General features: G+C 64.8%; 52 protein-coding genes and 1 riboswitch (2 of these 53 running past the window's edge). Of the genes, 43 read left to right on the top strand and 9 right to left on the bottom strand.

What is annotated here, in order from left to right; all coding sequences use genetic code 11:
* From FJV43_RS37045 to glsA, 5 genes are all read left to right on the top strand, one after another.
* Positions 1-683, top strand: the 3' end of a protein-coding gene (locus tag FJV43_RS37045; protein ID WP_239623793.1) for a CTP synthase. The gene continues 949 nt to the left of window position 1, outside the view; the window shows 683 of its 1632 coding nt (coding positions 950-1632); the start codon falls outside the window, past its left edge; it ends in the stop codon at positions 681-683.
* An 81-nt stretch (positions 684-764) separates the two neighbouring features.
* Positions 765-1091: an NIPSNAP family protein gene (locus FJV43_RS37040; RefSeq protein ID WP_239623792.1), complete on the top strand. Its 327-nt coding sequence runs from the start codon at positions 765-767 to the stop codon at positions 1089-1091.
* A gap of 116 nt (positions 1092-1207) precedes the next feature.
* On the top strand, positions 1208-2056 hold the full coding sequence (kdsA, locus tag FJV43_RS37035) for a 3-deoxy-8-phosphooctulonate synthase (protein WP_239623791.1): 849 nt from the start codon (positions 1208-1210) through the stop codon (positions 2054-2056).
* Complete coding sequence (locus FJV43_RS37030; protein ID WP_239623790.1) at positions 2056-3261, top strand: MFS transporter; 1206 nt, start codon at positions 2056-2058, stop codon at positions 3259-3261. The genes kdsA and FJV43_RS37030 overlap by 1 nt, the downstream gene beginning before the upstream one ends.
* A gap of 105 nt (positions 3262-3366) precedes the next feature.
* Positions 3367-5241: a glutaminase A gene (gene glsA / locus FJV43_RS37025; protein WP_239623789.1), complete on the top strand. Its 1875-nt coding sequence runs from the start codon at positions 3367-3369 to the stop codon at positions 5239-5241.
* A gap of 157 nt (positions 5242-5398) precedes the next feature.
* On the opposite strand, the gene queF is transcribed toward glsA, so the two are convergent.
* Both queF and FJV43_RS37015 read right to left on the bottom strand, forming a co-directional pair.
* A complete protein-coding gene (queF, locus tag FJV43_RS37020) occupies positions 5399-5851 on the bottom strand; it encodes a preQ(1) synthase (protein WP_100230722.1) in 453 nt (150 codons plus the stop codon).
* Positions 5852-5902: 51 nt separating this feature from the next.
* Entirely contained in the window at positions 5903-6880 is a 978-nt protein-coding gene (locus FJV43_RS37015; protein ID WP_239623788.1) for a lyase, read from the bottom strand.
* A 174-nt stretch (positions 6881-7054) separates the two neighbouring features.
* Here FJV43_RS37015 and eno point away from each other — a divergent pair, with 174 nt between their 5' ends.
* Both eno and FJV43_RS37005 read left to right on the top strand, forming a co-directional pair.
* Positions 7055-8338 (top strand): phosphopyruvate hydratase, encoded by a 1284-nt coding sequence (gene eno / locus FJV43_RS37010; protein WP_239623787.1) that lies wholly within the window; start codon positions 7055-7057, stop codon positions 8336-8338.
* A 34-nt stretch (positions 8339-8372) separates the two neighbouring features.
* Positions 8373-9509 (top strand): zinc-binding dehydrogenase, encoded by a 1137-nt coding sequence (locus tag FJV43_RS37005; RefSeq protein ID WP_239623786.1) that lies wholly within the window; start codon positions 8373-8375, stop codon positions 9507-9509.
* A gap of 69 nt (positions 9510-9578) precedes the next feature.
* Here FJV43_RS37005 and FJV43_RS37000 read toward each other — a convergent pair whose 3' ends face one another.
* Complete coding sequence (locus tag FJV43_RS37000; RefSeq protein WP_239623785.1) at positions 9579-10316, bottom strand: SDR family oxidoreductase; 738 nt, start codon at positions 10314-10316, stop codon at positions 9579-9581.
* 146 nt (positions 10317-10462) lie between these two features.
* Between FJV43_RS37000 and FJV43_RS36995 the strand changes: the two genes are divergently transcribed.
* From FJV43_RS36995 to FJV43_RS36925, 15 genes are all read left to right on the top strand, one after another.
* Positions 10463-11416 (top strand): AraC family transcriptional regulator, encoded by a 954-nt coding sequence (locus FJV43_RS36995; protein WP_239629784.1) that lies wholly within the window; start codon positions 10463-10465, stop codon positions 11414-11416.
* 120 nt (positions 11417-11536) lie between these two features.
* Complete coding sequence (locus FJV43_RS36990) at positions 11537-12535, top strand: MBL fold metallo-hydrolase (protein WP_239623784.1); 999 nt, start codon at positions 11537-11539, stop codon at positions 12533-12535.
* 176 nt (positions 12536-12711) lie between these two features.
* On the top strand, positions 12712-13263 hold the full coding sequence (locus FJV43_RS36985) for an NAD(P)H-dependent oxidoreductase (RefSeq protein ID WP_239623783.1): 552 nt from the start codon (positions 12712-12714) through the stop codon (positions 13261-13263).
* Positions 13264-13440: 177 nt separating this feature from the next.
* Positions 13441-13758 carry a septum formation initiator family protein gene (locus FJV43_RS36980; protein ID WP_239623782.1) on the top strand — a complete coding sequence of 106 codons (318 nt, stop codon included), beginning with the start codon at positions 13441-13443 and terminating at the stop codon, positions 13756-13758.
* Between the two features lie 207 nt (positions 13759-13965).
* Positions 13966-14925: a GAF domain-containing protein gene (locus FJV43_RS36975; protein WP_239623781.1), complete on the top strand. Its 960-nt coding sequence runs from the start codon at positions 13966-13968 to the stop codon at positions 14923-14925.
* Positions 14926-15179: 254 nt separating this feature from the next.
* Complete coding sequence (adh, locus tag FJV43_RS36970) at positions 15180-16697, top strand: aldehyde dehydrogenase (protein WP_239623780.1); 1518 nt, start codon at positions 15180-15182, stop codon at positions 16695-16697.
* Between the two features lie 372 nt (positions 16698-17069).
* Positions 17070-18092: a pyruvate dehydrogenase (acetyl-transferring) E1 component subunit alpha gene (pdhA, locus tag FJV43_RS36965; RefSeq protein WP_239623779.1), complete on the top strand. Its 1023-nt coding sequence runs from the start codon at positions 17070-17072 to the stop codon at positions 18090-18092.
* Positions 18093-18121: 29 nt separating this feature from the next.
* Positions 18122-19504 (top strand): pyruvate dehydrogenase complex E1 component subunit beta, encoded by a 1383-nt coding sequence (locus FJV43_RS36960; protein WP_239623778.1) that lies wholly within the window; start codon positions 18122-18124, stop codon positions 19502-19504.
* A gap of 3 nt (positions 19505-19507) precedes the next feature.
* The gene (locus tag FJV43_RS36955; protein ID WP_239623777.1) at positions 19508-19810 is read left to right on the top strand and encodes a DUF5076 domain-containing protein; all 303 of its coding nucleotides are present in this window, start codon (positions 19508-19510) and stop codon (positions 19808-19810) included.
* A gap of 2 nt (positions 19811-19812) precedes the next feature.
* Entirely contained in the window at positions 19813-20265 is a 453-nt protein-coding gene (locus tag FJV43_RS36950) for a nucleoside deaminase (RefSeq protein WP_239623776.1), read from the top strand.
* Between the two features lie 62 nt (positions 20266-20327).
* Entirely contained in the window at positions 20328-21692 is a 1365-nt protein-coding gene (locus tag FJV43_RS36945) for a pyruvate dehydrogenase complex dihydrolipoamide acetyltransferase (RefSeq protein ID WP_239623775.1), read from the top strand.
* A 22-nt stretch (positions 21693-21714) separates the two neighbouring features.
* Complete coding sequence (locus tag FJV43_RS36940) at positions 21715-21948, top strand: hypothetical protein (protein WP_239623774.1); 234 nt, start codon at positions 21715-21717, stop codon at positions 21946-21948.
* Positions 21949-21965: 17 nt separating this feature from the next.
* Positions 21966-23387 carry a dihydrolipoyl dehydrogenase gene (gene lpdA, locus FJV43_RS36935; RefSeq protein WP_239623773.1) on the top strand — a complete coding sequence of 474 codons (1422 nt, stop codon included), beginning with the start codon at positions 21966-21968 and terminating at the stop codon, positions 23385-23387.
* 142 nt (positions 23388-23529) lie between these two features.
* Positions 23530-24771 (top strand): threonine synthase, encoded by a 1242-nt coding sequence (locus FJV43_RS36930; RefSeq protein WP_239623772.1) that lies wholly within the window; start codon positions 23530-23532, stop codon positions 24769-24771.
* A 188-nt stretch (positions 24772-24959) separates the two neighbouring features.
* Entirely contained in the window at positions 24960-25931 is a 972-nt protein-coding gene (locus tag FJV43_RS36925) for a tripartite tricarboxylate transporter substrate binding protein BugD (protein ID WP_239623771.1), read from the top strand.
* 9 nt (positions 25932-25940) lie between these two features.
* On the opposite strand, the gene FJV43_RS36920 is transcribed toward FJV43_RS36925, so the two are convergent.
* From FJV43_RS36920 to FJV43_RS36910, 3 genes are all read right to left on the bottom strand, one after another.
* Positions 25941-26327, bottom strand: a complete 387-nt coding sequence (locus tag FJV43_RS36920; RefSeq protein WP_239623770.1) for a response regulator — start codon at positions 26325-26327, stop codon at positions 25941-25943.
* Positions 26328-26422: 95 nt separating this feature from the next.
* Positions 26423-27097: a response regulator transcription factor gene (locus tag FJV43_RS36915; protein ID WP_239623769.1), complete on the bottom strand. Its 675-nt coding sequence runs from the start codon at positions 27095-27097 to the stop codon at positions 26423-26425.
* Positions 27094-29079 carry a PAS domain S-box protein gene (locus FJV43_RS36910; protein WP_239623768.1) on the bottom strand — a complete coding sequence of 662 codons (1986 nt, stop codon included), beginning with the start codon at positions 29077-29079 and terminating at the stop codon, positions 27094-27096. Before FJV43_RS36910 ends, FJV43_RS36915 begins: the two co-directional genes overlap by 4 nt.
* A 1067-nt stretch (positions 29080-30146) precedes the next feature.
* Here FJV43_RS36910 and FJV43_RS36905 point away from each other — a divergent pair.
* On the top strand, positions 30147-30335 hold the full coding sequence (locus tag FJV43_RS36905) for a hypothetical protein (protein WP_239623767.1): 189 nt from the start codon (positions 30147-30149) through the stop codon (positions 30333-30335).
* Complete coding sequence (locus FJV43_RS36900) at positions 30332-30694, top strand: hypothetical protein (protein ID WP_239623766.1); 363 nt, start codon at positions 30332-30334, stop codon at positions 30692-30694. Before FJV43_RS36905 ends, FJV43_RS36900 begins: the two co-directional genes overlap by 4 nt.
* Positions 30695-30769: 75 nt before the next feature.
* Here the strand turns inward: FJV43_RS36900 and FJV43_RS36895 are convergent, their stop codons facing one another.
* Positions 30770-32959 carry a transglycosylase SLT domain-containing protein gene (locus FJV43_RS36895; RefSeq protein WP_239623765.1) on the bottom strand — a complete coding sequence of 730 codons (2190 nt, stop codon included), beginning with the start codon at positions 32957-32959 and terminating at the stop codon, positions 30770-30772.
* A gap of 322 nt (positions 32960-33281) precedes the next feature.
* Here FJV43_RS36895 and FJV43_RS36890 point away from each other — a divergent pair, with 322 nt between their 5' ends.
* The 8 genes from FJV43_RS36890 (at position 33282) to FJV43_RS36855 (ending at position 43157) form a co-directional block, all read left to right on the top strand.
* The gene (locus FJV43_RS36890; RefSeq protein ID WP_239623764.1) at positions 33282-35018 is read left to right on the top strand and encodes an adenylate/guanylate cyclase domain-containing protein; all 1737 of its coding nucleotides are present in this window, start codon (positions 33282-33284) and stop codon (positions 35016-35018) included.
* Between the two features lie 102 nt (positions 35019-35120).
* A complete protein-coding gene (locus FJV43_RS36885) occupies positions 35121-35297 on the top strand; it encodes a hypothetical protein (RefSeq protein WP_162832022.1) in 177 nt (58 codons plus the stop codon).
* Positions 35298-35451: 154 nt separating this feature from the next.
* Positions 35452-35667 carry a hypothetical protein gene (locus FJV43_RS36880; RefSeq protein ID WP_239623763.1) on the top strand — a complete coding sequence of 72 codons (216 nt, stop codon included), beginning with the start codon at positions 35452-35454 and terminating at the stop codon, positions 35665-35667.
* A gap of 252 nt (positions 35668-35919) precedes the next feature.
* Positions 35920-36177 (top strand): hypothetical protein, encoded by a 258-nt coding sequence (locus FJV43_RS36875; RefSeq protein ID WP_061881804.1) that lies wholly within the window; start codon positions 35920-35922, stop codon positions 36175-36177.
* Positions 36178-36270: 93 nt separating this feature from the next.
* Positions 36271-36485, top strand: a riboswitch (cobalamin riboswitch).
* Between the two features lie 113 nt (positions 36486-36598).
* Positions 36599-38827, top strand: a complete 2229-nt coding sequence (locus FJV43_RS36870; RefSeq protein ID WP_239623762.1) for a TonB-dependent receptor — start codon at positions 36599-36601, stop codon at positions 38825-38827.
* A gap of 61 nt (positions 38828-38888) precedes the next feature.
* Positions 38889-39470 (top strand): hypothetical protein, encoded by a 582-nt coding sequence (locus FJV43_RS36865; protein ID WP_239623761.1) that lies wholly within the window; start codon positions 38889-38891, stop codon positions 39468-39470.
* 1151 nt (positions 39471-40621) lie between these two features.
* Positions 40622-42343 carry a dihydroxy-acid dehydratase gene (gene ilvD, locus FJV43_RS36860; RefSeq protein ID WP_239623760.1) on the top strand — a complete coding sequence of 574 codons (1722 nt, stop codon included), beginning with the start codon at positions 40622-40624 and terminating at the stop codon, positions 42341-42343.
* Positions 42330-43157, top strand: a complete 828-nt coding sequence (locus FJV43_RS36855; protein ID WP_239623759.1) for a tetratricopeptide repeat protein — start codon at positions 42330-42332, stop codon at positions 43155-43157. The genes ilvD and FJV43_RS36855 overlap by 14 nt, the downstream gene beginning before the upstream one ends.
* Before the next feature lie 60 nt (positions 43158-43217).
* Here FJV43_RS36855 and xth read toward each other — a convergent pair whose 3' ends face one another.
* Positions 43218-44015 carry an exodeoxyribonuclease III gene (gene xth, locus FJV43_RS36850; RefSeq protein ID WP_239623758.1) on the bottom strand — a complete coding sequence of 266 codons (798 nt, stop codon included), beginning with the start codon at positions 44013-44015 and terminating at the stop codon, positions 43218-43220.
* A gap of 133 nt (positions 44016-44148) precedes the next feature.
* Between xth and FJV43_RS36845 the strand changes: the two genes are divergently transcribed.
* Positions 44149-46479 carry an ATP-binding protein gene (locus FJV43_RS36845; protein WP_239623757.1) on the top strand — a complete coding sequence of 777 codons (2331 nt, stop codon included), beginning with the start codon at positions 44149-44151 and terminating at the stop codon, positions 46477-46479.
* Positions 46480-46483: 4 nt separating this feature from the next.
* On the opposite strand, the gene erpA is transcribed toward FJV43_RS36845, so the two are convergent.
* Complete coding sequence (gene erpA, locus FJV43_RS36840) at positions 46484-46813, bottom strand: iron-sulfur cluster insertion protein ErpA (RefSeq protein WP_038949166.1); 330 nt, start codon at positions 46811-46813, stop codon at positions 46484-46486.
* Between the two features lie 110 nt (positions 46814-46923).
* Between erpA and FJV43_RS36835 the strand changes: the two genes are divergently transcribed.
* The 10 genes from FJV43_RS36835 to serS all read left to right on the top strand — a co-directional run.
* Positions 46924-48132 (top strand): deoxyguanosinetriphosphate triphosphohydrolase, encoded by a 1209-nt coding sequence (locus FJV43_RS36835; protein WP_239623756.1) that lies wholly within the window; start codon positions 46924-46926, stop codon positions 48130-48132.
* Positions 48133-48141: 9 nt separating this feature from the next.
* Complete coding sequence (gene argS / locus FJV43_RS36830; RefSeq protein ID WP_239623755.1) at positions 48142-49932, top strand: arginine--tRNA ligase; 1791 nt, start codon at positions 48142-48144, stop codon at positions 49930-49932.
* A gap of 140 nt (positions 49933-50072) precedes the next feature.
* Positions 50073-51638 (top strand): SPOR domain-containing protein, encoded by a 1566-nt coding sequence (locus FJV43_RS36825; protein WP_239623754.1) that lies wholly within the window; start codon positions 50073-50075, stop codon positions 51636-51638.
* A 46-nt stretch (positions 51639-51684) separates the two neighbouring features.
* Entirely contained in the window at positions 51685-52713 is a 1029-nt protein-coding gene (gene nagZ, locus FJV43_RS36820) for a beta-N-acetylhexosaminidase (RefSeq protein ID WP_239623753.1), read from the top strand.
* Complete coding sequence (locus FJV43_RS36815; RefSeq protein WP_028179491.1) at positions 52710-53549, top strand: ScpA family protein; 840 nt, start codon at positions 52710-52712, stop codon at positions 53547-53549. The genes nagZ and FJV43_RS36815 overlap by 4 nt, the downstream gene beginning before the upstream one ends.
* A gap of 21 nt (positions 53550-53570) precedes the next feature.
* Positions 53571-54323: an SMC-Scp complex subunit ScpB gene (gene scpB, locus FJV43_RS36810; protein ID WP_239623752.1), complete on the top strand. Its 753-nt coding sequence runs from the start codon at positions 53571-53573 to the stop codon at positions 54321-54323.
* A gap of 164 nt (positions 54324-54487) precedes the next feature.
* Positions 54488-54721, top strand: a complete 234-nt coding sequence (locus tag FJV43_RS36805; RefSeq protein WP_018317874.1) for a twin-arginine translocase TatA/TatE family subunit — start codon at positions 54488-54490, stop codon at positions 54719-54721.
* Between the two features lie 87 nt (positions 54722-54808).
* A complete protein-coding gene (gene tatB, locus FJV43_RS36800; protein WP_239623751.1) occupies positions 54809-55312 on the top strand; it encodes a Sec-independent protein translocase protein TatB in 504 nt (167 codons plus the stop codon).
* The gene (gene tatC / locus FJV43_RS36795) at positions 55309-56121 is read left to right on the top strand and encodes a twin-arginine translocase subunit TatC (RefSeq protein WP_239623750.1); all 813 of its coding nucleotides are present in this window, start codon (positions 55309-55311) and stop codon (positions 56119-56121) included. Before tatB ends, tatC begins: the two co-directional genes overlap by 4 nt.
* Positions 56122-56317: 196 nt before the next feature.
* Positions 56318-57208, top strand: the 5' portion of a protein-coding gene (gene serS / locus FJV43_RS36790; RefSeq protein ID WP_239623749.1) for a serine--tRNA ligase. It continues 441 nt past the right edge of the window; only the first 891 of its 1332 coding nucleotides appear in the window; the start codon lies at positions 56318-56320; its stop codon lies beyond the right edge, outside the window.

Here is a 57208-nt window from a genome sequence, read left to right as displayed (position 1 = left end):
TCGCCAACAAGGTGAAGGTCAATCTCGACTGGATCGAGAGCGAGATCTTCGAGAAGGAGGATCCTGCGCCGTTCCTCGAGCACGTCAACGGCATCCTGGTGCCCGGAGGTTTCGGCCAGCGTGGCGCGGAAGGAAAGATCAAGGCGGCGCAGTTCGCGCGTGAGCGCGACGTGCCGTATTTCGGCATCTGCTTCGGCATGCAGATGGCGGTGATCGAGGCGGCGCGAAACCTCGTCGGAATCGAGGACGCCAATTCCACCGAGTTCGGCCCCACCAGGGAGCCTTTGGTCGGCCTGATGACGGAATGGCTGCGCGGCAACGAGCTCGAGAAGCGCTCGCAGGTCGGCGACCTCGGCGGCACGATGCGGTTGGGCGCCTATCCCGCCGCGCTCAATCGCGGCAGCCGCGTCTCACAGGTCTATGGCGGCGCGACCGAGATCTCCGAGCGTCACCGCCATCGCTACGAGGTCAACACCGCCTACAAGGATCGGCTCGAGCAGCACGGCTTGAAGTTCTCAGGGCTCTCGCCCGACGGCGTGCTGCCTGAGATCGTCGAGTACGAGGATCACCCCTGGTTCATCGGCGTCCAGTTTCACCCCGAGTTGAAGTCGCGGCCGTTCGAGCCGCATCCGCTGTTCGCCTCGTTCATCGAGGCGGCGGCGAAGCAGAGCCGGCTCGTGTAGCGCGCTCCGGGCCTTTGACGATCGCGCCGTTTGTTGCGACAACTCCGACCGCAAGAACAACAATCCAGGGAGTGAGCTCCGATGATCTATGAAATGCGTCAGTATCGCTGCGTGCCCGGCCGTCTGCCGGCGCTCTTGAAGCGCTTTGACACGGTCACGCTGAAGATCTGGGAGAGGCACGGCATCAAGCAGGCCGGCTTCTTCACGACGCTGATCGGTGAATCCAACCAGGAGCTCACCTATTTCCTGGCCTGGGAGTCGCTCGCCGAGCGCGAGAAGAAGTGGGGCGCGTTCATGACCGATCCGGAATGGATCGAGGCCCGCGCCAAGTCGGAAGCGGACGGCCAGATCGTCGCCAACATCGTCAGCCAGATCCTGGCGCCGACCGCCTTCTCCTCGGTGAAGTAGCGCTGCTGCCGCAGCGGGGAACCCTGGCGCAACCCTGATATTCGAACGGCCCGGGCGGAAGAGGGTTGATCCGACCCTCATCACGGCTATGGTCGCGCCGAAACGAGGGATTTGCCTTGAGCTCTTCGAAGTCAGCGGCGCCGGTCGTCACCATTGGCACGGTCAAGTTCGGCAACGATCTGCCGATCTCGATCATTGCCGGGCCCTGCCAGCTCGAGAGCCGTCAGCATGCGCTGGAGGTCGCCTCCGCGCTGAAGGAGATCGCCGCGCGGCTGAACATTGGCCTCGTCTACAAGACCTCCTTCGACAAGGCCAACCGCACCAGCGCGTCGGCGGCGCGCGGGCTTGGCCTCGCCCAGTCGCTGCCGATCTTCGCCGAGATCCGATCCTCCCTCGGCCTGCCTGTGCTGACCGACGTGCACGAGGCCACGCAATGTGCCGAGGTGGCGCAGGCCGTGGATATCTTGCAGATCCCCGCCTTCCTGTGCCGCCAGACCGATCTCCTGTTGGCCGCGGCCGCAACCGGCAAGGTCGTCAACGTCAAGAAGGGCCAGTTCCTGGCGCCCTGGGACATGGCCAATGTGGTGAGCAAGATCACCGGCGCCGACAATCCCAACGTGCTCGTCACCGAACGCGGTGTGTCCTTCGGCTACAACACGCTGGTCTCCGACATGCGCGCGCTGCCGATCCTGGCGCGTACCACCGGTGCGCCCGTGATCTTCGACGCCACCCATTCGGTGCAGCAGCCCGGCGGGAAGGGGACCTCCTCGGGCGGCGAGCGCGAATTCGTGCCGGTGCTCGCACGTGCGGCCGTTGCGGTCGGCGTTGCCGGCGTCTTCATCGAGACCCATCCTGATCCTGATCGCGCGCCCTCGGACGGGCCCAACATGGTGCCCCTGCGCGAGTTCGAGGCGCTGATCGCCAGGCTGATGGCATTCGACGCGCTCGCAAAGAATCCGCGCTGATGCAGGAAGGCGAGGCGCGGCCGCACGACCACGGCTTGCCGACAGCGCTCTACGTCATCTCGGGCGCGAGCTTCGCCGCTGCACTCTCGGCACGCGCGCTCGATCCGGTGCTACCGCACGTCGCCGAGGATTTTGGCGTCAGCATCGCCACTGCCGCGGGCTTTGCCGCGGTGTTCGCTTTCACCTTCTCGATCATCCAGCCGATCATCGGCGCCGCCGCCGATCTGTTCGGCAAGACGCGGCTGATGATCGGCTGCCTCGCGCTGCTCGGCCTTGCCAACATCCTCGGCGCGCTCTCGTCCTCGTTCTCGGTTTTGTTCGCGACCCGCATTCTCGCCGGCATCGGCTCCGGCGGCGTGTTTCCGGTGGCGCTGAGCCTCACCAGCGATCTTGTCGGGCCCGACAAGCGCCAGGTCGCGATCAGCCGCACGCTCGCCGGCGCCATGACCGGCAATCTGCTCGGCGCCTCGGCCTCCGGCCTGATCGGCGATTTCCTCGGCTGGCGTGGCGTGCTGGCGGTGCTCGGCGCGCTCGTGATCGTCGCCTCGATCGCCGTTGCGGCCGGCTTCCGCGGCGCCAAGGTCAAGCATCCGCCGAAGACGAGCCTGTCGGCGCTGAAGGCCGGCTATCGCACCATCTTCACCAATCCGAACGCCTATGTCTGCTACTCGGCGGTGTTCATCGAAGGCTGCTGCGTGCTCGGGCTGTTTCCCTACATCGCTTCGTTCCTGTTCGAGCTCGGCCAGACCTCGCTGTCGATCGCCGGCATCGTCATCGCCGGCTTTGCGGTCGGCGGCCTGTTCTACACGCTGACGGTGTCGCGCCTGCTGCCTTGGCTGGGCGTCAAGGGCATGATGATCGCGGGCATGACGCTGGTGGCCTCGCAGCTCGTCGCCGTGGCCTTCGGCCCGCGCTGGGAGGTTCAGGCGCTGAACCTCATCGTCATGGGCTGGGGGTTCTACATTGCCCATGGCTGTCTCCAGGTCTTCGCCAGCGAGCTCTCGGTCGAGGCGCGCGCCACCGCGTTGTCGCTGCATTCGTTCTTCTTCTTCATGGGGCAGACCGTGGGGCCGCTCGCCTATGGCTTCGGCCTCCAGCACGCCGGCAAGATGCCGACGCTGCTTGTGAGCGCTGCGATCATGGTGGTGCTGGGCCTCGTCTGCGCCCGACTGCTCAAGCAGCGCGCGCCGGCGGATGCGCGCTGACGTCCAGGGGGCCCTCGAGTGGGCCGTCGCCCCACCATGACACCGGCGGTCGCGTATGCATGGCACACGAATTGCTTTTAATCTGGGCAAATCGAGGTGTGGACCGTGGATGCGCAGCCCGACCGTTTGCCCAGCCCAGCAGGCACGCCTGGATCGACCGGGTATTCGACCAGGCCTCCGCTCCGCCGCTTCCTGACCGATTGCCACGAGGAGTTCAGGCTCGATCATTCCGGCGAACTTGCCGATTACATCCCCGAGCTGAAGCGCGCCAACCCTGATCATTTCGGTATCGCGCTCGTCACCATCGACGGCCATGTCTACGAGGTTGGCGACAGCGCGGTGCCGTTCACGATCCAGTCGGTGTCGAAGGCGTTCGTCTTTGCGCTGGCGTTGGAGATGGTCGGCGAAGAGCGTGTCGCGGCCACCATCGGGGTCGAACCGAGCGGCGAAGCGTTCAATTCGATCAGGCTCACCAACGACAACCGTCCCTTCAACCCAATGGTCAATGCCGGCGCGATCGCCTGCTCGGGCCTGATTTACGAGGTGGACGGGAAGGGCGCCTTCGAGCGCGTCCGGGCCAAGCTCAGCGAGTTCGCGGGCCGCCAGCTCGGCGTCGATGATGCCGTTCATGCCTCAGAGACGGCGACCGGCAATCGCAACCGCGCCATTGCCTGGCTGCTTCGGAATTACGCGGTGCTGCCGGATGACGTCGACGCCGTGCTCGACGTCTATTTCCGCCAGTGCGCCATCCTCGTCACCGCGCGCGATCTGGCGGTGATGGCGGCAACGCTTGCGAACCGCGGCATCAATCCAGTGACGGGCGTGCAGGTGATCACGCCGCACATCGTCGCGCGCACGCTCTCGGTGATGACGAGCTCGGGCATGTACGACTATGCCGGCGAGTGGACATATCGCGTCGGTATTCCCGCCAAGAGTGGCGTCGGCGGCGGCATCGTCGCGGCGCTGCCCTCGCAGATGGGGCTCGGCACTTTCTCGCCGTTGCTCGATGACCATTTCAACAGCGTGCGCGGCCTGAAAGTATGCGAGGCGCTGTCGGCGCGCTACGATCTGCACATGCTCAACCGCAATGCCGACGTCCGCACCAGCATCATGGCGGATTACGACATCTACGGGATCTCCTCGCGCCGCAGCCGCCAGCCGCACGAGCAGCAGATCCTCGATGATCGCCACAGCGACGTCCGTGTGCTCGAACTGGTCGGCGCGATGAATTTCGCCACCATCGACTATGTGACGCGAAAGCTCAGCAGCGATCCGCCGGACGCGCCGCTTCTGATCATCGATTTCCGCCGCGTGCCCGACATCACCGCGGCCGGCGCCGAACTGCTCGGCGAGACGCTGACCGCGCTCGGTCGCGGCGGCGTCATTGCGATCCTGTCGGGCCTCGAGGAGACCTCCGCGGTCTGGCGCGCGATCTCCGCCCGCGCCGCGGATTCGCGCCGGCTGCGGCGCTTCACGCTGCTCGACGACGCCATCGAATGGGCCGAGGACCAGGTGATCTACCGCTTTGGTGGCTTCACCGACGTGACGGAGAGCACGCATCTCCACGAACAGGCGCTGCTCGCCGAGCTCGACGCCGACGAGATCGCCGCCATCGTCAAGCTCTCGACCGCGCGGCGTTACGCGGCCGGCCAGCGCATCATCGCGGCCGGCGAGCCCGCAAATTCGCTGTTCTTCCTCCAGAGCGGCATGGTCAGCGTCAAGCTGCCGAGCGGTGTGAGGCTGGCTTCCCTCGGCCCCGGCATGGAGTTCGGCGAGATGGCGATTCTGGAGGGACGCCGCAGCGCCGATGTCTTTGCCGATACCCCCGTCGCCTGCCTCGAACTGCCGCTGGACAGCTTTGCCGATTACCGCCGCCTGCACCCGGAAACGGCATTGAAGATCATGCGCAATCTCGCCGCGATCCTGGCGCGGCGGCTGGTGCTCGCGAATGCGAAGGTGGATTTGCTCAGCGCCTATTGATCGGCCATTGGTGCTTATGCCTGTTCCACGGATGCAGCGGGCGCGCCGCACTTCGCCGTGTGGTGCGCTGCCGGTCCGGGCGCCATCGCGGTGCTGGGGTTCTGGCTCAGCGGAGCACCGTTCGAAGCTTCGCCCCCGTCCGGGACTTGCGAGAGGCTCAGCCCCGCCCGCGATACGGCGCGACGCCTTGCTCGGGCACCCACAGGCCCTTCGGCACGCGACCGGTCTGCCAGAACACGTCGATCGGGATGCCGCCGCGCGGATACCAGTAGCCTCCGATGCGCAGCCATTTCGGCTTGATCTCGCTGGCGATACGCTTGCCGATCATCACGGTGCAGTCCTCGTGGAAGGCGCCGTGGTTGCGGAAGCTGGCGATGTAGAGCTTGAGGGACTTCGACTCCAGCAGCCAGGCACCCGGCGCGTAGTCGATCATCAGATGCGCGAAGTCAGGCTGGCCCGTGACCGGGCAGAGCGAGGTGAATTCCGGCACCGTGAAGCGTACCAGATAGTCGGTGCCCTTTTGCGGATTGGGCACGCGGTCGAGCTGAGCTTCTTCCGGCGTGTGCGGCCACTCGACCGCCCGGCCGAGCTGGAGGGATTTCTTCGCCATCGTCGTCGCATCCTGTTTCGGGTGCCGGGATGGACGCAAATGCCGCTGTCGTCAACCGCTCGCGGTCGTCTGGATCATGACGATCCGGTCGTTGCCGGATTCGCAGCCCCAGAGTTCGCCCGGCCTGCCATCGAGCTGGCGCACATTGGCGTTGGCCTTGTCGCTGGCGAACACGTTGAACCGCTCGGTGATGGGATCGAAGCGCACGATGGCGTTGGCGGAGAAATCCGTGAGCCAGACTTTATCCTTGTCATCGACGTAGACGGCGTAGGCGCGGGGGCGTTCGCCCGGCAGCTTCCACGTCTTCCAGGAGCCATCGGCGGGATCGTGCACCGAGACGTGGCCGCTGTTCCACTCGCTGACCCAGATCCGGCCCTTCGAGTCCGACCACACCCGCCGCGAGCCCTGGTTCGGCGTCGGCGGCTCGACCACGGTCGCATTGCCGCTCGCGAGGTCGATCTTGGCGATATAACTGCCGGCAAGCGAGGCGTACCAGACATCGCCCTTGGGCGTAACCGTGATACCGTACGGACCGATGCCCTTCGGTGCCTTGAACACATTCATTTCGCCAGTCTTCGGCGTGAGCCGGCCGTAATAGCCGGACAGGCCGGTGAACCAGTAGGTCCCTTGCTTGTCGAACACGCCAGTGTTGAGATTGGCGTAGGCGAACTTTTCCGGCAGGCGGAACAGCGTGACCTTGAGATCGCCGGGGTCGACCCGCGCGATCGCGTTCTGGCCGCCCTCGGTGATCCAGGGCGCGCCGTCGGGGCCGATGGTCACGCCATGCGGCGCTGCGCCCTGGCCGAGGCTGACCGTCTTGAAACTGCCATCCCGCGGATCGAGCCTGCCGAGCAGGCCCTTGCCCTGCGCCGTGAACCAGACCGCGCCGTCAGGCGCGGGGGTGAGATCATGCAGGCCGATGCCCGGGCTGACGGGGTAGTATTTCGTCCGGAACGGGGCTTCCTGCGCAAACCCTGGGCGGGCGGTGAGCAGAACGGCGCTCGAAGCAAGAAACTGGCGGCGATTCATGGCGTTACCCCGACTGTTTCAGATTGAGGTTGGGCACGCGGACCAGATGCGGTCGAGAATAGTCCGAGGCGCTCCACGCGTCAGTCGAAGCGGCTCTTCCAAGCGTTCACATTTGCTTGCGGCCCGTGTAAGACCCGCGGCACCGATCAGCCCTAACGAACGGAAGTGGACATCATGACCGCCATCATCGACATCATCGGCCGCGAAATCCTCGATAGCCGGGGCAATCCCACCGTCGAGGTCGATGTCGTGCTGGAGGACGGCGCGCTCGGCCGCGCTGCGGTGCCGTCGGGCGCCTCCACCGGCGCCCACGAGGCCGTGGAACTGCGCGACGGCGACAAGGCCCGCTATCTCGGTAAGGGCGTCTCCAAGGCTGTCGGCGCCGTCAACGGCGAGATCTTCGAGGCCCTGAGCGGCCTCGACGTCGAGCAGCAGGCCCAGATCGACCAGATCATGATCGACCTCGACGGCACGCCGAACAAGAGCCGGCTGGGCGCCAACGCCATCCTCGGCGTCTCGCTCGCCTGCGCCAAGGCCGCCGCGAACTCGCTGGACATGCCGCTCTACCGTTACGTCGGCGGCACCTCCGCGCGCCTGTTGCCGGTGCCGATGATGAACATCATCAATGGCGGCGTGCATGCCGACAACCCGATCGACTTCCAGGAGTTCATGATCCTGCCCGTCGGCGCGTCGAGCTTTGCCGAGGGCCTGCGCTACGGCGCGGAAGTCTTCCACACGCTGAAGTCGGAGCTGAAGAAGGCCGGCCACAACACCAATGTCGGCGACGAGGGCGGCTTTGCGCCGAACCTGCCGTCGGCGGATGCCGCGCTCGACTTCGTCATGAACGCGATCGGCAAGGCCGGCTTCAAGGCGGGCACCGACATCGTGCTCGGCCTCGACTGCGCCTCGACCGAGTTCTTCAAGGACGGCAAATACGTCTACGAAGGCGAGGGCAAGACCCGCTCGATCTCCGAGCAGGCGAAGTATCTTGCAGATCTGGTCTCGCGCTATCCGATCGTGACCATCGAGGACGGCATGTCGGAAGACGACATGGAGGGCTGGAAGGAGCTCACTGATCTCATCGGCAAGAAGTGCCAGCTGGTCGGCGACGATCTCTTCGTCACCAACGTCAAGCGCCTCGCCGAAGGCATCAAGGCGGGCCGCGCCAACTCGATCCTGATCAAGGTCAACCAGATCGGCACGCTGACCGAGACGCTCGCCGCCGTCGAAATGGCGCACAAGGCCGGCTACACCTCGGTGATGTCGCATCGCTCCGGCGAGACCGAGGATTCCACCATCGCCGACCTCGCGGTCGCCACCAATTGCGGTCAGATCAAGACCGGCTCTCTTGCGCGGTCGGATCGCACCGCCAAATACAACCAGCTCCTGCGCATCGAGCAGCAGCTCGGCAAGCAGGCGCTCTACGGCGGCAAGGCGGCACTGAAGGCGCTGGCATAAGCCGGCGCTTTACCAAACACAGGGGAGGACCGACATGAGCGACGGCAAGTCCGGACTGCAGCTGCGTTCGCTGCTCAAGAAAAGCGGCGAGCTGGAGTTGTCCCTCGTGAACGTCCCGACGCCGGAGCCGGCCGACGACGAGGTCGTGGTTCGCGTCGAGGCGACGCCGATCAACCCCTCCGACCTCGGGCTCCTGATCGGGCCCGCCGACATGTCGGCCGCCAAGGCCTCCGGCACGAAGGAGATGCCCGTCATCACCGCGACGATGCCGGAGGCGGCGATGCGGATGATGGGAGCCCGGCTCGATCAGTCGCTGCCGGTCGGCAACGAGGGCGCCGGCACCGTGATCGGGGCCGGGTCGTCGGACGCTGCGAAGGCCCTGATGGGCAAGACGGTGTCGATGATCGGCGGCGCGATGTACACGCAGTACCGCGTGCTGAAGGTCCGCGACGTCATGGAGCTGCCGGCGGGCACCACGGCCGCCGACGGCGCGTCCTGGTTCGTCAATCCGCTGACCGCGCTCGGCATGACCGAGACGATGCGGCGCGAGAACCACAAGGCGCTCGTGCACACCGCGGCGGCCTCCAATCTCGGCCAGATGCTCAACAAGATCTGCATCAAGGACGGCATCGGCCTCGTCAACATCGTCCGGAGCAAGGAGCAGGCCGATATCCTGCGCAAGATCGGCGCCAAGTACATCGTGGATTCCAGCGCGCCTGATTTTACGGACGCTCTCACCAATGCGCTGGTCGAGACCGGCGCCACGATCGCGTTCGACGCCATCGGTGGCGGCAAGCTGGCCAGCCAGATTCTGACCGCGATGGAAGTTGCGGCCAACAAGACCGCGAAGGAATACAGCCGCTACGGCTCCAACGTGTACAAGCAGGTCTATATCTACGGCAGCCTCGACAATCGGCCGACCGAATTGAGCCGGTCGTTCGGCCTGACCTGGGGCGTCGGCGGCTGGCTGCTGACGCCGTTCCTCCAGAAGATCGGCCCGGCCGAGATCGGCCGCCTGCGCCAGCGCGTGGCGTCCGAGCTCAAGACCACCTTCGCCAGTCACTACACCAAGGTGGTCTCGCTGGCCGAGGCGCTCGATCCCGCCAACATCGCCGTGTACGGCAAACGCGCCACCGGCGAAAAATTCCTCATCAACCCGAATAAATCGTGACCTGCGACGGCGCGTGACCCCGGGGGCAGGGGCCGGCCGCGCCGGCCTATCCTGGCTTGATCGACATGTTCATGCCTGAGCAGTCGGGCGAACGACGATCTCGCCGACATCCACGCTATCTGGTTGCGCTATCGCGAAAGCGATGGCTTCTGCGATCGCGCTCGCCGGAATGGCCAGCGCCTTCATGCTCGCCAGCCCCTCATCCCGTAGCACGGAATCCGTCATGGAGGATGGAAGCTCGGTGTCGACATAACCGGGGGAGATGGTCGTCACCCGAAGCGACGGGCCGGCCTCCTGACGAAGCCCTTCGGAAATCGCCCTGACGGCGTTCTTGGATCCCGCGTAGACGGCCATTGTCGGAACGACCTTGATGCCGGCGGTCGACAGGGTGTTGACGAAGTGGCCAAAGCCCTGACGACGGAAGACGGGAAGGGCCGCAGCGATCCCGTAGAGCACGCCTTTCACGTTCACGTCGATCATATCGTCCCAATCGTCGACCCTCAGATCGTCCAGACGGGAAATCGGTGCAATCCCGGCATTGTTGATCATGACGTCCAGCTTTCCGCATCGGTCCGTTGCGAGACCGACGAGCCTGGCGACATCCTCGCGCTGCCTGACGTCGGTGACGAGATACGACGCCTTTCCGCCCTTCGAGGTGATGCTCGCGGTCAGCATCTCCAGCCTCTCGGAACGCCGTGCGGCGAGGACCACGATGGCGCCACGTTCTGCGAGATGCCGGGCAGTGGCTTCGCCAATTCCGCTGCTGGCGCCCGTGATGGCGATGACCTTGCCTGCGATGCCTGTCATAGATGTTCCATCCAATTCGTTACGCGATGAAATTCGCATCGGTAGCGAGGATGATCTATGTTTGAAATGCTCGAAAATCGTCGAGATCGGATCAAGCCTTGGACAAACTTCCGGACGAGCACTTCGACAAGCGCTTCGACAGGCACTTGGGCAAACAGTTGGACAAGACCTTGGACCCTCTGTCCCAGGCCTTCTCACTCCTGGACGTTCGCGCTGCGCGTTGCACGAGGTTCGAGGCGGGCGGCCATTGGTCGTATCGGTTCCCGGCAAAACCCGCCCTGAAGTTCGGCGCGGTCATCCGAGGCGATTGCTGGATCGACTTTGGTGACGAAGCCCATCATCGGCTTGCCACCGGCGACTGTTTTCTTCTCGCCAATGCACCAGCCTACGTTCTGGCCAACGACGAACGCCTCGCGCCCGAAGACGGATTGGCGGCGTTCGATTGGGCGCAGTCGGATGTTGCGCGTGGCGCAGGGAGCGATACCGTTCTGCTTGCCGGCAGTTTCGGTTTCGAGGCATCGGACGCCGAATTGCTGCTCGATGCGCTGCCCCGCTTTCTGCTCATACCATCGCGCAGTCGCTCGGCAGCCGTCATTCATTCCACGCTCCACATTCTCGACCTTGAAATCAGGGGGACGGGAATCGGAACGGCCGTACTCACCGACAGGCTCGCCGACGTCCTGCTCGTCCAGGTGCTCCGCGCGGCGCTGGATCAGGGTGCCGGCGAGGGACTTGGATGGATCAACGCGCTGGTCGATGCCAGGATCGGCAAGGCAATCAGGCTGATGCACGAAGACGCTGCTCACCCCTGGACCCTGGAAGCATTGGCCGACGCGATCGCAATGTCGCGATCCGCATTTTCGAAGCGGTTCAAGTCCCTGGTGGGGCTGGCGCCGCTCGACTACCTCCTTCGGTGGCGAATGCGGCTTGCGCGCGATCAGCTGCGACGCGGTGCGACCGTCTCGGCAACCGCCGCGCAACTGGGATATTCGTCGGAAAGCGCCTTCGGGCATGCCTTCAAACGAATCTACGGCCATGCACCGAAGCGATACTGGCGTGGACAGGCCACCGGCGAAAAAATTCCCCATCGCCCCAAATAAATAATCGTGACGTGCGACGGCACGTCACCGAAAGAAGGTCTTGCCTTCTGAGCGACGCGGGGGATTATTCCGCCGCCATTTCAAGCGGACGAACCGCAAGGCGCTCAGAAGGGACATTCCATGACCGATCTCAATCGCCGTCACCTGCTCGCAGGCGCCGCCGCCATGGGCGCGGCGGCCGTCACCGGGCTCGGGCCCATCGCCGCGAATGCCTCAGTGCCGCAAGCCGGGACGCAGGCGCCGGGCTTCTATCGTTACAAAGTCGGCAGCTTCGAGTGCACCTCGATCAACGACGGCGCGCGCACCTTCCCGATGCCTGACAAGTTCGTCGTCAACATTCCGAAGGAGGAGGCGCTGGCGGCCGGCGAGGCGGCCTACATGCCGAAGGGCATGGTCACCGTGCCGTTCAATCCGCAGCTCATCAACACCGGTTCCAAGCTGGTCCTGATCGACACCGGCAATGGCATTGCGAATTTCGAGGCGAGCAAGGGCGCGGTCGGCCGCACGCTGCAAAACCTTCAGGCCGCCGGCGTCGACCCCAAGAACGTCGACGTCGTGCTGTTGTCGCATCTGCACCCCGACCATACCAACGGCATCCGTTTGGCCGACGGCGCGCTGGCCTTCCCGAATGCGGAGATCATGGTGCCGGGCAAGGACTGGGAGTTCTGGACCAGCGAGGACAACGCTGCCAAGGCCGAAGCCAATCCGATGATGAAGAACTACTTCGCCAACGTGAAGAAGACCTTCGCCGGCCTCGAATCCAAGGTGACGAAGTACGAATGGGGCAAGGAGGTCGCGCCCGGCATCACCTCCATCGCGACACCCGGCCACACGCCCGGGCACACCTCCTTCGCAGTCGCCTCGGGCGACGCCAAGGTGCTGATCCAGTCCGACGTCACCAACATTCCGGAGTTCTTCCTGCGCAATCCGGACTGGCACGTGGTGTTCGACAACGACGCCGCGATGGCGCAGGCGACGCGCCACAAGTTCTACGACATGGCGGCAGCGGAAAAGGCGACCGTGATCGGCTTCCACTTCGCCTTCCCCTCGGTCGGCCATGTCGAGAAGGACGGCGCCAAATATCGCCTGATCCCGTCGGCGTGGAATCCGACGATCTGATCTGCACGCGGCGTTTGCGCGAACGACCGGGCCGCCACCTGGCGGCCCGATTTGTTTGGGCTGCATTCGCGAAACGCAGCGTTTCCAAATCGGACCAATTCATGCACTTGCATCCATTGGTCCGGTTGGCTTAAGTGCCGTCCCGGCACTCCCGCTCAAGCCCTCGAGGACATTCCATGGCCTACAACATCGTCACGATCGCCGGCAGCCTGCGCAAGGACAGCTTCTCGCTCAAGATCGCCAATGCGCTCGCCAAGCTGGCGCCTGGCTCGCTCAGGCTCGAGGTCGTCACGCCGGCAGGCATTTCGTTCTTCAACCAGGACCTCGAGGGCGCGCCGCCCGCGGACTGGCTCGCCTTCCGCGAAAAGCTCCAGAAGTCGAACGGCGTCCTGTTCGTCACGCCCGAATACAACCGTTCGATCCCGGGCGTTCTGAAGAATGCCATCGACGTCGCCTCGCGGCCCTACGGCAAGAGCTCGTTCCTCGGCAAGCCGGTCGGCATCATCTCCAACTCGCCGGGGCTGCTCGGCGGCGTCAGCGCGGCCAAGCATCTGCAAAACATTCTGCCGGGCATTTCCGGTCCGGTTCTCCAGCAGCCGGAGATCTACCTCAGCGGCGTCGGCGACGCCTTCGACGCGGACGGCAATCTGACCAAGGACTCCCTCAAGACGGTGCTGCAGCAATTCATCGACGCCTTCGCCGCGCATGTGGCGAAACATCAGGGCTGACGTCTAAGCCAAGGCTGCTCGACTCTCCGTCATGCCCGGGCTTGTCCCGGGCATCCACGTTCTTCGTTATCGCAGGCAAAGTACGTGGATGGCCGGGACAAGCCCGGCCATGACGGGATAGTGTGCCTCGTTTCGGCAATTAGCACTCCCTTAACCAACCTGTCCCATCTTCCCAAGATGGTCTCGCGCGCGCGCCTGAAATCGATCCTGACCGGTCTTGCCCTCTATGCGATGGCGGCGGCCATCGTCGGCTATTTCGGCGTCAACGCCTATACCGGCAAATACGGCCTCAACGCCCGCCAGGAGCTCGACCAGGAGATCATCGCGCTGACCAGCGAGCTGGCCCAGCTCAAGCGTGAGCGCGCCAGGAGCGAACAGCGGGTGTCGCTGCTGCGGTCCGAGAAGATCGACCCCGACATGCTGGACGAGCGAGCGCGCTTCCAGCTCGACTACGTCAATTCGCGCGATCTCGTTCGGATGATCCCGGCGAAGTAGCGCATCCGCAGCTTTCGAAAGCGGCACCGAAAGCCGCTGCCGAAACCGACTTGCGTGTCCCAATTCCAGCGAAAGTCGTAGGCCTGGAACCCGACGGCCGCCTTGACGGCCGCGCCGCAACGAGCGCATGGCTTCCGGCGCCTTTGTTGACGCAGATCAACCGGGCAGCACCGGCAGTTTCTAGACTGTCATCCGGAGGAAACAGTGATGAATGGGTCAATGCCCCGGCATCACGCGGCCCGTGTCGAGGCCGCCATCACGTCAGGCCAGGCGGCTCGGTCCGCGCTCGTGGCCTCGTGGCGTCGTTCCTCCCGGTTGCATCATCTCGATCCCGGCGGCCGTACCGCGCCGATACGGCTGACCGAAGCCGAGCTGCACCGCGCGCGCGAACGTGTCGCGCCGCTTCTGGCTGCGGCGCAAGGCGCGATGGACCGGCTGTATCAGGCTGTCGGCGCCGCGGGCTGCTGCGTGCTGCTCGCCGACGGCGATGGCGTGCCGGTCGATCGCCGCGGCACGGTGGCGGACGACGCGACGTTTCAGTCCTGGGGCCTGTGGACGGGTGCGCTCTGGAGCGAGGAGCACGAGGGCACCAACGGCATCGGTACCTGCCTCGTCGAGCAGCGCCCGCTGACGATCGATCGCGACCAGCATTTCTTTGCCCGCAATACGCTTCTGAGCTGCACCGCGGTTCCGATCCACGACCATGAGGCCGCGCTTGTCGGTGTGCTCGACGTCTCCTCCTGCCGCGCCGACCGCACCGACTGCTTCGCCAGCCTGATCGCGCTCGCGACGGGCGAGGCGGCCAGGCGTATCGAGGCCGACCTGTTTCGAAAGGCTTTTGCCGATGCCCGCATCGTGCTGACGCAAGCTGCGGACGGAAGTTGCAGCGGCCTCGTTGCGGTCGATGCGGACGATCTCGTGATCGGCGCGACCCGCTCCGCCCGGGTGGCGCTCGGAATCGCGCCCGGCCGGGCATTGCAGCCGGTGCCTGCCGCCGACCTTCTCGGCGGTGATACCGCGCGCGATCACCTTGCCGGCGGCCAGCGCGCGGTGTTGCAGCGGGCGCTGCTTCGCGCCGGCGGCAACGTCTCGGCAGCCGCCAAGGCCCTCGGCGTCAGCCGCGCCACGCTGCACAGGAAGCTGAAGCGGTTCGAGCTGAACCACTGAGCTGCGTTGTTTCCTAAGAATCGTCATTGCGAGAAGCGAAGCGACGAAGCAATCCAGAGTCTTTCCGCGGAGGGACTCTGGATTGCTTCGCTGCGCTCGCAATGACGGGCAGCCGCCCCACCTGTCGCAGAAGTGCGACAGGTCCGCCCCACCATCGCTCCCGCCCGGGCTGACAGAAAACGCCTCCCGCATCATCGTCGGCGCAAGTCGTGAACACACGACGACAAGCAAGCAGCAAACATCGGGAGTGATCAATGAACAAGGTGGAATTCCTCAGCGTCACCAAAGTTCCCTTTGCCGAACGCTACGACAATTTCATCGGCGGCAAGTTCGTGGCGCCGATCTCCGGCAAGTATTTCGACAATGCCTCGCCGGTGACCGGCCAGATCGTCTGCAAGATCGCGCGGTCCGATGCGCAAGACATCGAGGCGGCGCTCGACGCGGCGCATGCCGCCAAAACCGCCTGGGGCCGCACCAGCGTCGCCGAGCGTGCCGCGATCCTGAACCGGATTGCCGACCGCATGGAGGAGAATCTCGAGCGCCTTGCGATTGCCGAGACCTGGGACAACGGCAAGCCGATCCGAGAGACCCGCGCCGCCGACCTGCCGCTCGCGATCGATCACTTCCGCTATTTCGCCGGCGTCGTCCGCGCCCAGGAAGGCTCGATCGGCGAGATCGACCATGACACCGTCGCCTATCATTTCCACGAACCGCTCGGCGTGGTCGGCCAGATCATCCCCTGGAACTTCCCGCTGCTGATGGCCTGCTGGAAGCTTGCGCCTGCGCTTGCCGCCGGCAATTGCGTCGTGCTCAAGCCCGCCGAGCAGACGCCGGCCTCGATCATGGTCTGGGCCGAGATCATCGCGGATATCCTGCCGCCCGGTGTCCTCAACATCGTCAACGGCTTTGGCCTCGAGGCCGGCAAGCCGCTGGCGTCCAGCCCGCGCATCGCCAAGATCGCCTTCACCGGTGAGACCACGACGGGGCGGCTGATCATGCAGTACGCCAGCCAGAACCTCATTCCCGTCACGCTTGAGCTCGGCGGCAAGTCGCCGAACATCTTCTTCAAGGACGTCATCGCCGAAGACGACGACTTCTTCGACAAGGCGATCGAAGGTTTCGTCATGTTCGCGCTGAACCAGGGCGAGGTCTGCACCTGTCCGAGCCGGGCGCTGGTCCACGCGGATATCTATGACCGCTTCATGGAGCGGGCGCTGAAGCGCGTCGCCGCGATCAAGCAGGGCGATCCGCGCGATCCCACTACCATGATCGGCGCTCAGGCATCCAGCGAGCAGCTGTCCAAGATCCTCTCCTACATCGACATCGGCAAGGAGGAGGGCGCCAAGGTGCTGGCCGGCGGCGGCCGTGCCGAGCTCGCGGGCGATCTCGCCGGCGGCTTCTACGTCCAGCCGACCGTGTTCGAGGGCCACAACAAGATGCGAATCTTCCAGGAGGAGATTTTCGGCCCCGTCGTCTCGGTCACGACCTTCAGGACCGACGAGGAGGCGCTCGCGATCGCCAACGACACACTCTACGGATTGGGTGCCGGCGTCTGGAGTCGCGACGCCAACCGCTGCTACCGCTTCGGCCGGGAGATCCAGGCCGGCCGGGTCTGGACCAACTGCTACCATGCCTATCCCGCGCATGCGGCCTTCGGCGGCTACAAGCAGTCGGGCGTCGGGCGCGAGACCCACAAGATGATGCTCGATCATTACCAGCAGACCAAGAACCTCCTGGTCAGCTATAGCCCCAAGAAGCTCGGTTTCTTCTGATGAGGGATGTCCCGCTCAGGAGGCCGTCATGCCCGGGCTTGTCCCGGGCATCCACGTCCTCCGTGCCGCGGGGCAAGGCGTGGATGGCCGGGACGAGCCCGGCCATGACGTCGCGGAAGCTGCAGCGCCCCATTCGTGGGACGAGTTTTCGACCGGCAGGATTCTGTTGGTTCGCAGTTCTTGATCTGCTCACGAATCCGCGCGCGCCCATGTGCGCATAGATTTGTTACCCGATCAGCGCCAAAGATTTTGCAATATTTCGATCACGTTGCAGTGCGGCATAATGAAAGGCGTGTCATGCCGCCGCGGTGCTTTCGCACGCGATTGACTTGGGTTAGAGAGGGCGAAAGTTTTCTCTGACCCGGAATTCCCATGGCCGCCCCCAAGAAAGCCGCCGCAAGCCCTCCACAGGATAAGACCGACGGCGGTTCGCCTCCGGAATTCACCAGGGAGCAGGAGCTCAAGGCGCTCCGCGACATGCTCCTGATCCGTCGGTTCGAGGAAAAGGCAGGCCAGCTCTACGGCATGGGCGCGATCGGCGGCTTCTGTCACCTCTATATCGGCCAGGAGGCCGTAGTGGTCGGCATGCAGATGGCGCTGAAGCAGGGCGATCAGGTCATTACCGGCTATCGCGATCACGGCCACATGCTTGCCACCGGCATGGATGCCAACGGCGTCATGGCCGAGCTCACGGGCCGCAGCGGCGGCTACTCCAAGGGCAAGGGCGGCTCCATGCACATGTTCAGCAAGGAGAAGCACTTTTATGGCGGCCACGGCATCGTCGGCGCCCAGGTCTCGCTCGGCACCGGGCTTGCCTTTGCCAATCACTATCGCGGCAACGACAATGTCAGCGTCACCTATTTCGGCGACGGCGCGGCCAATCAGGGCCAGGTCTATGAGAGCTTCAACATGGCGGAGCTCTGGAAGCTGCCGGTGATCTACGTCATCGAGAACAACCGCTACGCCATGGGCACATCGGTCTCGCGCGCCTCGGCGCAGCAGGATTTCTCCAAGCGCGGCGTCTCCTTCAACATCCCCGGCAAGCAGGTCGACGGCATGGACGTCCGTGCCGTGAAGGCGGCGGGCGAGGAGGCGGCGGCCTGGTGCCGCGCCGGCAAGGGGCCCTTCATCCTGGAGATGCAGACCTATCGCTATCGCGGGCACTCGATGTCCGACCCTGCAAAATATCGCACGCGCGAGGAGGTCGAGAAGGTCCGCCACGACCAGGATCCGATCGAGCAGGTGCGCAACCGCCTCCTGGCGGCGAAGGTCAGCGAGCAGGATCTGAAGGCGATCGATGCTGACGTGCGCGACATCGTCAACGCCGCCGCCGATTTCGCCCAGCACGATCCCGAGCCGGATGCCGCCGAGCTCTGGACCGACGTTTACCGCTGAACGCGCGCAAGCTTTCTTTTGGAGCCGATATGCCAATTCAAGTGCTGATGCCCGCGCTGTCGCCCACGATGGAGAAGGGCAACCTCGCCAAATGGCTGAAGAAAGAGGGCGAGACGATCAAGTCCGGTGACGTCATCGCCGAGATCGAGACCGACAAGGCGACCATGGAGGTCGAGGCGACCGACGAAGGCACGCTCGGCAAGATCCTGATCCCCGAGGGCACCGCCGACGTTGCGGTGAATACGCCGATCGCCACCATTCTCGCCGACGGCGAGAGCGCCGCTGATCTCGGCAAGGCGTCCGCGCCGGCCAAGCAGGAGAAGGCTGCCGAGTCGGCGCCCCCGGCCGCCGCCAAGGCCGAGGCGCCGCAGCCGAAGGCCGCCCCGCAGGCCGTTGCCGAGCCGGATCCGGAAGTGCCCGCGGGTACCGAGATGGTGACGCAGACCATCCGCGAAGCGCTGCGCGACGCCATGGCCGAGGAGATGCGCCGCGACGCGGACGTCTTCGTGATGGGTGAGGAGGTCGCCGAATATCAGGGCGCCTACAAGGTGACCCAGGGCCTGCTCCAGGAGTTCGGCGCCAAGCGCGTCATCGACACCCCGATCACCGAGCACGGCTTTGCCGGCGTCGGCGTCGGTGCCGCGATGACCGGCCTGAAGCCGATCGTCGAGTTCATGACCTTCAACTTCGCCATGCAGGCGATCGATCAGATCATCAACTCCGCGGCCAAGACGCTGTACATGTCCGGCGGCCAGATGGGCTGCTCGATCGTGTTCCGCGGACCTAACGGCGCGGCCGCGCGCGTTGCCGCCCAGCACAGCCAGGATTACTCGTCCTGGTACTCGCACATCCCGGGCCTGAAGGTGGTCGCGCCGTATTCGGCAGCCGACGCCAAGGGCCTGCTCAAGGCCGCGATCCGCGATCCCAATCCGGTGATCTTCCTTGAGAACGAGGTGCTCTACGGTCACACCGGCGAAGTGCCCAAGCTGGATGATTTCATCATCCCGATCGGCAAAGCGCGCATCGTGCGTTCCGGCAGCCACGTCACCATCATCTCCTGGTCGAACGGCATGACCTATGCGCTCAAGGCCGCCGACGAACTCGCCAAGGACGGCATCGAGGCCGAGGTGATCGACCTGCGCACGCTGCGCCCGATGGACACCGAGACCATCGTCAACTCCGTCAAGAAGACCGGTCGCGCGGTCACGGTGGAAGAGGGCTGGGCACAGAGCGGCGTCGGCGCCGAGATCGCCGCGCGTATCATGGAAAACGCCTTCGACTATCTGGATGCGCCGGTCGCGCGCGTTTCCGGCAAGGACGTCCCGATGCCCTATGCCGCGAACCTGGAGAAGCTCGCGCTGCCTTCGGCGGCGGAAGTCGTCGAGGCCGCCAAAGCCGTCTGCTACAGGTAGATCATGGCGGGCCCCAAGGAGCAGCCACTGCCGCCCGACGTCATGAGCCGCGACGACGCGGTCGAGATCCTGCGCGTATTCGTGTTGGACGGCGGGCTGTCGATGGCGTTCCAGCGCGCCTTCGAGGAACCCGACATGTGGGGCCTCTTGCTCGTCGATCTCGCCCGTCATGCTGCGCGCGCCTATGCGCGCGAGAGCGAATACACCGAGGAGGACGCGTTGAGCCGGATCCTCGAGATGTTCCAGGCCGAGATCGAGCGTCCTACCGACACCGGCACCACGACGCCACGCGGCAAGGGACACTGACCATGGCGATCGAATCCTACCACTTCGATTTCATGCTCGAGGCGATCCGCGAGGCGGAAGCCTCGATCGCTCAGGGCGGTCTGCCGATCGGTGCCGTGCTGACGCGCGACAACAAGATCATCGCCCGCGGCCACAACAACCGCGTGCAGGAGAACAACGTGATCCTGCACGGCGAGATGAGCTGCCTGCGCGAAGCCGGCGCGATCAAGTTCCACGATACCGTGATGTACACCACGCTGTCGCCATGCTCGATGTGCGCCGGGGCGCTCGCGCTGTTCAAGGTCAAGCTCGTGGTGATCGGGGAATCCGTCACCTTCCCCGGCTCCAAGGACATCCTCGACAAGTTCGGGATCCCCTGGATCGACCTTGCCGACGACCGCTCCATCACAATGATGAAGAATTGGCGTTCCATCCCAGCCAATGAGCGCCTGTGGCAGGGCGACATCGGCAACTAAACCTGGTCTGTTCGTCTTCGCATCGAGGACGACGTTTTTGAGAAGTTCTTCGTGAGGTCAGCATGCCCATCAACATCCTGATGCCCGCTCTCTCGCCGACGATGGAGAAGGGCAACCTCGCCAAGTGGCTGAAGAAGGAAGGCGACAAGGTCAAATCCGGCGACGTCATTGCCGAGATCGAGACCGACAAGGCGACCATGGAGGTCGAGGCGATCGACGAGGGCACGATCGCCAAGATCCTGGTGCCCGAGGGCACGCAGGATGTCCCGGTCAACGACGTGATCGCCGTGCTCGCCGGCGAAGGCGAGGACGTGAAGGCTGCGGGCAGCGCCAAGCCCAGCGCCTCGGCCGCGCCGCCCAAATCTGCTGAGAAGACGGCAGACAAGCCCGCCGAGGCTCCTGCTGCTGCACCGGATTCCGCGCCCAAGGCCGCTCCGGCGCCCGCGGCTGCACCTGCGCCGCAGGCGGCAGCGGCGGCTGCGCAAAGCAACGGCCATGGTGGCCGCGTGTTCTCGTCTCCGCTGGCACGGCGCCTGGCCAAGGACGCCGGCATCGATGTCTCGATGATTGCAGGTACCGGTCCACATGGCCGCGTGGTCGCCCGCGACGTCGAGCAGGCCAAATCGGGCAAGGGCCTCAAGGCACCTGCTGCTGCTCCGTCATCCGCGCCTTCGATCGCGCCGACGATGTCGGACAAGCAGATCCTGTCGCTGTTCGAGCCCGGCTCTTACGACATTGTCCCGCATGACGGCATGCGCCGCACCATTGCGCAGCGCCTGACCGCATCGATCCAGAACGTCCCGCACTTCTATCTCACCATCGACTGCGATATCGGCAAGCTGCTCGCCGCGCGCGAGGAAATCAATGCGGCGGCTCCCAAGGACAAGGAGAAGAAGCCGCTCTACAAGATCTCGGTCAACGACTTCGTCATCAAGGCGATGGCGGTGGCGCTGCAGAGGATCCCGAACTGCAATGTCAGCTGGACCGAAAGCGGCATGGTCAAGCATCATCATTCCGACGTCGGCGTTGCCGTCGCGATGCCCGGCGGCCTGATCACGCCGATCATCCGCAAGGCGGAGACCAAGACGCTCTCGACCATCTCGAACGAGATGAAGGATTTTGCCGCGCGCGCCCGTTCGCGCAAGCTCAAGCCCGAGGAGTACCAGGGCGGCACCACGGCCGTCTCCAACCTCGGCATGTACGGCATCAGCCACTTCACCGCCGTGATCAACCCGCCGCATGCGACGATCCTTGCGGTCGGCACCAGCGAGGAGCGTCCCGTGGTGCGCGGCGGCAAGATCGAGGTCGCGCACATGATGAGCGTGACCTTGTCCTGCGATCACCGCGCCATCGACGGCGCGCTCGGCGCCGAGCTGATCGGCGCCTTCAAGCAGCTGATCGAAAACCCCGTGATGATGATGGTCTGACGCGGCGGCAGAGGGGGCAACCTTGCATGTCCGGACCCGCTGGCCATGGATATCGCTGCTGCTCGGAGCCGTCGTCGCGCTCAATCCGATCGGGCTCGATTTTCTTCGTTCTGCGTTCTTTGCCGGCGAGCAACTGGCGCGGAACATCGCCCAGCCGATCGTGCTCACCGCACTGGCCGTGATGGTCCTGGTGGTGGTGCTCGAATGGCTGGTGAGGTCTCTTTTGGTCAAGCGCCGCGCCCGCGGCGCCTCTTGAGTTGAACGGGAGCCGCTATGGCCGACACATCCTTCGACATCATCATCATCGGCTCCGGTCCCGGCGGCTACGTCACCGCGATCCGTGCCGCGCAACTCGGCCTCAAGACGGCAATCGTCGAAAAATCCTATCTCGGCGGCATCTGTCTGAACTGGGGCTGCATTCCGACCAAGGCGCTGCTGCGCTCGGCCGAGATTTATCACTACATGCAGCACGCCAAGGATTACGGCCTGTCGGCGGAGAAGGTCTCGTTCGATCCGAAGGCCGTGGTGCAGCGCTCGCGCGGCGTCTCCAAGCGCCTCAACGACGGCGTCGGCTTCCTCATGAAGAAGAACAAGGTCAGCGTGATCTGGGGCGCGGCCTCGATCGACGCGCCCGGCAAGGTCACCGTGAAGAAGTCCGATGTCGAGGCCCCCAAGGGGGCGTTGGGCGAGGGCACCTACCAGGCCAAGCACATCATCGTCGCGACCGGTGCGCGGCCGCGCGTGCTGCCCGGCCTCGAGCCCGACAAGAAGCTGGTCTGGACCTATTTCGAGGCGATGGTGCCGGAGCGGATGCCGAAGTCGTTGCTGGTGGTCGGCTCCGGCGCGATCGGCATCGAGTTTGCCTCCTTCTTCCACACCATGGGCTCCGACGTCACCGTGGTCGAGGTGCTGCCGCAGATCCTGCCAGTCGAGGATGCCGAGATCGCCGGTCTGGCGCGCAAGCGTCTGGAGAAGCAGGGCATCAAGATCATGACCTCGACCAAGGTGACCAAGCTGGAGAAGAAGGCCGACAGCGTCGTCGCCACCATCGACGACGGCAAGGGCAAGCCCGTCGCCACCGAGTTCGAGCGCGTGATCTCGGCGGTCGGCGTCGTCGGCAACATCGAGAACATCGGCCTCGAAAAGCTCGGCGTGAAGACCGACCGCGGCATCGTCGTCGTCGACGGCTACGGCAAGACCAACATCCCCGGCATCTATGCCATCGGCGACGTTGCCGGCCCTCCGATGCTCGCACACAAGGCCGAGCATGAAGGCGTGATCTGCGTCGAGGCGATCAAGGGCCTCAACCCGCACCCCATGGACAAGAACATGATCCCGGGCTGCACCTATTGTCATCCGCAGGTGGCGTCCGTGGGCCTCACCGAAGCCAAGGCGAAAGAGAACGGCCGCGAGATCCGCGTCGGCCGTTTCCCCTTCGTCGGCAACGGCAAGGCCATCGCGCTCGGCGAGGACCAGGGCTTGGTCAAGGTGATCTTCGACAAGAAGACCGGTCAGCTCCTCGGCGCCCACATGGTCGGCGCGGAGGTCACCGAGCTGATCCAGGGCTACGTCGTCGCCATGAACCTGGAGACCACGGAAGAAGAGCTCATGCACACGGTCTTCCCGCATCCGACGCTGTCGGAGATGATGAAGGAAGCCGTGCTGGATGCGTATGGAAGGGTGCTGAATATTTGACGGGCTCATCGTCGCCCACCGCCGTCATTGCGAGCGCAGCGAAGCAATCCAGACAGCCCTGCGGAAAGATTCTGGATTGCTTCGCTGCGCTCGCAATGACGAGCAGAGAGAACCGATTGCAGAATAAGAAGGAAATCAACCCATGCACGACAACGACAACCTCACCATCGAACGCCCCACTTTCGTCACCCATCTCGAATGCGCGATGGAGGGCGATCATTACGCCGCCGACCAGGTCCACAACCTCTCCAAGGCCGGCAAGCCGCTTCTTGTCCGCTACGACCTCGCCGGCGTGAAGAAGGCGCTGACGAAGGATGCGCTGGCCCAGCGCCCCGGCGATATGTGGCGCTACCGCGAGCTGCTGCCGGTGCGCAAATGCGAGGACATCGTTTCGCTCGGCGAGGTCACGACGCCGCTGATCCGGCTGCCGAAGCTCGGGAAAAAGCTCGGGGGCGGCGAGATCATCGTGAAGGACGAGGGACGGCTGCCGACCGGCTCGTTCAAGGCACGCGGGCTCGTGATGGCGGTTTCGATGGGCAAGGCGCTCGGCATCAAGCACATGGCGATGCCGACCAACGGCAATGCCGGCGCGGCGCTCGCCGCTTATGCGACGTCCTGCGGCATCAAGACCACGATCTTCTGCCCGGCCGACACGCCCGAGGTGAATGTCAGCGAGATCGAGCTGCAGGGCGCGACCGTCTACCGCGTCAACGGCTATATCGACGATTGCGGCAAGATCGTCGGCGAGGGTAAGGCGAAGGTCGGCTGGTTCGACACCTCGACGCTGAAGGAGCCGTACCGCATCGAAGGCAAGAAGACGATGGGCCTCGAGCTCGCCGAGCAGCTCGGCTGGGACGTGCCCGATGTGATCTTCTATCCCACCGGCGGCGGCACCGGCCTGATCGGCATGTGGAAGGCTTTCGACGAGCTCGAGAAGATCGGCTTCATCGGAAGCAAGCGTCCGCGCATGGTTGCGGTGCAGGCCTCGGGCTGCGCGCCGATGGTGCGCGCATACGAAGCCGGGACCGAGCACGCTACGCGCTGGGAGGACGCTCACACCATTGCCTCGGGCATCCGCGTGCCGCAGGCGATCGGCGATTTCCTGATCCTGCGCGCGGTGCGGAAGAGCAAGGGTTTTGCGATCGCCGTCGACGACGACAAGATCTCGTCGGCGCTGAACGAGGTTGCGCGCGAGGAGGGGCTGCTGCTCTGTCCCGAGGGCGCCGCCACCTACGCCGCCTACAAGCAGAGCCTCGCCGACGGCCGCGTCAGCAAGACCGATCGCGTGATGCTGTTCAACTGCGCGACCGGCCTGAAGTACCCGCTGCCGCCGGTCACCCGCACGCTCGACCGCCACAAGCCGATCGATTACGCGCAGTTCTAAAGCATGATCCGGAAAAGTGCGCAGCGGTTTTCCGAAAAGATCATGCTTCAACAACGATCTAAAGCGCGATGACGATTCATCCTAATCGCATCGCGCTCTAGCGCGGTGCCAGACTACGAATGATCCCTCTTCCCGTACGCGGGCGGAGGGCCAAAAAGAACAACAACGACATCGCTGGGGAGAAGACAATGAAGAAGGCCGCTTGGGCTGCGCTGATTGCTATTCTCGCTGTGACCGGCGCCGCGCGCGCCGACGACTATCCCTCACGTCCCATCACCGTCATCGTGCCCTTCGCGGCCGGCGGACCGTCGGATGCGATGGCGCGAGTCCTCGCTGACCGGATGCGGGTGACGTTGGGGCAGCCCGTGGTGATCGAGAATGTCACCGGCGCGGGCGGTTCGATCGGCGTCGGCCGCGCCGTGCAATCGCCGCCGGACGGCTACACCATCTCCTTCGGCCACCTCGGCACCCACGTCGCCAACGGTGCCGTCTACAAGCTCAAATACGATCTCGTCGCCGACCTCGAGCCGGTGGTGCTGTTGCCGAGCAATCCGATGATCGTCGTCAGCAAGAACGCGGTACCTGCGACCTCGCTGAAGGAGCTGTTGGACTGGCTGAAGTCGCGGCCGTCGCCGCCGACCGCAGGCACCGCCGGCGCGGGCTCCGGCAGCCATATCGCGGGCGTCTATCTCGAGAACGTCTCCGGCATCAAGCTGCAATACGTGCCGTATCGCGGCACCGCGCCCGCGCTGAACGACCTCATCGCCGGCCAGATCGACCTCATCGTCGACCAGACCTCCAACTCCATCAACCAGGTCCGCGCCGGCACCATCCGCGCCTATGCCGTCACCGACGACAAGCGCCTGCGCTCGGCGCCCGACATTCCGACCGCGGAGGAGGCGGGCCTGAAAGGCTTCAACATGACGCTGTGGTCGGGCATGTGGGTTCCGAAGGGCACGCCGAAGGAGATCGTGACCAAGCTCAATGCAGCCGCCGTCGAAGCGCTGAACGATCCCGGAGTGAGGAAGCAGCTCGAAAGCCAGGGACTGGAGATGACGCCCAAGGATCAGCTCACGCCCGAAGCGCTCGGCACCCGCCAGAAGGCCGAGATCGCAAAATGGTGGCCGATGATCAAGGCGGCGAACATCAAGGTGGATTGAAGCTGGCGCTCACTGCAAGGTTTCGTGACCTGCCGCCAGCGCACGGTCCAGGCACTGCATCAGATCCGAGGCGGCGAACGGCTTGCCGAGAAAACAGATTGCCCCGGCTTTGAGGGCACGCACCCGCACGCTCTCGTCCGGGAAGGCTGTGATGAAGATGAACGGCGTCGCCGAACCATGCGCGCGCATCTGCGTCAACAGATCGATTCCCGTCATCAGCGGCATCTGCACGTCGGCGATCACACACGAGGTGCCATTCGAATCGGACGACCTCAAAAACTCCTCGGCTGAGGCGAATGTGTGGACGACGTACCCGCGCGATTCCAGGAGATTGTTGATAGCGGCCCGCACGTAAGGGTCGTCGTCAAGCACCGAAATGACCGAAGCCGCTGACAAGACGTCCGCTCCCCACCCGGCATCACGCTCGCCGTCGCCACGGCTATACATAAACCGATAAGGTGGACCTGCCGGTTGCGATTGGAAACTCATACTTAGGTTTGTGCGTCGGGCTTGTTGGACCCTATCCCGATCGCCTCGCTCATTCTCACCAGATCGGCCAGCGACTTCGCGCCCATTTTCCGCATGATCTGGCCGCGATAGATCTTGACGGTGATTTCTGCCAATCCGAGCTGGGCGGCCACTTGCTTGTTCATCAGGCCGGCCGTCACCAGTGACAATACGTCTCGCTCCCGCGGAGAGAGTGACTCGAAGCGGGATCTCACGGTCGAGACCGTCCTGTTGAGGTCGCGGCGCTTGCGGTCTCTCTCGATCGCGGCCTGGACTGCGTCCAGGATGTCCTGGTCGCGGACCGGCTTGGTCAGGAAGTCGATCGCGCCGCTCTTCATGGCCCGAACCGTCATGGGAATATCACCGTAACCGGTAATGAAGATGATAGGCGTGTGGATATTCGCCTTGGCAAGATCGGATTGAAGGTCAAGGCCGCTGGCTCCGGGAAGGCGGATGTCGAGCACGAGGCAACTGGGGACTTCCGGCGGCTTGGCGTGGAGGAGTTGTGGTGCCGAGCCGAATGCTTCGACCTTGAGGCCGACCGACTCGAATAAATTGGTGAGCGCACGGCGCATGGACGCGTCGTCATCGACGATGAAGACAATTGGCTGATCGCCGTCCTCCTTCTGCGGTGGCGGAGGTTCCCCGCGCTCGGTCACGAAGTTTCCTCTCGATGGAGGGGCAAGGTGATCTGAAAAGTCGCGCCGTGCTCCTGGTTGGGTGCGGCGAAAAGCCGTCCACCATGCGCCTCGATGATGGATCGACAGATCGACAGCCCCATGCCCATGCCGGTGGACTTCGTGGTGAAGAACGGCGTGAACAGGCGGTCTATCGCCTGTTCACTGATGCCGCCCCCGCAGTCGGAAACGCTCACCAGCACCGCGTCATCGCCGCTCGCCGCTGAACGGATCGCCAGCTCGCGCGGGCGATCATGGACGTCTTCCATGGCCTCGATCCCGTTCATGATCAGGTTGATCAGGACCTGTTGCAATTGGATTCGATCGCCGAATATTTTCGGCAGTGCCGACGACAGCTCCATTCGCACCGACACGGCGTGGCTGGCCATCTCACGCTGAACCAGCGCCACCGACTCCCGTACGACGACATTGGCGTCGAGCGGAGCCATGTCGATGTCGGAGCGCTTGGCGAGCGCTCGAACGCGACGGATCACATCGCTGGCACGCGTGCCATCCTCGATGATCCACTCGACGGAGCGGCCGGCCGCTTGGAGGTCGGGCGGACTGCGCTGCAGCCAGGCGAGGCAGGCGTCGGCGTTTGCGATCACAGCGGCGAGCGGCTGATTGATTTCGTGGGCAATGGAAGCGGTCAGCTCACCCAGAGTCGTGACACGCGTCACATGGGCGAGCTCGGCCTGGGCCTTGCGCAGTGCGTCTTCGGCCTGATTGGCCCGGATGGCCGCGGTTACGTCAGTGCAGACGCCGCGATAGCCCAGAAAAGCGCCGTCGGCGTCGAAGAACGGCTTGCCGCTGGTCCGGACGTAGATCGGCTGCCCGTTGCGATCCTTGCTGCGATACACCAGGTCGCGGAAGGGGACGTGGGCGTCGAGCGCCGCTCGGTGTTGCTGCCATTTCTCGGGTTCGAGATCGGCGTCAGGAGCGATATCCCAGCGCGTGAGTCCGATCAGGCCGGCGGGAGCGGTGATGGTATCAGAGTGCTCCGATACTTGGGTGACGCGATGGTCTGGCCCTGTTTCCCAGAACCAGTCAGAGGCGGTTTCAGCATAGTCGCGGAAGCGCTGCTCGCTCGCGCGCAGTCTGCGCTCTGCCTCTTTGGTCGCCGTGATGTCGGTCACTGATCCCACGAACTCCACGCACCCGTTCGAATCCCGCATCGCGCGGGCCACCGCCCGGACGTACTTGATGGAGCCGTCGGGCATCACGAGCCGGTATTCGTGATCGTAATCCTTTCCCTCTCGTGCGGCCCGAGCCGTGGTCTGTTGCACCGCGAGCCGGTCGTCCGGGTGGATCCGCTGGAGCATGAACGGGATATTCGGCTTGGTTCCCTCGTCGCACTGGAAGATGCGATAGGTCTCCTTGGACCAGGTGATCTCGCGGGTTGCGGCCTTCCATCCGAAACTGCCGGTGTGGCTCAGTTCCTGCGCCTGGGCGAGATAAGCCTCGCTCTGTCGCAGCGCATTCTCGGCTTCCTTGCGCTCGGTGATGTTCTCGCAGGCGACCAGGACGATTGGTCCACCATCGCCCCGCAGCATGGTCTTGGCATTCTCGCGCACCCATAGCACCGAGCCGTCCTTGCGTATCTTCCGGATCTCCCAGGTGTGAGACTGGTCGACGGTCTCAAGGCACAGCGTGACACACGCGCGGACGAAGTCGCGATCCTCCTCGAAGAAGACATCCAGCACCGATCGGCCGATCAGCTCCGCGGCGGCATAGCCCAGTTGCGCGGCGCCGAACGTGTTCACGTTGATCACGGTTCCGGCCGGATCGACCATGAAGTACATGACCGGGGTGTGCTCGAACACTTGCTGCCACTGCTTGACCGCCTCGAGCAAGTCGTCACCATCGGGCTCGCTGCGCGGCTTGGCGGTGACGGTTTGCCTTACGCAGCCGGCGAGGAATTGCGCGGCTGACTTCCCGAATGTCGCTGCTCGGCCAGGCTTCATCGCAGACGCTCCCGGCGCTCTCTGCGTGAATACGAGTAGAGCACGTTGCAGCGAGACGAGCAATTCCCGCCAAGGTCGGATGGGCAGTCATCACGTACGCCTGTGACTTGACCGCTGCCGTCCTGTCCAGGGCGGCGCATTGCGTATGCCATGCCGGCAAGTTTTTCACGGTGACCGTGCGGCCGGAGCATCGTGCGCCGTCTCGTTGCACATGAGCCGGCGGGGAGCTCCCCGGGCGAGTACGGACAAACCTAGGTATAGCTCCTCCATTCCTAGTCATATCGGTCATTTACCTCCGTACAATTGAGCGTCTCGTGCCCTGAGGAATAGCCTCATGACCATCGGGCGTATCGCAGCGAGCGCACGAGAACCGAAGGAAACGAACTGGCAAAGCGCGAGCAAGGGAGGAAGACGACAATGTGCGTGACATCGGTGCTTCCTGAGCGTGGCCGATCCGAGTCCGAATGTTGCTCTTCAGACAATGGCTGTGCGGTGTGTGGCGGCAAGTTTGGTCTGATCCGCTACTATTCCTGGCGCACCGCGCTCTGCTCCAAGAAGTGTGTCGATCGCTTCCGCACACGCCGCGAGCGCGATCACCGGTGGTTGTTCCGGGTTCAGGCCGCGTGAGGCCGAATTAGAGAGCTGACATCGTCCGAGGATCTGATCCGGGAGCGAACGTTGAACCGTTCATGCAGGCTGTTGTGCTCGATGGTTCTTCTCGGCTCCACCGCGACGGTCCGGGCACAGGAGGCGGGACACGATGCCGTACATCGCCGGCACCCACCCCAGGACCAGGCGCTGCACGAGAAATTCTATTCGACCTGGCACATGCCGGATAATCCGAGCGTCAGTTGTTGCAACAGTGCTGACTGCTATCCGACCGATATCAAATACATCGACGACCAGATCTATGCCCGGCGCCGGGAGGACGGGAGATACATTCTGATTCCACCGCAAAAGGTGGAGCGAAACAGGGACAATCCGGACGGCCGAAACCATCTTTGCGCTCCGCCACCCACACTGTCGCCGCTGGATAGCGTTTACTGCTTCGCTTTGGGAGGTGCCACATGAGATTCGCGTTCGTGCTGGTGAACGGCCGGACCCCGTTCCGGCAGGCCTGGTGCATGCAGTGCTGCGAGCCGATCAGCGATAGCTATCTCCGCGAGATCACGACCCGTCTGCCTTACTGCGATCATCAGTGCTACGCGCTGTTCTGCGAGACGCTTGCGAAAGATCGCATGAGGGCGGCTTCATGAAATTCATGGTGGTCAATCACGAGCCCCCGTTGTGCGCGGCCACGTGCAGCACCTGCTCGCGGTCGATCCGGTCCGGCTATGTCCGGCATGTGCGGACGCAGCGCCTCTATTGTGACTACGATTGCTACCGGCGCGGTGAACTCGTGACGCTGCTCACGCAATGGTCGGTGCCAGGGCGCAACTTGCCGGCCTCCGGGAACGTCGAGGTCGCCGCTCGCAACGCGATCGAGATGTTTGCGGTCCTGGGTGCCGTCTTCTGCTGGAGCTACACGATCCACGCCTGGACCTTCGCAAGAACCTTGACCGGCGCCTACTTGTACGGTCGCGATCCGATCACGATGGAAGGAGGTGACACCTAGCTACGCGACGGCGCTCGCGTGGAAGCCGCAGCGACGCAACCTGGCAGGCGCCGTGTCCAGCCCCGGCGACGTCGCCTAGGGAGCGGGCGCTGCGGCCGCCACGGGTGCCGTTGCGCCGGCCTCCTGCGTGACGACGCGCTGGTCGCTCTTGCCGGCGACCATGCCGCTACCCTCGAACCTTGTGCGGTAGACCAGCACATTCTCCATCACGCGCTGGACGTAGTTGCGGGTTTCCGACAGCGGGATGCGCTCGACCCAGTCGACCGGATCGACATTGGGGTCCCTGGGATCGCCGCGCGACTGCACCCATTCGCGCACGCGGCCACGGCCGGCATTGTAGCCGGCGAAGGTCATGATCTGGTTGCCGCGGTATTCCGAAAAGAGCGCACTGAGCTCGGCCGCGCCCATCTGCGTGTTGTAGACGGGGTCGGAGACCATCTTGCCCCAGTCATAGGTCAGGCCGAAGCGCTTGGCGGTGTCGCGGCCCGCTTCCGGCGTCACCTGCATCAGCCCGACCGCGTTGGCATGGGACTTGTCGCGCTGGTCGAACGAGCTTTCGGTGCGCGCCACCGAATAGATCACGCTGGTCTCGATCGCGGGCGCGACCTGCTTGTGCTCGGGGATGCCGATGGTGGGGAAAGCGTAGTGGTCGAGCGCGAGCCCGCGCGCCAGCGCCGTCTTGCCGACCTCCAGCATCACGCGCGCATCGTTGCGCCGGCGGGCAACCTCGCCGAGGGCTTCGAGTGCTGCGACATCGCTGCTCTCCTTGGCGAAGTCCTCGGCATAATAGAACACCATGCTGCGCTCGCCGATGGCGTAGAGCATGTCGGCCGCGCGCACGCGCTCGTCCTCGGGGGGCGTGTCGGCCGAGGCAAGCACAGGCGAGGGCGGACGCAGCTCGATCCGGTCGAGGCCCAGCTTTGCGCGGGCGAGCTGGCCGTAATAGGCGGTATGATAGCGTGCCGCCGCCCGATAGCTCATGCGCGCATCGGCCATGGCGCCCATGGCTTCGGCGGCGCGGCCGCGCCAGTAATGGGCGCGCGACAGCGCGATCGGATTGGACGAGCCCTCGTCGATGGCGGCGAAGTGCACCATGGCCGCTTCGGGATCATCGAGGAAGCGTAGCGCGATCCAGCCGCACATGAAGTGATAGTCGACGCGATAGACTTCCTTTTCCGGCACCGCGGCCGTGCGCACCACGTCGTAGGCGGTCTTGAACTTGCCCTGGTCGAGCAGCTTGCGTGCGAGCATGCGGCGCTCGCGCCACCACGCATCGGTGTCCTGGGCGGGCATCATGCCGGGCGCAGCGGCCAGGATCACCTCGGCCGCGTCGTCGATGCGGTCGTTCTGAAGATGCCACTGGGCGCGGCACAGCACATAGCCGAGATCGCGGCGCGCTTCGGCCGGCACGTCCTCGAGATAGTCCTTGGCCTTGCTCTCCTTGCCGGTGACCGCGGCACAGGCTTTGACGATCGCGAGCTCATCCTCGCCGAGCCGTTTGGCGGCGCGCCTCGCGCCTGCGTAATCCTTGGCGCCGAGCCGCTTGTCCATGCGCGCGCGGTGATCGTCCGTGGACAGAAGGTCGCGAAACGCCTCGTAGGACTCCTCCTCGCTACGCTCGGACAATTCGTCGGCGCGCCAGGCTTCGCGCACGAACCGGGCTGCCCTGTCGGTGTCGCCTTCAGCCCGCAATACGCGGGCGAGCGCAAACTTGCCCTTGGCGCTGGTCGGCCGGTCCATCGTGAACTTGTGCACGGTGGCGGCGTCGGCCTTCTCCTGCCACAGCCGCGCCTCGGCACGGCGGCGGAGCAGGGCGCTGCTCGGCCAGTCCGGATTGGCGGCGAGGAAAGCGGCATAGCGCTTGAAATTCGCCGTGCTCTCGGAATGGCGCAGCATGAACCAGTCGGCCAGTTTCTGTCCGGCGGGATCGGCGATGCGGTCGCGCGCCGCGCTCGCGTCATCCGTCTTGCCCTTGCGCGCAAGATCGATGGCGTCCTTCAGCGCGGCGAGGTCGCCGGTCAGCGGCGGCGGTGCCGGCCTGTCCGCGGGCTCGTCGACCGTCTTCTTCGACTTGCGCCTCGCCTCGGCATGCTTGCCGTGCCGCGCCTTGCCGGCGGAGGCATGGCGATGCTTGCCGGCTTTCGCCTCATGCGTCTTCTTCGGCGCGGCCGATTTGTGGCTGCTTTTCGCGGCCAGTTCCGTGGGAAGGAGGGCCATCGCGGCCACGGCAACGAAACACGCGAGCGAGCGTAGGCACTGGTTCATTCGATGGTCCCCCCCTGCGAAACCACACTACAAACCAAGGTCCGCGACGACATGCGGCTTGAGAATCAAGATACCGAACGATGCCCAGGCATCGTCCCGCGTTCCTCAAGCTGTCGCAACAATGCGGCGAAAAGCGGATGCGCGGCGGGAACTTCCGCAAAGGAGAAAAGAGCAGGACTGTTAACCTTCGTTAACGACCGGGCTCGCGCGACGGTTGCATGGTACAGGACGCCAGGAGGGCCAAGATTGCGCGTGTTCCCGCAACCAGTCCGGTGTATGCAGTTCCCTCGTTCCGTCCTTTTGGCCTTTGCATTCCGCACCTATGCCGATTTTCAACCAGTCGATCCGGCGCAAGATCGTCGGCATCGCCCTCGGATTGATCGTCCTGATGCTGGTCACCTCGATCCTGTCGATGGTGATGTCCAGCCAGGTCGGCATCCTGCTCGACGAACTGACCAACCGTTACATCCCGGCCTACAGCCATCTGGCGCGCGCCAACATTCGCTCGCTGGAGCGGGCGCTGGCGCTGCGGCGGATGGTCATGACCCGGATGGAGGCGCCGTCGGATGAGGAGGCCTATGCGGCGCGCCTTCGCGAATTCGAGGAATCGGACCGCAGGATCGAGGAGGAGGCCGAGGCCGCGCGCAAGCTGATCAACGCGATCATCGACGACCCCAGGACGTATTCCGACAATGCCGCGCTGGCGCGAATCGATATCCGCATCGACACCGCCGTTACCGAGCTGCGCCGCGACTTGAGCGAGAGCCATGCGAAGCTCCTCAAGCAGGTCGACGCCAGACAGATGACCGAGGCGCGCGGCACGCTGGAACACATCGACGTGCTGCGCGACCAGTTCAACCGGAAGATCGATACGATCCGCGGCGATATGCTGGCGCAGGTCTTCTTCTCGACGTCGCAGGTGATCAGCCGCCAGCATCAGACGATCATCGTTTCGGGTGTCGTGACATTGCTCGCGGCAATCGTCGGATTTGCCTTTGCGCTGCTGGTGTCCAGCGGCATCACGCGTCCGGTACGGCTGCTGCTGGCCGGCGCCCGCGAGGTCGAGGCGGGCCGGTTCGACAAGCCCATCGCCGTCTCGACGCAGGACGAGATCGGCGAACTCGCCGCGGCCTTCAATCGCATGATCGAGCAGTTGCGGCACAACGAGCGCATCCGGGAGACCTTTGGCCGCTACATCGACCCCAAGGTGGTGCAGGGACTGATCGAGCGGCCGGAGGTCGCCATCGACGGCGAGCGCCGGGTCATGACCATCATGTTCTGCGACATGAGCGGCTTCACCTCCATGAGCGAGGGCATGACCCCGCGTGGCCTCGTCAAGGTGATGAACCACTATTTCACCTTGATGTCCGGCCCCATCAGGAGCAATCGCGGCGTCATCGACAAATACATCGGCGACGCCATCATGTCCTATTGGGGACCGCCCTTCGTCGAAGAGGACGCGCAGGCCCTGCTCGCCGGCCTTGCCGCCATCGAGATGGCCGACCAGGTGCCCGCGCTGCAGAAGCAGCTGCCCGATCTGCTCGGTATCCGCGCCATGCCCGCGCCGTGCGATCTGCGGATCGGCATCGCCACCGGCGAGGTCCTGACCGGCAGCATCGGCTCCGAGCTGATGATGAGCTTTACCGTGATGGGCGACGCCGTGAATCTCGCCTCGCGGCTGGAGGCCGTCAACAAGGTCTACGGCACCCGCATCCTGGTCTCGCAGGCGACTGCGGACGCGATTGGATCTCGCCTCGAATTGCGCGAGATCGACCGTCTTGCGGTCGCGGGCCAAAGCGCGCCGCAGGCGATCTTCGAGGTGATGGCGCGACCGGGCGCACTCACCGATGCGCAAGTCAGCCTGCGCACGCACTACGTCGATGGTCTCGCCGCGTATCGTGCCCGGCGCTTCGACGACGCACGTGCTGCCTTCAACGCGGCGCTCGAGGCGGTCCCCGGCGACGGTCCCTCGCGCACGATGCTCGGCCGCATCGCGCAGTTCGCGGCCAATCCGCCGGATGCCGCTTGGGACGGCGCCTGGCGACTCGAGCAGAAATAGGCTGCCGCGGAATAATTGATGCTACCCCATAACGATGTTCGCCGTGACCTATTTCCCGGATTTAGGTTAGCTGTCCTTGTGGCGTTTGACGGGGACACGCCGATGACAGAACTTCAGGACAGGTTGGAACGGTTCGAGACGCTCACCGCCGAATGCGAACTGATCGCCAAGCTCGCCACCGACAGCACCAAGCGCGAGTTCTATCTGAGGCTCGGGGAACAGTATCGCCAGCTGGCGGTGGATATTCGGCAGGCGATCGCGACCACGGCTGCGGCCTGAGGCCGGCTGAAATCCGTTCTTAACATTTAGCGCGCATTCTCGCAGCACGCGGGCATCGCCGATCGGCGGTGGCTCGTGGTGGGAAGGCCGGGGTTCGTTGCAATGCAGCGCACCTCGCGAGTGTCATCGTGCTGTGCCTGACAGGGCAAGTCCCATGCGCCTCGTTGCCGTGATCATATTCGCGCTCATGACGGCGGCCTGCGACCAGGAGCGGGACATCACCGGCTCGACGACGCCGAGCTGTCCGATACGAAACTACAGCAGCTACAATCCACGCGACATGAACCAGTGCGTCAACGCCTGCAGATCGTGCGATCGCGGCACCACGGTCACCTGCACGACATCCTGCACCCTCAAGGGGGCTCGCTGAACGGATTACCTTCTGCCTTGCGAGGCGCGGCTCCCCATCGTCCTCGCCGTCTCGACCTGATAGGGTTGGTCGGAGCAGGGGGACATCGGATGAAATTCGCAAGCCTTGAAATCGACAACGCCGGAGGTCTCGTGGGAACGGCGAGCAGCGCGCAGGCGTCCAGCGAACGTGGCGTTGACGGTGCCGAGGCACCGGAACGATTCACATAGGATAGTCATTGGAAGCAGTGGGCAGGACGCGGAGTCCAATGGAATGGGTATGCTCGATCCTGGCCGGTTCCTGGTATCGTGCTCGCATTGCGATGCCTGGCCGATGGCCGCCAACGTGAAACGTTCAAGCTGGTCGGCATCCCCGCATGAGGTCCGTTTCGTCTGCACGCGCTGCCGGCGCGAAGAGACCGCGATCGTCTCGGCGTCCGGCGAACTGACGCCGATCAAGCGCCTCGACGCTCCGCCGCGGGATGTCGCTGTCGCCTGGGCTCAGGCCCAGCGCCCGCGGGGGCGAACGTAGGCGGCGCAGGGCATTGCTCGATTCGTTGTGGAGCCGGCCGATCGCGTCTGCGCCAAGATGCCAGCGGTCGATTGACTCCCGGCCTGGACGCCCCGTAGATTGGCCGCTGACGGTTCTCCTCATGGAGATCAAAAGGGAACGTGGTGCGAGATGTCCCATGGTCGGGATCTTCTCAATGCCATGGCTGCCCCCGCAACTGTAAGCGGTGAATCTCTCGTCCTATGCCACTGGGAATCTCGGTCCTGGGAAGGCGACGCAGAGGTAACGACCCGCGAGCCAGGAGACCTGCCGTCAGCCGTGGTCACACGCGAAGATGTCGGTCGGGGAGTACAGACATTAGCTTTGCCGGAGCCATCGATCGCTCCGCCGTAAGGCCTCGTTCGCTGTGACGTGCCACTGACGTCATGCCGAGGTTATAATTGTGTCCCGTATTGTCACTGCCGCCAGGCGCTGCCGCGCCGGCATCGTTGCGGCTGTTTCGCTGTATTCGCTCGATCTCTCCATCGCCCACGCCCAGCAGTCCGTCGCCGAGCAGCTGCCGCCGGTCGAAGTGACCAGATCCGACGATCAGAACCGTACGCGTGCCAGGGCGATCGGCGATGGCGAGGCGGGGCGGCGCCGAGCGGCGCCGGACGGGGCGCGGAGTGGGACCGGCTCGTCCGGCTCGGGCAACGAGGCCGCCGCCGGCAATGGCGGTATCGTCGGCGCGGCTACGACCGTCATTACGGCTGCGGACATCGCTCATGCGCCGTCGCAGACGCTGGCCGAGATCATCGCGACGCAAGTGCCGGGCGCCCAGATCACGACGTTCTATGGCGGCCAGATCGGTGCCAAGACCAGTGTCGACCTCCGCGGCTTCGGTGCCTTCGCCACGGCCAACACGCTGGTGCTGGTCAACGGACGGCGGCTGAACGACATCGATATGGCGCAGGTGGACCTCTCCACCATCCCGCTCAATGCCATCGAGCGCATCGAGATCACGCGCGGCAATTCCGGTGCGGTGCTGTATGGCGACAATGCGGTCGGCGGCGTCATCAACATCGTCACCAAGAACGGCGTCGGCGGCCCGCCCGTGACCGCGCGCATCGAGGCCGGTTTCGGCTCGTTCAATACCAGGCTCGGCAACGTCTCGGCCGCGATCAATTCCGGTCCGTGGTCGACCTCGTTCTACGGCAATGCCGTCAGGACCGACGGCTATCGCGACAACAATCGCTACTCCCAGGAGAATGGCGTCGGCAATCTGAACTACACGACGCCGGGCCTGACCGCCTTCCTGACCGTCACCGCTGACAATCAGGAGCTGCGACTGCCGGGCGGCCGTACCGTCGATCCCTCCATCGGCGTCGACGAGCTCGCGACCAGCCGGCGAGGGACCAGCACGCCCTTCAACTACGCCAATCAGCAGGGTTTTGGCGCGACCGCGGGCTTCACGAAAACCCTTGTCAACGGCGTCGATCTCATCGTCGACGGCGGCGTGCGCGACAAGAAGCAGCAGAGTGCGTTCTTCTCGAGCCCGGCGCCGGTCCCGGCTTTCTTCACGTCGACCTATGTCGATGCTGACCTTGCGACATGGTCGATCACGCCGCGGCTCAGCGTGAAGAGCCTTCTGCTCGGAATGCCGTCGCAGCTGCTGACCGGCGTCGACTACTACGATGCGAGCTTTCAGCAGAACCGCGGCGCCGGCCAGGGTCTCGCTCCCTGGCACAATTACGATCTCAGGCAGCGGACGGTTGCGGGCTATGTCCAGCACACGCTCGGCGTCGCGCCAGCGACCGATATCTCCTACGGCGCCCGGGTGCAGAACACCAATCTCTCGGCGCGTGACAATTTCGACCCGGCGGCTCCGTTCAACGCCGACATCGGCGCGCTCCCGCTCGGGAGCGACGAGACGCAATATGCGCTGCACCTCGGTGCGGAGCATCGCCTCAATGACACCGTCGCGCTGTTCGGCCGGGTTGCGCGCGCCTTCCGCACGCCTGATGTCGACGAGCGGGTGTCGTCGGGCCCTTCATTCGACCCGTTCTTCAATCCGCTCCCGCAGACGTTCCAGCTCAAGACCCAGACCTCGCAGGACATCGAGGGTGGGCTGCGCATCAGAGGAGGCGGACTGCAGATGCAGAGCAGCCTCTATCTGATGGACCTCGCCAACGAGATCCATTTCAATCCGATCCTGTTCTACAACACCAATCTGGATCCGACCCGCCGCTACGGCTCGGAGACCAGCGTCTCCTATCGCATCAACGACGCCCTGCTGGTGCGCTCCGGCATGGCCTATACACGGGCCGTCTTCCGCGAAGGCGTCTGGGCGGGCAACGACGTGCCGCTGGTGTCGCGCTACGCCGCGAGTGCGGGCCTCACCTGGAACATCTGGCAGAACTATCTGGTGCTGGACGCCACCGCGCGCTTCTGGAGCGAGCGTCGCATGGACAACGACCAGGCCGGAACCCAGAAGCCGATTCCCGCCAACGGCACGATCGACCTGAAGCTCAGCGGCCAATATGAGCGCTACTTCTGGTCGCTCAGCATCAACAATGTGCTGAATGCGCTCTACTACGACTACGCCGTCGCAAGCACCTTCACGGACGGTCGCTTCAGCGCCTATCCGCTGCCCGGTCGCACCTATCTGCTGAAGGCCGGCGCCACGTTTTGATTTCAATGGGGCTGTCACGGGCCCCCAAATGGACTAGAACTCGAAGAGAAGGAGATCACTTATGGCTCTCAATATCCTGCCGTCCGGCGGCGACGGTTTCCGCCTCCATCCGGTGGCGCCGCGTGTCGCGCCGATGTTCGGCTTCGCGCTGCTGACGGTGTCGTGCGCGCTCGCAAGTTTTGCGTTCGCCTGTGCGACGCCGTTTGCGGCCTTCGCCGTGGTCGCGGCCGCGATGCTGCCGCTGCGTCCGGCGCTGCTCGTCGTCACCGGTGCCTGGCTCGTGAACCAGAGCATCGGTTTCGGCGCGCTGCACTATCCCATCGATGGCAGCACCATCGCCTGGGGATTCGTCATCGGCGCGGCTGCGCTGCTGGCGACCGCAGTGGCGTCGGCCGTGCTCCGCATGCTGCCGCAGCGCCGCACGATGCTGATGCTGGCGCTCACGCTCGTCGCCGCCTATGCGGCCTACGAGCTCGCGCTGCTCGCCGCGACGCCGTTCCTGGGCGGAGAGGCCGCCTTCACCGCAGCCATCGTCACGCGCATCGGGCTGACCAATTTCGCCTGGCTCGCCGGCCTCGTCGCCGTCTGCGAGGTCGTGCGCCTGCTCGATCCGTTCGGGCGCAAGGGAGTGATGTCGGCCTGAGCAGTCCTCTCGTCGCCCCGATGGAGCGCAGCGAAATCCGGGACAAATCGTTCCATAGCGCGACACCTCCCCGGACTACGCTTCCGCGCCATCCGGGTTGCGTCGCCGCGCCTGTGTCGCCCCCTGTCAATCCGCTCGCGCGAAAATATTCCAATTTACCGAAATTCGGATTTGTCGTATGTGTCGCCCATCCCGGCTCATCCTTGAGGGGCGATCATGAGGTCGTCATTGTCGCGAGCCGGGCTTGCGGTGGACGCGGCAGCGTCGTGCACGAGAGGTGAAGGGCCGGGCGGATTGCTCTCCGTGAGCCCGAAACTGCGTGTGGACGAGCGGCGCTGTCAGGTTCGTCGTGCCAGCATTTCGGCGGCAAAGTGCACAACGCCGTCGAACCCTGTGGCGCCAACGAACCGCGCGTACGGCAAAACCGTGTGGTCCTGGCCGTCGTTGCTACGGTCAAGCTCTTGCGGAGGCGGCAGTCGCGTCAACCGGCGCGGCGCCGGTGGATTTCGCGAGAGTGAGGGAGGCCAGAACGAACTCGGCTCCCGGGAGAGCACGGCATAAGCCGTCCGACCATCGCGCAGGGAAGGCCGTGTGTTGGGCTTCACCTGTATGCTGCTGTGCGGTTTTCTGCGTGTGCTCTATGCGCAGCAGACCGCGGGTGCGAGCCGGCACCCGGCCTTCCCTGCGGCCCTCTTGGCTCGAGAGGGTGGAGCGACGAAGCAAAGCTCGGGTTGAATCAGCCGCGAGAACGCGACGGCGTGCCTGCAATTTCAAATGCGCGGCGAGGCTGCGATGCCCAAGCCGACTCAGCCGCCAGGGTGCGTTGTTCTCGGGGCCGAAATGGGCGCACTGCGTCCGTCGCAAAATCTGAAGTTGTCAGATGGCTCCTCGGCGGAGGTATCGAAGTAGCCTTATCCGTGTCTTCTACGCCACGATTGTTGTGTCTTCGCAACACTCATGCCGCATTTAACCTTCACCATCGGCGGTTCGCGTCGTCGCCGCTTTTTGGCCACACCCGAACATGAATAAAATCACTCTAATGTTTTAAGGCAGTGGCGGTCTTCGAAGGCGACGAGAAAGTCCCAAGGTCGATTCAAATCTTGGCTCTGATTTTTCGGGTCTGAAAGGGTTGGCCGGGGAAAATGGTTGCGATGGTCGCAAAGATTGACAAGCAGAGGCTGCCGAGCCGTCACGTGACGGAAGGCCCTGCGCGTGCGCCCCATCGGTCCTACTTCTACGCCATGGGGCTGACCACCGATCAGATCCACCAGCCTTTCGTCGGCGTCGCCTCCTGCTGGAACGAGGCCGCTCCCTGCAACATCGCGCTGATGCGCCAGGCCCAGGCGGTGAAGAAGGGCGTGGCGTCGGCCGGCGGCACGCCGCGCGAATTCTGCACCATCACCGTCACCGATGGCATCGCCATGGGCCATGACGGCATGCGCTCCTCGCTGCCGTCGCGGGAATGCATCGCCGACTCGGTCGAGCTGACGGTGCGTGGTCACGCCTATGACGCTCTGGTCGGCCTTGCCGGCTGCGACAAGTCGCTGCCGGGCATGATGATGGCGATGGTCCGCCTCAACGTGCCCTCGATCTTCATCTATGGCGGCTCGATCCTGCCCGGCAATTTCCGCGGGCAGCAGGTCACCGTGCAGGACATGTTCGAGGCGGTCGGCAAGCACTCGGTCGGCGCCATGTCGGACGAGGACCTCGACGAGATCGAGCGTGTGGCCTGCCCGTCGGCGGGCGCTTGCGGCGCGCAGTTCACCGCCAACACCATGGCGACCGTTTCCGAGGCGATCGGCCTCGCTTTGCCGTACTCGGCCGGTGCCCCGGCACCCTACGAAATTCGCGACGCGTTCTGCATGACCGCGGGCGAGAAGGTGATGGACCTGATCGCTCAGAACATCCGGCCGCGCGACATCGTCACCCGCAAGGCGCTGGAGAATGCCGCTGCCGTGGTTGCAGCCTCTGGCGGCTCGACCAATGCTGCGCTGCACCTGCCGGCGATCGCACACGAGGTTGGCATCAAGTTCGACCTGTTCGACGTCGCTGAAATCTTCAAAAAGACACCTTATGTCGCGGATTTGAAGCCAGGCGGCCGTTATGTCGCCAAAGACATGTTTGAAGTAGGTGGCATACCGCTTCTGATGAAGACGCTGCTCGACAATGGCTTCCTGCACGGTGATTGCCTTACCGTCACGGGCCGCACGATCGCCGAAAACCTCAAGAGCGTGAAATGGAATCCGCACCAGGACGTGGTGCACCCGGCAGACAAGCCCATCACCGTGACAGGCGGTGTGGTCGGTCTGAAGGGCAATTTGGCGCCAGAAGGTGCGATCGTGAAAGTCGCGGGAATGTCCAACCTCAGGTTTACCGGTCCGGCCAGGTGCTTCGACCGTGAGGAGGATGCGTTTGAGGCGGTCCAGAACCGCACCTACCGCGAAGGCGAAGTCATCGTGATCCGCTACGAGGGGCCGAAGGGCGGCCCCGGCATGCGGGAAATGCTCCAGACCACAGCTGCGCTGACCGGCCAGGGCATGGGCGGCAAGATCGCGCTCATCACCGACGGCCGCTTCTCCGGCGCCACCCGCGGCTTCTGCATCGGCCATGTCGGGCCGGAGGCCGCCATCGGCGGCCCGATCGGGCTGCTCGAGGACGGCGACGTCATCGAGATCGACGCGGTCGCCGGTACCCTTAACGTAAAATTGAGCGACGCCGAGCTCGCCCAGCGCAAGACCAAATGGAGCGCTCGCGCGACTAACCATACGTCGGGTGTGCTCTGGAAATATGCTCAGCAGGTCGGACCGGCGGTCGGTGGGGCGGTAACCCATCCAGGCGGCGCGCACGAGAAACAGTGCTATGCGGACATCTAGGCGTGCGATAGTTGCGTTTGTGTTGGGGGCGGCTGCGCTGGCCGCGCCGGCGCTCGCCTTCGACGGCGCGCCGGTCAACCCCAAGGACGCGGCCATCCCGGTCGTAACCACCTTGCCCGGCGCCGCAGGCGCCGTGCGCACCAAGGTTCCGCCGGCAGTCGCAACCCAGGAAACCTCGCTCAGCGCGCTGCAATATGCCGCCGAGGGTGGCCACCCCATCGCGCAGTGGAAGCTCGGCCGCATGTACGCCAACGGCGACGGCGTCGCCCAGGACGATTTGCGTGCCTTCGAATATTTCAGCCGGATCGCCAACGCGCATGCTGAGGACAGCCCGTCGGCGCCGCAGGCGCAGATCGTGGCCAATGCCTTCGTCGCGCTCGGCCGCTATTATCTCAGCGGCATCCCGAACTCGAAGATCAAGTCGGACCCGGAGCGGGCGCGGGAGATGTTCTCCTATGCGGCCTCCTATTTCGGCAACGCCGACGCGCAATACGATCTCGCGCGGCTGTACCTGAAGACCCCGGACGCCTCGCGCGAGGATTTCCGCTATGGCGCGCGCTGGCTCGGCCTCGCCGCGCAGAAGGGCCAGCACCAGGCGCAGGCGCTGCTCGGCCAGATGCTGTTCAACGGCGACCGCCTGCCGCGCCAGGCCGCGCGCGGCCTGATGTGGCTGACCCTGGCGCGCGACAGCGCCGGCGCCGAGGAGACCTGGATCAAGGAAAGCTACAACCGCGCCTTCGCCAAGGCCTCCGACGACGACCGCGCCATGTGCCTGCAAATGCTGGAGCAGTGGGTGCAGGGCCGCCGGGACTAGGTTAGGTCCCGTGGGATGGGCAAAGGCGCCTTGGCGCCGTGCCCACCGCCCGATCGGCGTTCACGCCGCGTCGAGATCCAGATCCGCCCACACCGGCACGTGGTCCGACGGCTTCTCCCAACCGCGCACATAGCTGTCGATGCCGACATTGGCGAGCCGGTCGCTGGCCTGTGGCGACAGCAGCAGGTGGTCGATGCGCAGGCCCTGGTTCTTCTGCCAGGCCCCGGCCTGGTAGTCCCAGAAGGTGTAGAGCCCGGGCTCGTCGGTGACGGCGCGCAAGGCGTCGGTCAGGCCGAGGCCGAGCAGGGATTGGAAGCTCTCGCGCGTCTCCGTCTTGAACAGGGCGTCCTCGGTCCAGGCGGCCGGATTGTGCACGTCGCGGGCATGCGGGATGACGTTGAAGTCGCCGGCAAGGATCAGCGGCTCCTCAGCCTTGAGGCGCTCCTTCGAATATTCAAGAAGCCGGGACATCCATTTGAGCTTGTAGGGATATTTGTCGCTTCCGACCGGGTTGCCATTGGGCAGATAAAGGCAGGCGATGCGCAGCACCCCGCGCTTCAACGTGACCACGCCCTCGATGAAGCGGGCATGCGTATCCTCGTCGTCGCCGGCAAGCCCCGACTTGGTCTCATCGAATCGCAGCTTCGAGAGCAGGGCGACGCCGTTGAACGTCTTCTGCCCATGGGTGACGACGTTGTAGCCCAGCGCCTCGATCTCCAGCCGCGGAAAGGCCTCGTCGACGCATTTGATCTCCTGGAGGCAGACGATGTCGGGCTGGCACTCCTTCAGCCAGGTCAGCAGGAGATCGATCCGCTGCCGGACCGAGTTCACGTTCCATGTGGCTATTCTGATGGACATAGGGAGGGGCTCCGGGCGGGGCCATGGTTAGAACAAACTGCAAACGCGCCCGTCAAGGACGCCGCAAAATCTCCCACAAAATTAACCCGATCTAAGCGGGCGGCGGGCCATTGATCATCGAAAGGTTCCGCGGATGGGTTGGCCGGACGAGTTGATGAAGCGAACTGAGCCGCGTGACGGCCTGATCGGCGCATTCCTGTATTGGCTCGGCGGCTTCGAGATCGAGGACGGCCTGACCGCCGATCTCAGCGAGCGCGAGATCCGCCGCATCCGCGCCAAGCAGATCGACGCCGTGACGCGGCTGATGCCGGTGACCATGGCGGTGACGATGCTGAACGTCGCCATCGTGCTGATCCTGTTCTGGGGCAGGGGCTGGAACGACTTCCTCGCGATCTGGGGCCTGACACTCGCCGTCACCGCCTCGCTCGCGGTGCGCTCCTGGCAACGGTCGCATCAGAACCCGCCGCAAGAGGCTTCGCCCCGCGCGGCGCGGCAGATGCTGCGGCAGGCATTCTTCCTCGCCGCGATCTGGGGCACGCTGCCGCTCGCGCTGTTCAGCCGCATCGAGCCGACCAGTCAGCTCATCCTGGCCTGCCTGATGGTCGGCATGATGTCGGGCGGCGCCTTCACGCTCTCGACCTTCCCGCGCGCGGGCCTCGTCTATCTCGCCACCATGACCGTCGCCTGCGCCGGCGCGCTGCTGCTGTGCGGCACCGGGCCCTATCTCGTGACCTCGGTGTTTCTGCTGCTGTTCGCATTCTTCATGGCGCGCAACATCGTCTCGCAGGGCAATCTGTTCCTCGGCAATCTCAAGGCCCAGCTCGAGCTCGAGCGCCAGACGGAGATCATCTCGCTGCTGCTGAAGGACTTTCAGGAGAACGCCAGCGACTGGCTGTGGCAGACCGACGCCGACGGGCATCTGATCGATGTGCCCCAACGCTTCGCGGACGTCGCGCAGCTGCCGCTTCCGCTGTTGAAGGGATCCTGTTTCGCCGACGTGCTCGACATGCTCTGCCCAGACGACAAGAGTGCAGCCTACAACGTTGTCGGCCTGATGGAGCAGAACGAGCCCTTGCACGAGATGAACCTCAAGGTCGTTGCCGGCGGCGAGGCGCGGCTGTGGTCGCTGACGGCGAAGCCCGCCTATGATCGCGAGGGACATTTCCTCGGCTATCGCGGCTTCGGGCGCGACGTGACCGAGCGTTGGCGCGCGGAAAAGGCCGAGGCCGAGAGCCGCGCCAAGTCGGACTTCCTCGCGGTGATGAGCCACGAGATCCGCACGCCGATGAACGGCGTGCTCGGGCTCGCCAGCATGCTGCTCGAAACCAAGCTCGACGCGGAGCAGCGCGAAGCCGTCACCACGATCCGCGACTCCGGCGACAATCTCCAGCGCATCCTCAACGATATTCTCGACTTGTCCAAGCTCGAGGCCGGGCGCTTCACCTTCGAGGCGATCGACTTCGCCCCGCAGGCGCTGGTCGAGGCTGTCGCGACCGTTATTCGCGCGAGCGCCAAGAACAGGGGGCTGACGGTCAAGGTCGAACTCGATCCGAACCTGCCGCCGACCCTGCGCGGCGACGTCGCACGCATCCGCCAGGTGCTGCTCAACCTCGCGTCCAATGCGGTGAAGTTCACCGACCAAGGCGAGGTGACGATTTCGGTCACCTGCCAGGCGCGCCGCGACCTGCTGGCGACCGTCGAATGGACGGTGACCGACAGCGGCATCGGCATCGCTCCCGAAAAGCTCGGCCAGCTCTTCAGCGACTTCGCGCAAGCCGATGCCTCGATCAGCCGTCGCTTCGGCGGCACCGGCCTCGGTCTTGCGATCTCACGGCGCATCATCGAGCAGATGGGCGGCACCATCGGAGTCACCTCGACGCCGGGCGAAGGCTCGACCTTCCGTTTCACGCTGGTGCTGCCCTGGAGCCAGGCGCAGACGCCCGATCGGGCAGACGGCCGCGACGAGGCCGACGATCTCAAAGCCCGCATTGCCGGCCTCGACCGGCCGCTGAAGGTGCTGGTCGCGGAGGACGATGCCGTCAACCGCATGGTCGTGAGCAAGATGCTGGGATCCTTCGACGTCGAGCTGCGCGTCGTCGCCGACGGCGCCGAGGCCGTCGCGGCGGCATCCGAGGGCAATTACGACATCGTGCTGATGGACGTGCGCATGCCCGACATGGACGGACTTGCCGCCACCCGCGCGATCCGCGCGCAAGGTGGGCGCTTCGAAGCCTTGCCGATCATCGCGCTCACCGCCAATGCCTTCCCCGAGGACATCAAGATCTGTCGCGAGGCCGGCATGTCGGACTTCCTCGCCAAGCCGCTGCGCAAGCCGGCGCTGATCGCGACACTGCTGCGTGCGCTGGACGGCCACGTCATGTCGGAGGATGCGCCGCTCCAGCCGGGCCTGACGCCGTTTGAGGTGGAGTGGACGGAGGAGGAAAGGCAGATGACGGGCGCGTAGCCGGTCAGACCGAGAAGCTCGTGCCGCAGCCGCAGGACGCTGTGGCATTGGGATTGTTGACGCGGAACGAGGCGCCGATCAGATCGTCGACGAAATCGACCTGCGATCCCGCCAGGAACGGCTGGGAGGCGGAATCGACCAGCACCACCGCATTGTCCTGCTCGATCACGAGATCGTCGTCGGTGCGGGCACGGTCGATGTCGAACTTGTACTGGAAGCCGGAGCAGCCGCCGCCCTCGACGGAGATGCGCAGCATCGCACCGGAACCTTCGCCCTTGAGGATCTCCCCAATCCGGCGCGCGGCCCGGTCGCTGATGGTCACGTCAGTCGTCATCGTTCGTCTCCGATAGTCCCGCAGTCATACCCAATTCATTTGGTATCCCGCGCCCGACATAGTTAAGTGCCACCATACGCAGAATCAAATGGATAGGGACTAAATTCGCCGTGTCTGTCGGAATGGCAGCCCCCCGTGCGCCCTATGCCTGCGATCCCGATCGCAGCCGCGGCCGGCTGGTCCCCGAACCCCCGAGCCGGACCCGCAGCCCGTTCCGGCGGGATTGCGACCGGGTGATCCATTCCACCGCCTTCCGCCGGTTGAAGTACAAGACCCAGGTGTTCGTGTTCCATGAAGGCGACCATTACCGCACCCGGCTGACCCATTCGCTGGAGGTGGCGCAGATCGCCCGCGCGCTGGCCCGGCAGCTCGGGCTGGATGAGGACCTCACTGAAACCCTCGCGCTCGCGCACGATCTCGGTCATCCGCCGTTCGGGCATGCCGGCGAGCGGGCCCTGGACGCCTGCCTGAAGGAATTCGGCGGCTTCGACCACAACGCCCAGACGCTCCGCGTCGTCGCCTCGCTCGAGCACCGCTATCCCGAGTTCGACGGGCTCAACCTGACCTGGGAATCGCTGGAGGGCATCGTCAAGCACAACGGTCCGCTGACCGACCGCAGCGGCGCCCCGGTCGGGCGCTATCGCGAGCACGGCATTCCCGTCGGGATCGCCGACTACATCAGGACCTACGACCTCGAACTGTGGAGCTTTGCCTCGCTGGAGGCGCAGGTCGCGGCGATCGCCGACGACATCGCCTATGACGCGCACGACATCGACGACGGCCTGCGCGCCGGCCTGTTTCACCTCGACGATCTCAAGGTGATGCCGCTGACCGCGGAGATCATCGCCGGGATCGCTGCGCATTATCCCGATCTCGAGGACGTCCGGCGCGGCGCCGAGCTGGTGCGCGAGCTGATCTCGCACCTGATCGGGGCGGTGTTTGCGGAGGCACAGAAGAACCTCGCCGCCACCAAGCCGCAATCGGCCCAGGACGTGCGCCAGCAGAGCCGGGCGCTGATCGCGTTCCCCGCCGAGGTCGCGGAGGAAGAGGCCGCCATCAAGACCTTCCTGTACCAGCACATGTACCGCCACAAGCGGGTGATGCGGGTGATGGGGGAGGCGGAGCAGATCCTGTTCGACCTGTTCGCAAAATACCTGAAATCCCCCGGCGAGCTGCCGCCGGAATGGCTGCTGGGGGCGGACGCGGACGACGAGGGCGACCGCGCCCGGCGGATCGGCAATTTCATAGCCGGAATGACGGATCGTTTCGCACTCACCGAGCACCAGCGGCTCTTTGACTCGACCCCGGATTTGCGTTAGGCGGCGGCCATGCCCCAGACACCCTCATCCCTGCATCTGTTCGCCGACGTGCTCGCGCGCGTGCACGCCGCCTGCCGCGCGCTTGCGGCGGACGCCAACTGGCCGGAGGGCATCGATTTCTCACGCGTGGTGGTCGAACCGCCGCGCGATGCCTCCCATGGCGACATGGCGACCAACGCTGCCATGGTGCTGGCGAAAGAGGCAAAGGCAAAGCCGCGTGACCTTGCCGAGCAGATCGCCGAGCGGCTGCGTGCCGACGCGCTGATCGCCAAGGTCGACGTCGCCGGTCCCGGCTTCATCAACCTGACACTCAAGCCGGCCGCCTGGGCCGAGGCGCTCCGGACCGTGCTGCGCGAAGGCGCCGATTACGGCCGCGCCCGGGGCGGCTCAAAGGTCAATGTCGAATACGTCTCGGCCAATCCGACCGGGCCGATGCATGTCGGCCATTGCCGCGGTGCCGTGTTCGGCGATGCGCTGGCGAGCCTGCTCCAGTTCGCCGGTCACGACGTCACGCGCGAGTACTACATCAACGATGCCGGCGCTCAGGTCGACGTGCTCGCACGCTCCGCGTTCCTGAGGTATCGCGAGGCGCTCGGCGAGGACATCGGTGCCATTCCCGAAGGGCTCTATCCCGGCGACTACCTCAAGCCGGTCGGGCAGGCGCTGGCGAAGGAGCACGGCGACAAGCTCCTCGCGATGAGCGAGGCGGAATGGCTGCCCCCGGTGCGTGCCAAGGCGATCGCGATGATGATGGACGAGATCAAGGACGATCTCGCCGCCCTCAACATCCGTCACGACGTGTTCTTCTCCGAGCGCTCGCTGATCGAGGCGGGTAACAACAAGGTCGCCGAGACCATCGATTTCCTGCGCGCCAAGGGCGACATCTACGAAGGCCGCCTGCCGCCGCCGAAGGGCGCCCCGGTCGAGGATTGGGAAGACCGCGAGCAGCTGCTGTTCAAGGCGACCGCCTACGGCGACGACGTCGATCGTCCCCTGATCAAGTCGGACAATTCCTACACCTACTTTGCCTCCGACATCGCCTACCACAAGAACAAGTTCGACCGCGGCTTCGCCGAAATGATCGACGTCTGGGGCGCCGACCATGGCGGCTACATCAAGCGCATGCAGGCGGCGGTAAAGGCGACCACCTCCGGAAAGGGGGCGCTCGACGTCAAGATCGTTCAGCTCGTGAAGCTCTTGCGCAACGGCGAGCCGGTCAAAATGTCGAAGCGGAGCGGGGACTTCGTCACCTTGCGTGAGGTGGTGGATGAGGTCGGTCAGGACGCCGTCCGATTCATGATGCTCTACCGGAAGAACGACGCGGTGCTCGACTTCGACCTCGCCAAGGTCATGGAACAGTCGCGCGACAACCCGGTGTTCTACGTCCAGTACGGTCACGCCCGCGGCCACTCGATCTTCCGCAACGCGCGCGCCGAGGTGTTCTCGGAACTGCCCGAGGATACCGGCAAACGGATCGCCTGGCTCAGTGAGTCGGCCGTGGAACGGCTGTCGGACCCGGTCGAACTCGATCTTCTCAAGCGCCTCGCAATTTATCCGCGCATGCTCGAGGCCGCCGCCGTGGCCCACGAGCCGCACCGAATTGCCTTTTATCTCTATGAGTTAGCGAGCGAATTTCACGCACTTTGGACGAAGGGGCGTGATTTGCCCTATTTACGCTTCATTATCAATAATGATGCAGATCTTACAAAGGCGCGACTGGCCATGGTCCAGGGCGTCGTCTCGGTCCTGGCATCGGGCCTCGCCATCCTCGGCGTCCATGCCCCGGACGAGATGCGGTAGTTTGGGGCGAACTACTTAAGGGGAATTCGGGGGTAACCGGCAGAAGCCGGATCGCTTAGACTTGGTTGAAAGCCTTGTGGGTCGAAGGCCGCGCCTTGGTCGAGGGGCGCGCGGCTTTCCCGAAGGGACGCATCATTCCGATGGCCGAACGATATCAGGACAGACCGTTTCCTTCCGATGACTATGGTCGCGGTGGCGATCAGCATGGGAAGGCGGAAAATGATCCCTTGGCTGAGCTCGCCCGTCTGATCGGACAAACCGATCCGTTTGCAGCGCAGGGCCGGCCGACCGCGCGCCCGCCGGCAACGCCGACCCGGAGCTATCAGCCAGACGATTATCGCCAGGACGATGATCAACAGGATTATGCCGAGCAGGCCCCGCCGCCGCCCGGGCCGCCCTCATGGATGCGACGCGCCAACGTGCAGCCCGCACCCGCGCCGGAGCCTGACTATCCCGTCTCCGTCAGCCCGGTTCATCCGCTGCATCGCTATTCGGCCAAGCCTGCCGTGCCCGAGCCTGATGTTCATCAGGCTCAGGCCTATCAGGATGGCTCTTATCAGGATCAGGCATATCAAGGTCAGGCCTACCAGCAGCACGGCCAGGCTTACCAGGATCAGGCCGAGCAGGAGTTGTACGCGCAGCCCGATCCCTCGCGCTACGACGATGCGCTCTACGGCCGGCTGGAGACAGGCGAGCAGGACTATCAGCGCGATCCCGCCTATCCGGACGACCCTTACGCGTTCCAAAGCGACTACCCCGACGACGCCGAAATCGAAGAGCCGAAGAAGCAGCGCGGCGGCATGATGACGGTCGCGGCGATCCTCGCGCTCGCCGTGGTCGGTACTGGTGCGGCCTTCGCCTACAAGACCTATATGGGCTCGCCCCGCAGTGGCGAGCCGCCGATCATCAAGGCCGACAACACGCCGACCAAGATCGTGCCGGCGCCGACGGACTCCTCGGCCAAGGTGCCGGACCGCATGGCCAGCGGTGACGGCACCGAGAAGATCGTGCCGCGCGAGGAGGCGCCCGTCGACGTCAACGCCAAGGCGGGCGGTCCCCGCGTCGTGTTCCCGCCACTGAACCAGAATGCGAACCCGCCGTCGGTGGCCAGCGTCTCGCCATCCGCGGTTCCGTCGCCCAGCACGGGACCGGTCCAGAGCAACGGGACGTTGCCGAGCAATTCGCCGCGCCCGATCCGGACGGTCGCCGTAAAGGGCGACCAGACCGACGGCACTGTGCCGCAATCGGCCGCCGCCAAGCCGACGATCGCCGCGCCGAAGCCTGTTGCCGCGCCCGCTGCGACGGCGGCGCCGCACAATTCGCCGACCTCGGCAAATGCGAGCCTCAACCAGCCGCTTTCGCTCGCGCCGCAGTCGGGACCGACGGCCGAGCCTGCGCACCGGATGGCTGCCACCAACCCGACGCAAATCGCCCCCGCCAGCAACGGTGGCGGCTACATCGTGCAGGTGTCCTCGCAGCAAAGCGAAGACAGCGCCGCGGCGTCCTACCGAGTGCTTCAGAGCAAGTACGGCAGCGTGCTCGGCTCCCGTTCGCCGGTGATCAAGCGGGTCGATCTGACCGACAAGGGCAAGGGGATCGTCTATCGCGCCTTCGCGGGTCCCTACGCTTCGGCCGAGGAGGCGACGCAGGCCTGCAACAGCCTGAAGGCTGCCGGCCTGTCCGCCTGCTTCATCCAGAGGAATTAACGGCCGTTTCCTTGACCCCCTCGCGGGGCAGGGTTAATCGGCCGTTATGAGCACGCGGGCCTTCATTACCGGCGTATCCGGAACAGAACTGACCGCCGCCGAGCGGGAGTTCATCCGTGCCGAATGCCCATGGGGCTTCATCCTCTTCAAACGCAACGTCGCGACACCAGCCCAAGTTGCTGCACTGGTTGCGGAATTGCGGGCGGTTGCCAATGCTCCCGATGCTCCGGTCCTGATCGATCAGGAGGGCGGACGGGTGCAGCGACTGGGCCCGCCGCATTGGCCGGTCTATCCGCCGGGCGCCGTATTCGCGACGTTGTACGACACTGATTCGGCGCTTGGGCTCACCACGGCACGCCTCAGCGCCCGCCTGATCGCTGCCGATCTCGCTGATCTCGGCATCACAGTGGATTGCCTGCCGCTGGCCGATGTGCCCGTGCCGGGTGCCGACGCCGTCATCGGGAACCGGGCCTATGGCACCGAGCCGGGCAAGGTCGCGGCAATTGCCCGTGCGGTCACCGAGGGCCTGGAGCAGGGCGGCGTCCTGCCGGTTCTCAAGCATATTCCCGGACATGGCCGCGCCACCGCCGACACCCATTTCAAGCTGCCGACGGTCGACACGCCCCGCGACGAGCTGGAACGCACGGATTTCGCCCCGTTCAAGTCACTCGCGGATCTGCCGATGGCCATGACTGCACATGTTGTGTTTAGCGCGGTCGACCCCGCCCATCCGGCGACGACATCTGCGACAATGATTGCTGACGTGATTCGCGGCGCAATCGGGTTCCAGGGTTTGTTAATGAGTGATGACGTGTCGATGAACGCGCTGTCGGGGAATATCGCCGAGCGGACCCGCGCCATCTTCGCGGCCGGCTGCGACGTTGCCCTGCATTGCAACGGCAACATCGAGGAGATGCGCGACGTTGCCGGCCAGACACCTGAATTGTCGGGCAGGGCATTGGAGCGGGCGAAAGCCGCGCTCGCCGCACGCAAGCCGCCGCAGCCACTCGACCGGGCCGCCGCGCGCGCGGAACTGGACGCATTGATCGCACGGGCAAACACGGCATCGGCATGACCGCAGAAATCCTATCGTTCGAAACCGGGCGGCCTGCAGAGCTCGCCGAGGGCGAGCCGGCGTTGGTGGTGGACGTCGAGGGCTATGAGGGCCCGCTCGACCTCCTGCTCGCATTGGCGCGGCAGCAGAAGGTCGACCTCGCCAAGATTTCGATCCTGGCGCTGGCCGACCAGTACCTCCACTTCATCGAGGCCGCGCGGAAGATCCGGCTCGAGCTTGCCGCCGACTACCTCGTCATGGCGGCCTGGCTTGCCTTTCTGAAGTCGCGCCTGCTGCTGCCGGAGCCGCCGAGTGCGGAAGGCCCGAGCGCGGAGCAGATGGCGACGGCACTGGCCAACCGCCTGCGCCGGCTGGAAGCCATACGCGAAGCGGCCAACCGGCTCATGAACAGGCCGCAATTGCAGCGCGACATCTTCCCGCGCGGCGAGCCCGAGCAGATCGCCGAGATCAAGCATCCGAAATACACCGCGACGCTGTACGATCTGCTCACCGCCTACGCCGCACAGCGCCAGTCGCGCGTGCTGGCGAGCGTGCATCTGGCCAAGCGCACGGTGTGGTCGCTCGCCGAGGCGCGTGCCACGCTGGAGCGGCTGGTCGGCAGCCTCAACGAACAGGATGACTGGGGCGTGCTCGACGATTTTCTGATCCGGCATGTCGCCGATCCGACGCAGCGGGCAACGGTGTTCGCCTCGAGCTTTGCCGCCGCGCTCGAGCTGGTGCGCGAAGGTCAGCTCGAGCTGAACCAGAAAGAGGCGTTTGCGCCGATCTATTTCCGGAAGGGGCGCCCAAAACCGGTCCCGGACGCAGCTCCTGCGCCCGACGCGCCGGTCGCCTAAGTGCAAGAAGGAGAATCTGCCATGGCAAGCCTGGCTGAAGTGCGGGTAGAAGAGGCCGAGCCGATGGAGAACGAATCCCAGGCACGTCCTGAAGAATTGCGGCTGCTTGAAGCGCTGCTGTTCGCGTCGAGTGAACCGCTGGATACCGCGACGTTGGCCAAGCGCATGCCCGAGGGGGTGGACGTGAAGGCCGCGCTTGAGCAGCTCCAGGCCGATTATGCCTCGCGCGGCGTCAACCTCGTGCGTGTCGCCAACAAATGGACCTTCCGCACGGCCGGCGACCTCGCCTGGCTGATGACGCGGGAGACCACCGAGACCCGCCGCCTGTCGCGTGCGGCGATCGAGGTGCTCGCGATCATCGCCTATCACCAGCCGGTGACACGTGCCGAGATCGAGGAGATCCGCGGTGTCGTGACCTCAAAGGGCACGCTCGACGTGCTGCTGGAGACCGGCTGGATCAAGCCGCGTGGCCGCCGCAAGACGCCCGGTCGCCCCTTGACCTTCGGAACCACCGAGGAATTCCTATCCCAGTTCACCCTGGAACAGCTCGGCGACCTGCCGGGCCTCGAAGAGCTGAAGGGCACGGGCCTGCTGGATTCGCGGCTGCCGACTGGATTTAGCGTGCCGACGCCGTCCGACGACCCGGCTCTGCGCGAGGACGAGGATCCGCTGGAACCGGGCGAGGACCTCGATCTCGCGCTGGCGCCTGCGGTCGAGCCCGAGGCGCCGGAAGGCGGCAATGAGGGCGGCAGCGAAGGCGGCGCCGAGGAGTGATGCCCGTCCGCTTACGGGCCCTGCGACCAGTTAACACTAGCAAGATTGCGTAGTGGCGACAGCGAATTGGCGCTGCCTTGGTCCTTGTTTTTGAGACCTGCCAAGCCTAGGTTTCGGTGAAGATCGGCCGGGTCCCCGGCCATGCGCGTTTGGAGGGTTGCAGGATGGGTTCACTCAGCATTTGGCACTGGATCTTGGTGATCGCAGTGGTCCTGCTGCTGTTCGGCCGCGGCAAGATTTCGGATCTGATGGGCGACGTGGCGCAGGGCATCAAGGCCTTCAAGAAGGGCATGCAGGACGACGACAAGCCCGCCGAGAAGCCGGAGCCGGCCAAGTCGATCGAGCACAATGGTGCGCCGACTGCCGCACGGTCCGACGTCGGCAGCAAGGCCGTCTGAGCCAGAGAGCACGCGAGACACGGGTAGCGGCCCCGATCCTGCGCGCGAGGATTGGGCCGGCTCCGGCTGGCGTGAACGGAAGACCTCATGTTCGACATCGGGTGGAGTGAACTGGTCCTGATCGGGGTCGTGGCCCTGATCGCCATCGGCCCGAAAGAGCTGCCGGGCGTGTTGCGCATGGTCGGGCAATGGATGAGCAAGGCCCGCAAGATAGCCGCGGAGTTCCAGGGCCAGTTCCAGGAAGCGATGCGCGAGGCCGAGATGGCCGACCTCAAGAAGAGCTTTGACGAGGTCAAGGAAGCCGCGACCGGCTTTACCAGCAACAATCCGCTGACCTCGCTGCAGAAGGACGTAAGCGACGCGCTCCGCGTCGATGCGCTGGACAAGCCGGCCGAGACACCTGCCGCCACCGCCATCGATCCGCCCGTCACACCGACGGCACCGGAAACGCCGACGCCTGCGACCTTCATGGAAGCCGAAGCGCATGCGGCCGCGAACGAGCCGCTCGCGATCACCCGTGACGTCGAACAGGCACCGGTTGCGCAGGACACCGCGCCGTCCGAGGCGATCAAGGACGCCAAAGCGTCATGACCGACGCCGATATCGAGGCCAGCAAAGCCCCGCTGATGGACCATCTGATCGAGCTGCGCTCGCGGCTGATCAAGGCGCTGCTCGGCTTCGGCATTGCCTTCATCTTCTGCTTCTTCTTCGCCAAGCAGATCTACAACGTTCTGGTCTGGCCGTTCGTGTGGGTCGCAGGGCCCGAGAACTCCAAGTTCATCTACACCGCGCTGCTGGAATATTTCATCACACAGCTGAAGCTCGCGCTGTTCGGCGCCGGCTTCATCTCGTTCCCGATCGTGGCGACGCAGATCTACAAGTTCGTGGCGCCCGGGCTCTACAAGCATGAGAAGCAGGCCTTCCTGCCGTATCTGGTCGCCACCCCGTTCTTCTTCGTGCTCGGCGCGGCGCTGGTCTATTTCGTCGTGCTGCCGATGCTGGTTCGCTTCTCGCTCGGCATGCAGCAGGCCGGCAGCGACGAGACCGCGCAGATCCAGCTCCTGCCCAAGGTCGGCGAATATCTGTCGCTGATGATGTCGCTGATCTTCGCGTTCGGCATCGCCTTCCAGCTTCCGGTGATCCTGACGCTGCTCGGGCGGATCGGCATCGTCACCTCGAAGATGCTGCGCGAGAAGCGCCGCTACTTCATCGTGATGGCCTTCGTCATCGCGGCCGTGCTGACGCCTCCCGACGTGCTCAGCCAGTGCTCCCTGGCCATTCCGCTGATGGCGCTCTACGAGGGCTCGATCATCGCGGTGGGGATGGTGGAGAAGAGGGCAGCGGCTTCGCAGGCTGCCACCGGCACCGACGTGTCGACGCCGGCCAATCCGGCGGAGTAGGGGCCCACACTCTCGGTGTCATTCCCCGCGCATGCGGGGAATCCAGTACGCCGCGCCCCCTCGGGGAATCGCCAGCATCTCTGGAATACTGGATCGCCCGCTTTCGCGGGCGATGACAGAGTGCTAGGGGAGGCGCTGATGTAGATTGTCAACATTAGATGTTGGCCGTTTACGCGGCTTCCCTAGGACCACAGCCATGCACGACATCAAATCGATCCGCGACAATCCGCAAGCCTTCGACGCCGGCCTCGCACGGCGCGGTTTGAAGCCGATGTCGGCCTCGCTGCTGGCGATCGACGAGAGGCGGCGTGCGGCGATCCTCGCCTCCGAGCAGGCGCAGGCGCGGCGCAATGCGGCTTCGAAGGAGATCGGCGATGCCAAGAAGGCCAAGGACGAGGCGCGCGCCGCCAAGCTGATGGCCGAGGTTGCCGACCTCAAGACCACGATGCCGCAGCTCGAAGCCGCCGCCAAGGCTGCCGACGAGGAGCTGACAAAAGAGCTGTCGGCGATCCCGAACATTCCGTTCGACGAAGTGCCTGACGGCGTCGACGAGCACGGCAACGTCCAGCACCACGTGTTCGGCAACAAGCGCAATTACAGCTTTGCGCCAAAACTGCATGACGATCTCGGCACCGCGCTCGGCTATATGGATTTCGAGGCGGCGGCCAAACTCTCCGGCGCGCGCTTCGTCGTGCTGAAGAAGGGGCTGGCACGACTCGAACGCGCCATCGGCCAGTTCATGCTCGACCTGCACACGACCGAGCATGGCTACACCGAGATCAATCCGCCGCTCTTGGTGCGCAACGAGGTGATGTTCGGCACCGGGCAACTGCCGAAATTCGAGGACGACCAGTTCTGGGCGATCAAGGGCGAACTGCTCGCCTCGCCCGACCTTGAGCGGTTGAAGACCGAGCGCCTCGGTCTGATTCCCACCGCCGAGGTGTCGCTCACCAATCTCGCGCGCGAGTCGATTCTCGACGAGAAGCAATTGCCGATGCGGCTCACCGCGCTGACGCCGTGCTTCCGCGCCGAGGCGGGCGCGGCGGGGCGCGACACGCGCGGCATGATCCGCCAGCACCAGTTCACC

Source organism: Bradyrhizobium sp. I71 (assembly GCF_022354745.1).
Classification (GTDB): domain Bacteria; phylum Pseudomonadota; class Alphaproteobacteria; order Rhizobiales; family Xanthobacteraceae; genus Bradyrhizobium; species Bradyrhizobium liaoningense.
Note: the sequence above shows the minus strand (reverse complement) of the source record. Positions and strands in the feature narration are given on the sequence as shown.

What these genes read in the sequence shown, in the direction of transcription:
- FJV43_RS37040 (WP_239623792.1), top strand. Translation starts at nt 765, where the DNA reads ATGATCTATGAAATGCGTCAGTATCGCTGCGTGCCCGGCCGTCTGCCG.
- FJV43_RS37030 (WP_239623790.1), top strand. Translation starts at nt 2,056, where the DNA reads ATGCAGGAAGGCGAGGCGCGGCCGCACGACCACGGCTTGCCGACAGCG.
- queF (WP_100230722.1), bottom strand. Translation starts at nt 5,851, where the DNA reads ATGGCGAAGAAATCCCTCCAGCTCGGCCGGGCGGTCGAGTGGCCGCAC.
- FJV43_RS37015 (WP_239623788.1), bottom strand. Translation starts at nt 6,880, where the DNA reads ATGAATCGCCGCCAGTTTCTTGCTTCGAGCGCCGTTCTGCTCACCGCC.
- eno (WP_239623787.1), top strand. Translation starts at nt 7,055, where the DNA reads ATGACCGCCATCATCGACATCATCGGCCGCGAAATCCTCGATAGCCGG.
- FJV43_RS37005 (WP_239623786.1), top strand. Translation starts at nt 8,373, where the DNA reads ATGAGCGACGGCAAGTCCGGACTGCAGCTGCGTTCGCTGCTCAAGAAA.
- FJV43_RS37000 (WP_239623785.1), bottom strand. Translation starts at nt 10,316, where the DNA reads ATGACAGGCATCGCAGGCAAGGTCATCGCCATCACGGGCGCCAGCAGC.
- FJV43_RS36990 (WP_239623784.1), top strand. Translation starts at nt 11,537, where the DNA reads ATGACCGATCTCAATCGCCGTCACCTGCTCGCAGGCGCCGCCGCCATG.
- FJV43_RS36985 (WP_239623783.1), top strand. Translation starts at nt 12,712, where the DNA reads ATGGCCTACAACATCGTCACGATCGCCGGCAGCCTGCGCAAGGACAGC.
- FJV43_RS36980 (WP_239623782.1), top strand. Translation starts at nt 13,441, where the DNA reads ATGGTCTCGCGCGCGCGCCTGAAATCGATCCTGACCGGTCTTGCCCTC.
- FJV43_RS36975 (WP_239623781.1), top strand. Translation starts at nt 13,966, where the DNA reads ATGAATGGGTCAATGCCCCGGCATCACGCGGCCCGTGTCGAGGCCGCC.
- adh (WP_239623780.1), top strand. Translation starts at nt 15,180, where the DNA reads ATGAACAAGGTGGAATTCCTCAGCGTCACCAAAGTTCCCTTTGCCGAA.
- pdhA (WP_239623779.1), top strand. Translation starts at nt 17,070, where the DNA reads ATGGCCGCCCCCAAGAAAGCCGCCGCAAGCCCTCCACAGGATAAGACC.
- FJV43_RS36960 (WP_239623778.1), top strand. Translation starts at nt 18,122, where the DNA reads ATGCCAATTCAAGTGCTGATGCCCGCGCTGTCGCCCACGATGGAGAAG.
- FJV43_RS36955 (WP_239623777.1), top strand. Translation starts at nt 19,508, where the DNA reads ATGGCGGGCCCCAAGGAGCAGCCACTGCCGCCCGACGTCATGAGCCGC.
- FJV43_RS36950 (WP_239623776.1), top strand. Translation starts at nt 19,813, where the DNA reads ATGGCGATCGAATCCTACCACTTCGATTTCATGCTCGAGGCGATCCGC.
- FJV43_RS36945 (WP_239623775.1), top strand. Translation starts at nt 20,328, where the DNA reads ATGCCCATCAACATCCTGATGCCCGCTCTCTCGCCGACGATGGAGAAG.
- lpdA (WP_239623773.1), top strand. Translation starts at nt 21,966, where the DNA reads ATGGCCGACACATCCTTCGACATCATCATCATCGGCTCCGGTCCCGGC.
- FJV43_RS36930 (WP_239623772.1), top strand. Translation starts at nt 23,530, where the DNA reads ATGCACGACAACGACAACCTCACCATCGAACGCCCCACTTTCGTCACC.
- FJV43_RS36925 (WP_239623771.1), top strand. Translation starts at nt 24,960, where the DNA reads ATGAAGAAGGCCGCTTGGGCTGCGCTGATTGCTATTCTCGCTGTGACC.
- FJV43_RS36910 (WP_239623768.1), bottom strand. Translation starts at nt 29,079, where the DNA reads ATGAAGCCTGGCCGAGCAGCGACATTCGGGAAGTCAGCCGCGCAATTC.
- FJV43_RS36905 (WP_239623767.1), top strand. Translation starts at nt 30,147, where the DNA reads ATGAGATTCGCGTTCGTGCTGGTGAACGGCCGGACCCCGTTCCGGCAG.
- FJV43_RS36900 (WP_239623766.1), top strand. Translation starts at nt 30,332, where the DNA reads ATGAAATTCATGGTGGTCAATCACGAGCCCCCGTTGTGCGCGGCCACG.
- FJV43_RS36895 (WP_239623765.1), bottom strand. Translation starts at nt 32,959, where the DNA reads ATGAACCAGTGCCTACGCTCGCTCGCGTGTTTCGTTGCCGTGGCCGCG.
- FJV43_RS36890 (WP_239623764.1), top strand. Translation starts at nt 33,282, where the DNA reads ATGCCGATTTTCAACCAGTCGATCCGGCGCAAGATCGTCGGCATCGCC.
- FJV43_RS36885 (WP_162832022.1), top strand. Translation starts at nt 35,121, where the DNA reads ATGACAGAACTTCAGGACAGGTTGGAACGGTTCGAGACGCTCACCGCC.
- FJV43_RS36880 (WP_239623763.1), top strand. Translation starts at nt 35,452, where the DNA reads ATGCGCCTCGTTGCCGTGATCATATTCGCGCTCATGACGGCGGCCTGC.
- FJV43_RS36875 (WP_061881804.1), top strand. Translation starts at nt 35,920, where the DNA reads ATGGGTATGCTCGATCCTGGCCGGTTCCTGGTATCGTGCTCGCATTGC.
- FJV43_RS36865 (WP_239623761.1), top strand. Translation starts at nt 38,889, where the DNA reads ATGGCTCTCAATATCCTGCCGTCCGGCGGCGACGGTTTCCGCCTCCAT.
- ilvD (WP_239623760.1), top strand. Translation starts at nt 40,622, where the DNA reads ATGGTCGCAAAGATTGACAAGCAGAGGCTGCCGAGCCGTCACGTGACG.
- FJV43_RS36855 (WP_239623759.1), top strand. Translation starts at nt 42,330, where the DNA reads ATGCGGACATCTAGGCGTGCGATAGTTGCGTTTGTGTTGGGGGCGGCT.
- xth (WP_239623758.1), bottom strand. Translation starts at nt 44,015, where the DNA reads ATGTCCATCAGAATAGCCACATGGAACGTGAACTCGGTCCGGCAGCGG.
- FJV43_RS36845 (WP_239623757.1), top strand. Translation starts at nt 44,149, where the DNA reads ATGGGTTGGCCGGACGAGTTGATGAAGCGAACTGAGCCGCGTGACGGC.
- erpA (WP_038949166.1), bottom strand. Translation starts at nt 46,813, where the DNA reads ATGACGACTGACGTGACCATCAGCGACCGGGCCGCGCGCCGGATTGGG.
- argS (WP_239623755.1), top strand. Translation starts at nt 48,142, where the DNA reads ATGCCCCAGACACCCTCATCCCTGCATCTGTTCGCCGACGTGCTCGCG.
- FJV43_RS36825 (WP_239623754.1), top strand. Translation starts at nt 50,073, where the DNA reads ATGGCCGAACGATATCAGGACAGACCGTTTCCTTCCGATGACTATGGT.
- nagZ (WP_239623753.1), top strand. Translation starts at nt 51,685, where the DNA reads ATGAGCACGCGGGCCTTCATTACCGGCGTATCCGGAACAGAACTGACC.
- FJV43_RS36815 (WP_028179491.1), top strand. Translation starts at nt 52,710, where the DNA reads ATGACCGCAGAAATCCTATCGTTCGAAACCGGGCGGCCTGCAGAGCTC.
- scpB (WP_239623752.1), top strand. Translation starts at nt 53,571, where the DNA reads ATGGCAAGCCTGGCTGAAGTGCGGGTAGAAGAGGCCGAGCCGATGGAG.
- FJV43_RS36805 (WP_018317874.1), top strand. Translation starts at nt 54,488, where the DNA reads ATGGGTTCACTCAGCATTTGGCACTGGATCTTGGTGATCGCAGTGGTC.
- tatB (WP_239623751.1), top strand. Translation starts at nt 54,809, where the DNA reads ATGTTCGACATCGGGTGGAGTGAACTGGTCCTGATCGGGGTCGTGGCC.
- tatC (WP_239623750.1), top strand. Translation starts at nt 55,309, where the DNA reads ATGACCGACGCCGATATCGAGGCCAGCAAAGCCCCGCTGATGGACCAT.